Annotated in this window: 37 protein-coding genes and 3 pseudogenes (1 of these 40 only partly in view); 24 read left to right on the forward strand and 16 right to left on the reverse strand. The window is 56.0% G+C overall.

The genetic code is table 11. The features are described from left to right. Nucleotides 1-48 carry the 5' portion of a LysR family transcriptional regulator gene (locus tag MT962_RS05720; RefSeq protein WP_247364984.1) on the reverse strand. 888 nt of this gene lie to the left of the window's left edge, so the window shows 48 of its 936 coding nt (coding positions 1-48); the start codon lies at nt 46-48; its stop codon lies off the left edge, out of view. Nucleotides 49-141: 93 nt separating this feature from the next. On the opposite strand from MT962_RS05720, the gene MT962_RS05725 reads away from it, so the two are divergent. Both MT962_RS05725 and MT962_RS05730 read left to right on the forward strand, forming a co-directional pair. Continuing rightward, a complete protein-coding gene (locus MT962_RS05725) occupies nt 142-975 on the forward strand; it encodes an SDR family oxidoreductase (protein ID WP_247364987.1) in 834 nt (277 codons plus the stop codon). A gap of 123 nt (nt 976-1,098) precedes the next feature. After that, a complete protein-coding gene (locus MT962_RS05730; RefSeq protein WP_247364989.1) occupies nt 1,099-2,928 on the forward strand; it encodes a glycoside hydrolase family 15 protein in 1,830 nt (609 codons plus the stop codon). Nucleotides 2,929-2,991: 63 nt separating this feature from the next. On the opposite strand, the gene idnD is transcribed toward MT962_RS05730, so the two are convergent. The 3 genes from idnD to MT962_RS05745 all read right to left on the reverse strand — a co-directional run bounded on the left by idnD (nt 2,992) and on the right by MT962_RS05745 (nt 6,238). Next, nucleotides 2,992-4,032: an L-idonate 5-dehydrogenase gene (gene idnD, locus MT962_RS05735; protein WP_024560259.1), complete on the reverse strand. Its 1,041-nt coding sequence runs from the start codon at nt 4,030-4,032 to the stop codon at nt 2,992-2,994. 9 nt (nt 4,033-4,041) lie between these two features. Beyond that, entirely contained in the window at nt 4,042-5,403 is a 1,362-nt protein-coding gene (locus MT962_RS05740) for an MFS transporter (RefSeq protein WP_247364991.1), read from the reverse strand. Nucleotides 5,404-5,470: 67 nt separating this feature from the next. Beyond that, on the reverse strand, nt 5,471-6,238 hold the full coding sequence (locus MT962_RS05745; protein WP_048887394.1) for an SDR family oxidoreductase: 768 nt from the start codon (nt 6,236-6,238) through the stop codon (nt 5,471-5,473). Between the two features lie 283 nt (nt 6,239-6,521). On the opposite strand from MT962_RS05745, the gene MT962_RS05750 reads away from it, so the two are divergent. Together MT962_RS05750 and MT962_RS05755 are read left to right on the forward strand one after the other, a co-directional pair. After that, nucleotides 6,522-7,223, forward strand: coding sequence for a FadR/GntR family transcriptional regulator (locus MT962_RS05750; RefSeq protein WP_024555854.1), 702 nt, complete (start codon nt 6,522-6,524; stop codon nt 7,221-7,223). 78 nt (nt 7,224-7,301) lie between these two features. After that, complete coding sequence (locus MT962_RS05755) at nt 7,302-8,555, forward strand: enolase C-terminal domain-like protein (protein WP_029592779.1); 1,254 nt, start codon at nt 7,302-7,304, stop codon at nt 8,553-8,555. 126 nt (nt 8,556-8,681) lie between these two features. On the opposite strand, the gene MT962_RS05760 is transcribed toward MT962_RS05755, so the two are convergent. Further along, entirely contained in the window at nt 8,682-9,485 is an 804-nt protein-coding gene (locus MT962_RS05760; protein ID WP_247364993.1) for an AraC family transcriptional regulator, read from the reverse strand. Between MT962_RS05760 and MT962_RS05765 the strand changes: the two genes are divergently transcribed. The 3 genes from MT962_RS05765 to MT962_RS05775 are packed head-to-tail and all read left to right on the forward strand — an operon-like array spanning nt 9,484 to nt 11,357. After that, nucleotides 9,484-9,951 (forward strand): hypothetical protein, encoded by a 468-nt coding sequence (locus tag MT962_RS05765; RefSeq protein WP_247364995.1) that lies wholly within the window; start codon nt 9,484-9,486, stop codon nt 9,949-9,951. The two genes, MT962_RS05760 and MT962_RS05765, sit on opposite strands and share 2 nt — an antisense overlap. Beyond that, nucleotides 9,884-10,630: an SDR family oxidoreductase gene (locus MT962_RS05770; RefSeq protein ID WP_188723406.1), complete on the forward strand. Its 747-nt coding sequence runs from the start codon at nt 9,884-9,886 to the stop codon at nt 10,628-10,630. Before MT962_RS05765 ends, MT962_RS05770 begins: the two co-directional genes overlap by 68 nt. 13 nt (nt 10,631-10,643) lie before the next feature. Further along, entirely contained in the window at nt 10,644-11,357 is a 714-nt protein-coding gene (locus tag MT962_RS05775; protein WP_247364997.1) for an SDR family oxidoreductase, read from the forward strand. A gap of 164 nt (nt 11,358-11,521) precedes the next feature. On the opposite strand, the gene lysC is transcribed toward MT962_RS05775, so the two are convergent. After that, nucleotides 11,522-12,883, reverse strand: a complete 1,362-nt coding sequence (gene lysC / locus MT962_RS05780) for a lysine-sensitive aspartokinase 3 (RefSeq protein ID WP_247364999.1) — start codon at nt 12,881-12,883, stop codon at nt 11,522-11,524. A 620-nt stretch (nt 12,884-13,503) separates the two neighbouring features. Between lysC and MT962_RS05785 the strand changes: the two genes are divergently transcribed. Further along, nucleotides 13,504-14,889, forward strand: coding sequence for a diaminobutyrate--2-oxoglutarate transaminase (locus tag MT962_RS05785; protein WP_024555848.1), 1,386 nt, complete (start codon nt 13,504-13,506; stop codon nt 14,887-14,889). Between the two features lie 17 nt (nt 14,890-14,906). Further along, entirely contained in the window at nt 14,907-16,370 is a 1,464-nt protein-coding gene (locus tag MT962_RS05790) for an aspartate aminotransferase family protein (RefSeq protein WP_029592786.1), read from the forward strand. A gap of 237 nt (nt 16,371-16,607) precedes the next feature. Here the strand turns inward: MT962_RS05790 and MT962_RS05795 are convergent, their stop codons facing one another. After that, nucleotides 16,608-16,901, reverse strand: coding sequence for a DUF1330 domain-containing protein (locus MT962_RS05795; protein ID WP_029592787.1), 294 nt, complete (start codon nt 16,899-16,901; stop codon nt 16,608-16,610). Between the two features lie 191 nt (nt 16,902-17,092). Between MT962_RS05795 and MT962_RS05800 the strand changes: the two genes are divergently transcribed. Continuing rightward, complete coding sequence (locus MT962_RS05800) at nt 17,093-17,998, forward strand: LysR family transcriptional regulator (protein WP_247365001.1); 906 nt, start codon at nt 17,093-17,095, stop codon at nt 17,996-17,998. Between the two features lie 20 nt (nt 17,999-18,018). On the opposite strand, the pseudogene MT962_RS05805 reads toward MT962_RS05800, so the two are convergent. The 4 genes and pseudogenes from MT962_RS05805 to MT962_RS05820 all read right to left on the reverse strand — a co-directional run. Next, nucleotides 18,019-18,168: pseudogene (locus tag MT962_RS05805) on the reverse strand (IS3 family transposase); the annotation flags it as partial. 86 nt (nt 18,169-18,254) lie between these two features. Further along, nucleotides 18,255-18,791, reverse strand: a complete 537-nt coding sequence (locus tag MT962_RS05810; protein ID WP_247365002.1) for a dihydrofolate reductase family protein — start codon at nt 18,789-18,791, stop codon at nt 18,255-18,257. Between the two features lie 401 nt (nt 18,792-19,192). Continuing rightward, the gene (locus tag MT962_RS05815) at nt 19,193-21,121 is read right to left on the reverse strand and encodes a GGDEF domain-containing phosphodiesterase (protein ID WP_247365005.1); all 1,929 of its coding nucleotides are present in this window, start codon (nt 21,119-21,121) and stop codon (nt 19,193-19,195) included. A 17-nt stretch (nt 21,122-21,138) separates the two neighbouring features. Beyond that, a complete protein-coding gene (locus MT962_RS05820; RefSeq protein ID WP_247365015.1) occupies nt 21,139-21,633 on the reverse strand; it encodes a molybdopterin-dependent oxidoreductase in 495 nt (164 codons plus the stop codon). Nucleotides 21,634-21,899: 266 nt separating this feature from the next. Here MT962_RS05820 and MT962_RS05825 point away from each other — a divergent pair, with 266 nt between their 5' ends. Then, nucleotides 21,900-22,289, forward strand: a complete 390-nt coding sequence (locus tag MT962_RS05825) for an FAD-dependent oxidoreductase (RefSeq protein WP_247365018.1) — start codon at nt 21,900-21,902, stop codon at nt 22,287-22,289. A 22-nt stretch (nt 22,290-22,311) separates the two neighbouring features. On the opposite strand, the gene MT962_RS05830 is transcribed toward MT962_RS05825, so the two are convergent. From MT962_RS05830 to MT962_RS05840, 3 genes are all read right to left on the reverse strand, one after another. Next, the gene (locus MT962_RS05830; protein WP_024555840.1) at nt 22,312-22,794 is read right to left on the reverse strand and encodes a glutathione peroxidase; all 483 of its coding nucleotides are present in this window, start codon (nt 22,792-22,794) and stop codon (nt 22,312-22,314) included. A 132-nt stretch (nt 22,795-22,926) separates the two neighbouring features. Continuing rightward, a complete protein-coding gene (locus MT962_RS05835; RefSeq protein ID WP_029592793.1) occupies nt 22,927-23,529 on the reverse strand; it encodes an isochorismatase family cysteine hydrolase in 603 nt (200 codons plus the stop codon). An 18-nt stretch (nt 23,530-23,547) separates the two neighbouring features. Then, on the reverse strand, nt 23,548-24,759 hold the full coding sequence (locus tag MT962_RS05840) for an MFS transporter (RefSeq protein ID WP_247365125.1): 1,212 nt from the start codon (nt 24,757-24,759) through the stop codon (nt 23,548-23,550). A gap of 91 nt (nt 24,760-24,850) precedes the next feature. Here MT962_RS05840 and MT962_RS05845 point away from each other — a divergent pair, with 91 nt between their 5' ends. Beyond that, on the forward strand, nt 24,851-25,516 hold the full coding sequence (locus MT962_RS05845; protein ID WP_247365021.1) for a GntR family transcriptional regulator: 666 nt from the start codon (nt 24,851-24,853) through the stop codon (nt 25,514-25,516). Between the two features lie 101 nt (nt 25,517-25,617). Here MT962_RS05845 and MT962_RS05850 read toward each other — a convergent pair whose 3' ends face one another. After that, on the reverse strand, nt 25,618-26,796 hold the full coding sequence (locus MT962_RS05850) for an aminotransferase class I/II-fold pyridoxal phosphate-dependent enzyme (protein ID WP_024555836.1): 1,179 nt from the start codon (nt 26,794-26,796) through the stop codon (nt 25,618-25,620). A gap of 239 nt (nt 26,797-27,035) precedes the next feature. Between MT962_RS05850 and MT962_RS05855 the strand changes: the two genes are divergently transcribed. The 7 genes from MT962_RS05855 to MT962_RS05885 are packed head-to-tail and all read left to right on the forward strand — an operon-like array spanning nt 27,036 to nt 34,288. Then, the gene (locus tag MT962_RS05855; protein ID WP_247365024.1) at nt 27,036-27,848 is read left to right on the forward strand and encodes a MetQ/NlpA family ABC transporter substrate-binding protein; all 813 of its coding nucleotides are present in this window, start codon (nt 27,036-27,038) and stop codon (nt 27,846-27,848) included. Between the two features lie 8 nt (nt 27,849-27,856). Beyond that, the gene (locus MT962_RS05860) at nt 27,857-28,870 is read left to right on the forward strand and encodes an ATP-binding cassette domain-containing protein (RefSeq protein ID WP_247365126.1); all 1,014 of its coding nucleotides are present in this window, start codon (nt 27,857-27,859) and stop codon (nt 28,868-28,870) included. Then, nucleotides 28,863-29,531 carry a methionine ABC transporter permease gene (locus MT962_RS05865; protein WP_024555833.1) on the forward strand — a complete coding sequence of 223 codons (669 nt, stop codon included), beginning with the start codon at nt 28,863-28,865 and terminating at the stop codon, nt 29,529-29,531. Before MT962_RS05860 ends, MT962_RS05865 begins: the two co-directional genes overlap by 8 nt. 17 nt (nt 29,532-29,548) lie before the next feature. Beyond that, nucleotides 29,549-30,013 (forward strand): S-ribosylhomocysteine lyase, encoded by a 465-nt coding sequence (locus MT962_RS05870; RefSeq protein WP_024555832.1) that lies wholly within the window; start codon nt 29,549-29,551, stop codon nt 30,011-30,013. Beyond that, complete coding sequence (locus MT962_RS05875) at nt 30,013-30,774, forward strand: SDR family NAD(P)-dependent oxidoreductase (protein WP_024555831.1); 762 nt, start codon at nt 30,013-30,015, stop codon at nt 30,772-30,774. The genes MT962_RS05870 and MT962_RS05875 overlap by 1 nt, the downstream gene beginning before the upstream one ends. A 16-nt stretch (nt 30,775-30,790) precedes the next feature. After that, nucleotides 30,791-33,136 (forward strand): molybdopterin-dependent oxidoreductase, encoded by a 2,346-nt coding sequence (locus tag MT962_RS05880; RefSeq protein ID WP_247365027.1) that lies wholly within the window; start codon nt 30,791-30,793, stop codon nt 33,134-33,136. Nucleotides 33,137-33,178: 42 nt separating this feature from the next. Then, nucleotides 33,179-34,288 (forward strand): iron-containing alcohol dehydrogenase family protein, encoded by a 1,110-nt coding sequence (locus tag MT962_RS05885; protein WP_247365030.1) that lies wholly within the window; start codon nt 33,179-33,181, stop codon nt 34,286-34,288. A 128-nt stretch (nt 34,289-34,416) separates the two neighbouring features. Here the strand turns inward: MT962_RS05885 and MT962_RS05890 are convergent. Then, a pseudogene (locus tag MT962_RS05890) lies at nt 34,417-34,577 on the reverse strand (M20 family peptidase); the annotation flags it as partial. Between the two features lie 678 nt (nt 34,578-35,255). Here MT962_RS05890 and MT962_RS05895 point away from each other — a divergent pair. The 5 genes and pseudogenes from MT962_RS05895 to MT962_RS05915 all read left to right on the forward strand — a co-directional run. Beyond that, a complete protein-coding gene (locus MT962_RS05895) occupies nt 35,256-35,957 on the forward strand; it encodes a DotU family type IV/VI secretion system protein (protein WP_247365034.1) in 702 nt (233 codons plus the stop codon). Nucleotides 35,958-36,018: 61 nt separating this feature from the next. Then, complete coding sequence (vgrG, locus tag MT962_RS05900) at nt 36,019-38,394, forward strand: type VI secretion system Vgr family protein (RefSeq protein ID WP_247365036.1); 2,376 nt, start codon at nt 36,019-36,021, stop codon at nt 38,392-38,394. Nucleotides 38,395-38,413: 19 nt separating this feature from the next. After that, nucleotides 38,414-39,415, forward strand: coding sequence for a DUF4123 domain-containing protein (locus MT962_RS05905; protein WP_247365127.1), 1,002 nt, complete (start codon nt 38,414-38,416; stop codon nt 39,413-39,415). After that, nucleotides 39,412-42,051: a T6SS effector BTH_I2691 family protein gene (locus tag MT962_RS05910; RefSeq protein ID WP_247365038.1), complete on the forward strand. Its 2,640-nt coding sequence runs from the start codon at nt 39,412-39,414 to the stop codon at nt 42,049-42,051. The genes MT962_RS05905 and MT962_RS05910 overlap by 4 nt, the downstream gene beginning before the upstream one ends. Next, nucleotides 42,048-42,337, forward strand: a pseudogene (locus MT962_RS05915) (hypothetical protein); the annotation flags it as partial. The gene MT962_RS05910 and the pseudogene MT962_RS05915, both read left to right, overlap by 4 nt.

Raw genomic sequence — 42,337 nt, forward strand, 5'->3', positions numbered from 1 at the left:
AAAAGCCTTGAGATCGGCAAGCGTAGGCCGGTTAACTGGTGAATGCATTTCACCTCCTCATGCAGTTTAGCGTGGCTTATTTTGACAATCATACTGGCATAAGCTCAAAGGCGTACGTTTTTACTACAGGAGAGCGGAAAAATGGCAAAAACCTGGTTTATTACCGGCACCTCAACCGGCCTTGGCCGTTTACTGACAGAGCGTCTGCTGGCGCGCGGCGACAGCGTTATCGCCACCCTGCGCAGGCCCGGCGCGCTGGATGATTTGCAGGCGCGCTATGGCGAGCAGTTGCGCATAGTGATGCTGGATGTCACCGATACCGCAGCGACGCGGGCTGCGCTGAAGCAGGCTTTTGACCAGGCGGGGCGTATCGACGTGCTGGTCAACAACGCGGGCTACGGGCTGTTTGGCGTGGCGGAAGCGGTGAGCGATGCGCAAATCGAGCGGCAAATAGCCACCAACCTGACCGGCTCCATTCAGCTTATCCGCGCCGCGCTGCCTTACCTGCGCGCGCAGGGCGGCGGGCGCATTGTGCAAATCTCCTCTGAAGGCGGGCAGATAGCCTACCCCAACTTTAGCCTCTACCACGCGACCAAATGGGGCATTGAAGGGTTTATCGAATCCGTGGCCCAGGAGGTGGCGACGTTTGGCATTGATTTCCTGATAATCGAGCCAGGCCCGACCGCGACAAGTTTCGCCACCGGTCTTGACCTGGCCGCGCCGCTGCCCTGCTATGAGAATACGCCCGCAAGCGAGATGCGCCGCGCCATCGCCTCGGGCGACTTTGCCATTAAAGGCGATGCGGCGAAAACGGTGGAGGCCATTATCCTGACGGCCGATTTGCCCGCGCCGCCTTTGCGTCTGGCGCTCGGCAGCACCGCTTATCAGTCGATTAGCAAGGCGCTGGCGGCGCGGCGCAAGGAGCTGGAGGAGAATAAGCCGCTGACGCTCTCCGCCGACCGCGAGGATGCCTGATGGGGAGAGGTTGAGGCGCGGCCGTCGTTCAGCGGGCGATTCCACTTTTCGCATTCGCGCAAAGCCGCCGGAATCCGCAACTATACTTGCTGAACGACTGCCTCTCCCTGCGCCGGATAAAACATGACTGCCAACGACGCCAGCTCCTCTCCATGCCCCATCTGCAAGCACGGTATTATCGGCGACCTGCGAACCTGCGCGCTGGTCACCACGCAAGGCGCTATCGATTTCTGGTGCTGGCCGGAACTCGACAGCCCTTCGCTGTTTAGCGCCCTGCTGGATAATGAGCGCGCGGGCGCTTTTACGCTTTCGCCGCAAGGGGAAGGGTGGCGTTCCGTGCAGTTTTATCTGCCGGACAGCAATATTCTGCAAACCCGCTGGCTATCGCAGCACAGCGTCGTTGAGCTGAACGACTTTATGCCGGTTCAGGCCTCTGCGGAGGCGCTGCCTTGCATTGTGCGCCGGGTTAAAGTGGCGCAGGGTGAGGCGACATTAACCATGCGCTGTAGTCTGAAGTTTGATTACGCCAGGCTTACGCCCGATCTCCAGGTGCTGGAAAACACCGCCCTCTGGCAGGCGGAGAATCAGCAAACCGTCACGCTGAACGCTTCTGTGCCGCTGACCGCCGAAGAGGGGGCTGTGCAGAGCCAGTTCACGCTGCGCTGCGGCGAAGAGGCTTTTTTTATTCTCGGCAGCGAAGCCGTGACGGCGCAGGGGCAGAAGGAAGTGGAACGGCTGCACCACGATACCCTCGCATTCTGGCAGCAGTGGGTCGGCAAAAACAAATACCGCGGGCGCTGGCGGGAGATGGTGATCCGCTCCTCGCTGGTGCTGAAACTTTTAAGCTCAACACGACATGGCTCTATCGCCGCCGCCGCCACGTTCGGTCTGCCGGAGCTTATCGGCGGCGAGCGCAACTGGGACTACCGCGCTGGCTGGATCCGCGATGCGTCCTTTAGCTGCTATGCGCTTATCCGTCTTGGCTATATTGACGAAGCGAAAGCGTTCGGCCACTGGGTGCGCACCTGCATGGAGAACAGCCAGTTTGAGCCGGATAAATTGCAGGTAATGTACCGGCTGGACAGCGGCACCGATTTACAGGAGCACGAACTGCCGCACCTGGCAGGCCACTTCGGTTCAACGCCGGTGCGTATCGGTAATGGCGCTTACCAGCAGCGCCAGCTGGATATCTACGGGGAACTGCTGGACACCCTTTATCTCACGACAAAATATGGCGACGGCATACCGCATCGCGGCTGGCAGCACGTTATCCGGCTGGTCGATCACGTCTGCGATATCTGGAACAGCCCCGACGCCGGGATCTGGGAGATGCGCGGCGAACCGGAGCACTTTCTCTACTCGCGCCTGATGTGCTGGGTGGCGCTCGACAGAGCATTGCGCCTTGGCGCTAAACGCTCGCTGTCGATGCCTTATGAACGATGGGAAAGCGTGCGCCAGGCTATCCGCGAAGATATCTGGACCCACTTCTGGAACCCGGATCTCGGCCATTTTACCTCGACCCGCCATGGCAGCGATCTCGATGGTTCCATGCTGCTGATGCCGCTGTTTCGCTTCGTCAGCGCCAAAGACCCCGACTGGCTGGCGACCCTCGACGCCATTAAAAACAAACTGGTGCGCGGCGGCATGGTGCGCCGCTATATCGCCAGCGAAACGCCGGCGGATTCCCTGCACGGCGAAGAGGGCTACTTCGTCGCCTGTTCGTTCTGGTATGTCGAATGCCTCGCCCGCGCCGACCGGTTAGAAGAGGCGCGCATTGAATTTGAAAAAGTGCTGATCCACGCCAACCATCTGGGGTTGTACGCAGAGGAATTTGATCCGCTCGGCAACGCGCTGGGCAATTTCCCGCAGGCGCTTTCTCATCTGGCGCTTATCAGCGCGGCGTATTATCTGGATAAGAAAATGGCCGGGGACGAGCTGACATGGCAGCCGTAGCGGGGCGTTTACAGAAAGGGTAAGCCGCGCAGTGGCGCACGGCGCGGCTCATGAGGTTTAAAATCAGAATATCAGCTGTACTTTCGCCGCGCGTTCTTTATCTGAGGCGAGTTCCAGCGCGGCGACCGCCTCTTCCATGTTTAATTGCGCAGAGAGTAACGGCAGCGGGTTGATTTTCCCTGCCTCCAGCCATCTGACCGCAGTAGTGAACTCGTCGATAAAGCGGAACGAGCCGCGCAGCTGGATCTCTTTCACCAGCAGCGGTCCGACAGGGTAGTTTACCTCCGCCGCGCCCATACCGAGCTGCACGATAATGCCGCCGGGGCGGGTGTAGCCCACCACCGACGCCACCGCAGAAGAGGCGCCGGAGGCTTCAAAACAGACGTCGAATGTGCCGCCATTCGCCGACCATGCCTTAATAACCTGTTCATCACGCGGATCCTGCGCGCAAGACGCGCCCATCTCCTGCGCCAGCGCCCGACAGCGTGCGCTGATGTCCGTGGCGATAACCTCGGTTGCGCCAGAGGCGAGCGCCGCTGCGATAACCAGACAGCCAATCGGCCCTGCGCCGGTGACCAGCACGCGCTTGCCGGTCAGATCGCCCGCCTGCTTAACGGCGTGAATACAGACGGCGAGCGGCTCGGCGAAAGCGATCGTTTCAGGTTTTGCGGCTTCGGAGTAGGGCACACATTGCGCCGGATTAACCGCGACATATTGCGCGAATCCGCCGTTCACATGCGGATAAAACTGCGCGCTGCCCATAAAGCGCATTGCGCGGCACAGGTTCTGTTTGCCGCTGAGGCAAATGTCGCACTGCTGGCAGGGCTGGGAAGGGTTAATCGCCACGCGCTGGCCGGGCTTCAGGGCGCTTTCACGCGGCGCCTGCTCAATGACGCCGACAAATTCGTGTCCCAGCACCATCGGCGATTTGAGCACGGACATGCCAGCCCGACCATGCTGGAAATAGTGGATATCAGAGCCGCAAATGCCCCCGCGTTCCACTTTGACCAGCACCTGATCCTCATTCCAGGCGAGAGTGTGAGTTTCCAGGCGCACATCACGCGCCCCTTTGACCATAACGGCTTTAACAGTTTTATTCTGCATGATGTGCCTCTACGCGTTAGACGGTGTGTTGAATTTTTCCTTTTTCCCCGCTTCCTGCTCACCTTCGGGCGGCGTCATGACCTCAATTTTGCCGACAAGGAACAGGTAGGCGAGAAAGCCCGCCAGGGCAACGGCGGCGATATACCACATCGCATACTGGAAATTCTGGGTGCGCTGCAGGATCACCCCGATGATGATGGGGCTCGCGATCCCGGAAAGGTTGCCGAAAATATTCAAAAAGCCGCCGATGGTGCCGATCAGATGGCGGGGAATGACATCGCTGCACACCACCCAGCCCAGATTCGAGAAGGCGTTGGCAAAGAAAGCGACCGACAGAATGGCGATGGCGATCGCCGGGCTTTCCTGAAAGAAGTTAACCAGCGCGATGGAGCAGGTCAGCAGCATGCCGGTCATTACCGGTAATTTGCGGGCGAAGGTGCGGCTGCGGCCGCGTTTTAGCAACAGGTCGCTCAGGGTGCCGCCGCACAGCACGCCAGCCATCGCCATAAGATAAGGGAACATCGCGCCGATACCCGCTTTGTCGATAGAGAGATGCAATCCTTTTTCCAGGTAAACGATAAACCACGTCATGAAGAAATAGAGCGTGGACGAGGCGGCGAACTGCGCAATGAAAAGCCCCCAGGTGGTGCGCTGGCGTAAGATGTAGCGCACGGAGGGCCAGTCGACGCGGTTGTCGGTTCCCTGAGATGCTGAACCATAGCCGCCGCCCTGGCGAATCAACGTCAGCTCTGCCTGGTTCACGCGTTTGCTGTGCTGCGGGTCGCGATAGGCGATAAGCCAGTAAATGCCAAAGACGATGCCCACCAGACCTGAAATATAAAACGACATCTCCCAGCCCCAGCGGCTAACGATAAACGAGAGCGCGGGCGTAAGCAGCGCAAGACCGATGTATTGCGCGCTGGAATAGGTTGCCGTCGCCCGGGCTCGCTCGTGGTCGGGAAACCAGGTCGCGATAATTTTGGTGTTAGAGGGAAACGAGGGCGCTTCCGCGATGCCCACCAGCGCGCGACAGGCCAGCAGCATCATGAATGACGCCGTGGCGGTGGTGAAAAAGTGGTGAGAGGCCAGACCCATCAGCAGCGTGAAGACGCTCCAGAGCACAATAGCGCTGCCGTAGAGCCAGCGGGAGCCGATCCGGTCGAGCAGGTAGCCCACCGGGATCTGGCTCATGGCGTAAAACCAGGTGAACATCGAAAAAAGCAGGCCAAGCTGGGTGGCCGATAAGGCGAACTCACCCTGGATGTGCGAACCCGCCACAGAGAGATTCGCCCGATCCATATAGTTAATCGCGGTAACAACAAACAACAGGGTAAGCACTGAGAATCGGGTACGAGTAGGTTTAGCGTTCATTCGTTAGCCTTTTTTCAGTCAGCGACAGGCGGCGTTCCGGCGTTCAGCGCAGGAAGCGAGCCGGCGATTAAAGGGTGGCGAGCCAGCCGCCATCGACGTAGATCATTTGCCCGTTCACATAGTCGGAGGCGGAAGAGGCGAGGTAGACCGCGGTGCCAATCAGCTCCTCGGGTTTGCCCCAGCGGCCGGAGGGGTTGCTGTTGCGTACCCACTGGTCAAACTCTTTGTTCTCGACCAGCGCGGCATTCATGTCGGTGAGGATATAGCCGGGGCCGATGCCGTTGGACTGGATGTTATAAGCCGCCCATTCCGCCGCCATGGATTTGGTTAATAGCTTGATGCCGCCTTTGGCTGCGGTGTAGGGCGCGACAGTCGCCCTCGCGGCTTCGCTGGTGAGCGAGCCAATATTAATGATTTTCCCGCCGCTTTTACGGGCCACCATGCGTCGCGCCGCAGCGCGCGCCACCAGGAAAGCGCTGGTCAGATTTACATCCAGCACGCGCTGCCAGTCGCTCAGCGCAAGTTCCAGCATGGGTTTGCGAAACTGAATGCCGGCGTTGTTAATGACAATGTCGACATGCACATTTTCCGCATCAAGCTGGCTGAAGACGCGCTCGATTTCCTCTTCGCTGGCGACATTAAAGAGAAAACCGCGGGCGTTGAAACCCTGTGCGTTAAGCTCAGCCAGCGCTTTGTCCATGTGCTGCTCGCTGGTGCCGTTCAGGATAACTGAAGCGCCCGCCTTCGCCAGCCCGGCGGCATAAGCGAAGCCCAGGCCGCGGGTGGATCCTGTTATCAGCGCCGTTTTACCCGTGAGATCGAAAAGATTGCCCATTTCATTCCTCATGTAACATGACTAACAAGTTAATGATAATGGTTGTACTGGAGGCGAGCGGCGACGGCAATTGCGGAGGCGAGAAAATGACGGTTAACTCACAAATATTTAACAAGAGCAGGCGGTGAAACGGCGTGGTTTTTAACTATCTTTTTGATGTTAAATAATATTTCTTAACTTTGCGACAGGGCGACAGAATGGCGCGTAAAATTTATCTTGTGATAAACAGCCGGACGCGTTAAAAATTCGAACATGTAGGACAAGTACGATAAAGGCTAATGACGTGACGCTGGAAAGTGTGCAAAAGCATAACATTGTGGATGTTATCTATGAGCAGATGAAAAAGAACATCCAGGAGGGAGTCTGGGAGCCTGGCTGTAAGCTGCCTTCTGAAGCGGAACTGACGGCCACGTTTCAGGTAAGCCGGGTAAGCGTCAGAAGCGCTGTTCAGAAGCTGCGTGATTTAGGCGTTGTAATTACGCATCAAGGGAAGGGGACATATGTGACCCGCGATGCGGCGCGCTACGGCGCGTTTAATGATAACCAGCCCATTCTTCATCTTTCCCAGGAAGAGTTCGACCATATGCGGGTGTTTCGCCAGACGGTGGAGTTTCGCTGCATGGAGCTCGCCGTGCAGAACGCCACGGACGAGGATATTCAGGAGCTTGAAAAGGCGCTAAGCCGCATGCTGGTTAACAAGGATGACTACAAAAAATATTCGCTGGCGGATTACGATTTCCACCTGGCGATTGTTAAAGCCTCCCATAACTCTATCTTTATTCATGTAATGGAGTCGCTGAAGGGCATCTATGTTCACTACCTGGAGGAGCTAAACCGGGTGCTGGGAATAACGCTTGAGAGCGTAGAAGCGCACATCAAAGTCTATATGGCGCTGAAAAACCGCGACGCTTCGCTGGCCACAGAGACGCTCAACAGCGCCATGACCCATAACGTGCATGCCATTAAAGACGTACGCCACAACTGATTGCCTGTAAAAGCCCGCCCCCGGGCTTTTTAATGCATTTAACATGTAGGACATCATACAAGATACGCGAGGAACTTCATGAGCAACCTGAAAATAACGGATGTAAAAACGATACTGACGGCGCCGGGCGGCATTGACCTGGTGGTCGTAAAAATTGAAACCAGCGAGCCGGGGCTGTACGGCCTGGGGTGCGCCACGTTTACTCAGCGTATTCATGCCGTTTCCGCCGCTATCGACAACTACATGAAGCCCTTTTTGCTGGGCAAAGATCCCGCCCGCATTGAAGATATCTGGCAGTCGGCGGCGGTTAGCGGCTACTGGCGCAACGGCCCGGTGATGAATAACGCCTTATCCGGAGTGGACATCGCGCTGTGGGACCTGAAAGGAAAGGTGGCCGGGTTGCCGGTGTACGAACTGCTCGGCGGTAAGTGCCGCGACGGGGTGGCGCTCTATCGCCATTGCGACGGCGCTGACGAGGTGGAGGTGGAAGAGGCCATTCTCGCCCGCATGGAGGAGGGGTATCAGTATGTGCGCTGCCAGATGGGGATGTATGGCGGAGCGGGCACCGATGACCTGCGGCTTATCGCCGGTAAGCTTGCCAAAGCCCGTAATATTCAGCCGAAAGCCTCGCCGCGCGCCCGGACGCCGGGCGTTTACTTCGACCCGGACGCCTATGCGCGGGCGGTGCCGCGCCTGTTCGAGCATCTGCGCAATAAGATTGGCTTCGGCGTAGAGTTTATTCATGACGTTCATGAAAGGATTACGCCGATAGCTGCCATTCAAATGGCGAAATCGCTGGAGCCTTATCAGCTGTTTTTCCTGGAGGACCCGGTTGCGCCGGAAAATATCGACTGGCTTACCAAAATGCGCGCGCAAAGCAGCACGCCGATAGCGATGGGCGAGCTCTTCACGCAGATCAACGAGTGGAAGCCGCTTATCCAGAACCAGCTTATCGATTATATCCGCTGTCACGTCAGCACCATCGGCGGCATTACGCCTGCTAAAAAACTGGCGACCTTTGCCGAGCTTTATGGCGTGCGCACGGCGTGGCATGGCCCTGGCGATATTTCACCGGTCGGGGTGGCCGCCAATTTGCATATCGATTTGAGCATCACCAATCTTGGCGTGCAGGAGTATACCCCGGTGAACGACGCGCTGATGGAGGTCTTCCCCGGTTGTCCGGAAGTGGAAAAAGGGTATGCGTACCTGAGCGACCGTCCAGGGCTGGGCGTCGATATCAATCTGAAAGAGGCAGCGAAATACCCGGTCTCCGGCGGCATCCCGGAGTGGACCAATGCCCGTTTACCGGACGGCACCGCCGCGCGGCCCTGAGCATTGCTGGCAGACCCGCCTCCGTTGGCGCGAAGGCGGGGAACCTGTCGTCATGAAAACGATGCACGCGACGGCGTAAGGCGCTTTTCAGGCGGGCAGGGCAATTATCGGGCACGGGATGGCGCCTTAATCTGGCCAGTACGATTCCGCTTTGACTTTCAATAGATACCGTAAACGCTGCGCTTCCTTTTGCGGTGGGTGTCCAAAAAACCGCCTGAACTCTCTGCTGAACTGTGTCGGGCTGATGTAACCCACCTTCAGAGACGCTTCGCTGGCCGTGATATTTCGCTTTACCATCAGAAAGCGCGCCTGGTGCAGCCGGATGGATTTCAAATATTGCATGGGCGTGGTGCCGGTAAAGGCCCTGAAATGACGGTGAAAAGAGGGGGCGCTCATTCCCGCCTCCTTTGCCAGCGCCTCGACGTCAAGGCTATCCATAAATCGGGTATGCAGCGTGCGGATAGCCGCCGCAATTTGTCTGAAATGCCCTTTGCCGGAAAGCGCCGCTCTGACGGAGGCGCCCTGTTCATCCATCAACACCCGATAGTAGAGCTCTTTGAGAATACCTGGCCCCAGCACCCTGGCTTTCACCTCATCAGAGACCACGGTCAGGAGACGGTAAACCGTATCGGTCAGCTCATCGCCGAGTGGGGAGGAAAAGAGCGGTCCTGGCTTTTCATCGCCGCTGGCGCGCGGTTCTCCCAGTTCAATCAGTATTTCGGCAATCACCGCGACATTAAGCGATATCGACATCGCCAGAAGCGGCGTTTCCTGGCTTGCGACCGTCTGGCTGGTAAAAGGGAGAGGAACGGAAACGACCAGGTAGTGTTGCGGATCGTAGGCAAATTCTTGCCCACCCAGCAGGCCTGTTTTTTTCCCCTGCAGGACGATGACGATGCACGGCTCATACAGCACGGGCGTGTGCGGCATGGACTCATTAACCCGCAACAGCTTTATCTCCTTCATGCAGGTCCGCGAATACCCTTCTTCCGGCGTCAGCGCCAGGAAAGCCGCAATCATTTTTTGTGTTAGCGCTGATGTTAGCCCGGACACGACGCCTCCTGAAATAGAAAAAAAGATAATTTATGCGCCTGAAAACAACGTGTCCAGCATGATTTTGACAGGAAAAGGCAATGTTTGGACAGCCGCTGTCATTGTTGCAAAGGGGCGGGTTTTTTATCCTTTTCCCCGCAGTCAGGAAGCGATCTCAGGCGGCATCCGTCTGAGTCGTCTGTCTGGCTTATTAAAACCGTGCTTCGCGGCCAGCCATCGTTTTGGCAAGGCGCCGCGGCGTGCAATGAGGCGCCCCCATTCCGGAGGAATAAACAATGACCGATTATGCAGGGCTAAAGAACAAGGTTGCGATAGTCACTGGCGCGGCAGGCGATATCGGTAAGGCAACGGTAAACCTGCTTATCCGCCATGAGGCGAAGATCCTGGCGCTGGATATTGACCCCGCCGTGCATTCCCTGGCGCAGGGCGAGCGGGTTATCACCCAGGTCTGCGATGTGAGCCGGGAGCAGGATGTCGTTAGCGCGGTGGCGCGTGCGCGGTCGGCGTTCGGGCAGGTGGATATGCTTATCAACAACGCGGGAATAACCCTCAATAAACCCGCGACGGAAACCGCGGTGGAAGAGTGGGACCGCATTATGGCGGTTAATGCCAGAGGGTATTTTCTCTTTTGCAAAGAGGCTCTTAAGGCGATGCAACCCCGCCAGCAGGGAGCCATCGTCAATGTTGCCTCCATCGTTAGCGTGGTCGGCATGAAGACCACGGCGGCCTACTCCGCATCAAAAGGCGCCATTGCCCAGTTAACCCGGGTTCTGGCGCTGGAAGCGGCGGAGCAGGGCATCCGCGTTAATGCCGTGGCGCCCGGCGTTGTCGAAACCGATATGCTTTCCGGCATCGTCGAAGACAGCCGCGCGACGCTTGCCAGTTACGGCCATGCGCACCCGCTTGGACGCGTGGCGCAGCCGCAGGAAATCGCGGAAGCCATTGTCTGGCTGGCTTCGCCGAAAGCCAGCTTTGTTACTGGAACGGTATTGATGGCTGATGGCGGTTATACCGCGCAGTAAGCAGGAGAATTAAATGAAACAGCACAGTATTTTAATCGTCGGGGCCGATAAGGGACTGGGATTAGGGCTGGTGGAAGCGTACCTGCAACGGGGGTGGCACGTTTTCGCCACACATTTACCTACGGCTGAGCTGGCCTCGCTTAACGCCCTCAGCGCGGCATACCCGGACAGACTCGCTACCGGAGCGCTGGACGTGACGGAGGCGTCGCATATCGCCCCGCTTATCGCAAGGCTTGCAGAAAGCAGATTCGACATCATTTTTATGGTCGCCGGCATATATGGCCCGCTACACCAGTCGGTCATGCAGGCAACGGATGCCGAGTTCCGGCAAATCATGATGACTAACGCTTTTGGTCCGGCGCGTCTGGCGAGGCATCTTTTGTCGTTGCTTGAGCCTGAAGGGGCGCTGGTATTTATGTCGTCGCACCGCGCAAGTATTGCAGGCTATACCGAGCCCGTAGCCGCGCTGGAACTCTACCGGGCCAGTAAGGCGGCGCTGAATATGCTGGCGCGCTGTCTCTATATGGACATCAGGCAGGGGAATCAGACGGTGATATCGCTTCACCCGGGCTGGGTCGATACGTCAATGGGAACGCTGGATGGCGCCGTCGAGGCGGAGATTGATGTCGGGACGAGCGTAAAAGGCATGCTTAACGTCATCGAACAACACCGTCACGATAAAAAGCATCTTTTTATTGATTATGAAAACAGGGTCTGGCCCTGGTGAGACGGAATAAAACCGGGCCAGAAGCATGGCCCGGTTTTAACGCGCAGAAACCCTCCCGGCAATGTCGCCACATTATTGTTAGCGCAGGCCGCTGTGATAAGCGGCCTTTTCGCGCCCGCCGTGTTGGCCAGGGCGGTATTGGCGCAGGCCGCTTTTCCTGGCTGTTATTCCAGCAGGCTACGGTGCAACGCCTTGACTGCGCTGTCTGCGAATTGCGCTGGCAGCAGGAAGCAGAGGGCGTGACGAGACGCGCCGTGGCAAATCATTCGCACCGGGTGGTTTTCCAGCTCAGTAAAGACCTCTTTGCACACCGCCGCGCCCTCGGAGAGCGCATTGCCGATCAGCGAGACCAGCGCCAGCCCGGTCTCGACCTCGACATGGCAGTGCGACGACAGCTCGGTGAGCAGCGCGGTGGTCAGCGTATCGGCCTCGCCTGAGGTGGCGCTGGTGGCGTTGAGGATAAGCGCGATGCTGGTTTCCGAGGTCGTCACCAGATCGAACGCCATTTCATGGCGCGATAACATCGCAAAGGTGTCGGCTAAAAAGCGGTGCGCGGGCTGCGCGTTTACGCTGGATAAGGTTAATAACGTCTGTTGACGGCGCACGGCCAGGGCGCGATAACGCGACGGCGTCGCCACGTCGCGGCAAACCCGCGTGCCGCCCGCTGACGGGTTGTTGCTGGCGCCGACAAAAACCGGAATATCTTTGCGCATTGCGGGTAGCAGGGTCGCCGGATGCAGCACTTTGGCGCCAAAGGTCGCCATTTCGCTGGCTTCGGCGAACGAGAGGTTATCAATACGCTTCGCCTGGGGGACGATGCGGGGATCGGTGGTGTAGATCCCGGCGACATCCGTCCAGATATCCACACGTGAAGCCTGCAACGCCTCCGCCAGCAGGGACGCGGTGTAATCGCTGCCGCCGCGACCAAGCGTGGTGGTGCGTCCGGCCGCGTCGCTGCCGATAAACCCCTGCGTCACGACCAGCGTCTGTTCGATACGCGGACGTAAGTGGTTTTCCGCCATCGCGGCGATGGCGCTTATCGCCGGCGCCGCGCAGCCGAAAGTGTCATCGGTGCGAATCACTTTGCGGGCATCAAACCACTGGGCTTCCACCTCCTGTTCACGCAATACTTCCACAAACAGCAGGGAAGAGATCATCTCCCCATGGCTCACCAGTTCATCGCACAGCGCGGCGGAACGGGCAACGGCCGCCATTTCAGCCAGGCGATGGATGCTGTCGAGCAGACGATCGATCTCCTGGCCAATCGCTTCGGGCTGTTTCAGGCGTGAAAGGATGTTGTATTGCAGAGAACGCAGGGTTTCAATTTTGTCCAGCCGGAGGCGGCTTTCAAGGCCGCTTGCGAGTTCGACTAACAGATTGGTGACGCCGGCGGAGGCGGATAACACCACCAGACGGACGTTTTTATCAGCAAGGACAAGGCTGGCGCTACGGCTCATCGCGTCAAAGTCAGCGACACTGGTTCCGCCAAATTTGGCAACGATGAAGTGTGGATAAATGCGAGTCATAACAATCTCATATCAGGGCGCCATACGTTGATGGCATGAAAATTTTCATTCGGCATAAGGGAAGTCATCTTCACCTTACGAAATGTCCGCCCGCGAACATTTCTGTTTTAAACCCAGCGTTTTATCCCGTTGGCGATAACCTGTATGGCCTTTCACGGGAGCCAGGTGTGATGCGCATTAATGGTTAATAGACGCTTCCTTTTTGGCTTAGAGGTTTTTTAAACGCGGGCATAGTAAGTGAATAAACCCGCCGGATCGATAATTTCCTGAAGATTTACGATAAACCGATGGAAAGTAACAGTATTTATTAGCGAGCCGCCAGCAAAATTTACGTTTAATAACAGTAAAAGCCGTCGCCAGTAAAATTTCTGGCTTATCATTGTGTTGTACAGAATCTGGCCGGAAATAAGGTTTGAAAAGAATTGTTTACAATTCACGCTGTGCAAATTACGCGCGCCAGGATTTTTTATCTTTGATTTTTATAGAAAATGTTTTTTAAGCCCACACAAAATATAAGATTGTGTGTGGTAAAGAAAACACATATATTAGCCGCGCTTTTTTTACCCCCTTAAACCCTTATCCAACCCGGTGTTAAAACAACGCCAGGTTGTAGGAGAGATATGATGACGGATAAAGTCCGTATTGATTCTTTAAGTGCTAATTCATTACCGCAAAGCAATGAGTCCTTTCTTAACAGACAAGCTGAGTTTGAATCTAACGTCAGAAGTTATCCACGCAAATTGCCGTTAGCGATTGCTAAAGCGCAGGGCGTCTGGATAACGGATGTTGAAAATAAAGAATACCTTGATTGTCTTGCGGGCGCCGGAACGCTGGCGCTGGGTCATAATCACCCAGAGGTTATCCAAAGCATCCAAAGCGTCATTACCAGTGGCTTACCGTTACATACGCTTGACCTGACCACGCCGTTAAAAGATGAATTTTCCGCTTACCTGCTCTCTCTGCTGCCAGGTCAGGGGAAAGAATATTGCCTGCAATTCACCGGGCCTTCCGGCGCAGATGCCGTTGAAGCGGCGCTGAAGCTGGCGAAAAAAGTGACCGGCCGTTCCGGCGTTATCAGCTTCTCCGGCGGTTATCACGGCATGACGCATGGCGCGCTCTCCGTGACCGGCAACCTGTCGCCGAAAGAGGCCGTTAATGGCATGATGCCGGAAGTGCAGTTTATGCCTTATCCGCACCAGTACCGTTGCCCGCTGGGCATTGGCGGCGAAGCCGGTGTGAAAGCGCTGACGTACTACTTCGAAAACCTGATAAACGATGTTGAAAGCGGCGTGCGTAAACCGGCTGCCGTTATTCTCGAAGCGGTGCAGGGCGAAGGCGGCGTAAACCCGGCGCCAGCCGAGTGGCTGCAGCGCATCCGTAAAGTGACTCAGGAACACGGCATTCTGCTTATCCTGGATGAAGTCCAGGCGGGCTTCGCCCGTACCGGCAAGTTCTTTGCCTTCGAACACGCGGGCATCGAGCCGGACATCATCGTGATGTCGAAAGCGGTAGGCGGCGGTTTACCGTTGGCCGTGCTGGGCATTAAAAAGCAGTTCGACGCCTGGGCGCCGGGTCACCACACCGGGACGTTCCGCGGCAACCAGCTGGCGATGGCGACGGGCCTCACCACGCTCAAGATCCTCAAAGAAGAGCGCATTGCCGATAAAGTCGCTGAACAGGGCGAATGGCTGAAAGGCAAACTGGCTGAAATGCAAAAGCGTTTCCCGGTTATCGGCCACGTACGCGGTCTGGGCTTAATGATTGGTATTGAAATCGTTAAACCGCACGAAGCGCAGGATCACATGGGTTGCTACCCGGCGGATGGCGAACTCTCTGCGCTGTTGCAGAAAAAATGCTTCGAAGCGGGGCTTATCCTCGAGCGCGGCGGCCGTGGCGGCAGCGTACTGCGCCTGCTGCCGTCGCTGCTTATCAGCAACGCCGAGCTGGATGTGTTCCTCGATAAGTTTGAAAGCGCGCTGCTGAATGCCGGCGTGAAGCCTGTTTAATCGGAGCAAATGCAAGCATGTCTGATTTAAATCCGATTCTGTCGGGCTCTGCACAAAGCATCGCCGCCTATCAGGAGGCGATTGAGCAGAGTACAAACGCGGTGGTGCAGTGGCTTAAGCAGCCTGAGATGTACCAGGGCAAAACGGTCGCGGAGCTACGTGAGCGCATCAGGTTAGAGTTTAGTGAGCAGGGCCTGGGCAACCAGGCCGCCATTGAGCGCGCCGTCGAGTATTTCCTTAAAGACAGCCTGTCCGTACACCACCCGCAGTGCGTGGCGCACCTGCATTGCCCGAGCCTGGTGATTAGCCAGGCGGCGGAAGTGTTGATCAACGCCACCAACCAGAGCATGGACTCGTGGGATCAGAGCCCGTCGGCGACCATCATTGAGATCAAGCTGATTGAGTGGCTGCGCGAGCAGGTAGGTTACCCGGCGGGCGACGCCGGGGTCTTCACCAGCGGCGGTACGCAAAGCAACCTGATGGGGTTGATGCTGGCGCGCGACGCCTTTTTCGCCCGCCAGGGCCACTCCGTTCAGCTGCACGGCCTGACCGGCGACCTCAGTAAAATTAAGGTGTTATGTTCCGAAAGCGCGCACTTCTCTGTGCAGAAGAACATGGCGCTGATGGGGCTTGGCTACCGGTCGGTGACGCAGGTGAAAACCGACAAATTCTCGCGTATGGATCTTAACGATCTGACGGAGAAGCTGGCGCAGGCGAAAGCCAATGGCGAACAGGTGATGGCCATCGTCGCGACTGCGGGCACCACAGATGCAGGCGCTATCGATCCGCTAGCGGAAATCGCCGCGCTGGCCGCTAAAGAGCAGATTTGGGTGCATGTGGATGCGGCCTGGGGCGGCGCGCTGCTGCTTTCCGAGAAATATCGCCACTTCCTCAATGGCCTTGAACTCGTGGATTCCGTAACGCTGGACTTCCACAAGCAGTTCTTCCAGACCATCAGCTGCGGCGCGTTCCTGCTGAAAGAGGCGCGTCATTATCAGCTGATGCGCTACCAGGCGGCGTACCTGAACTCAGACTTTGACGAAGAGCAGGGCGTGCCGAACCTGGTGTCGAAATCGCTGCAAACCACCCGCCGTTTCGATGCGCTGAAACTCTGGATGGGCCTGGAAGCGCTGGGTAAAAAGCAGTACGCCGACATCATTGATAATGGCGTGACGCTGGCGCAGCAGGTGGCGCAGTTTGTTGCTGAGCAACCGCAGCTGGAGCTGGTGATGCAGCCGCAGCTGGCAAGCGTTCTGTTCCGTTTCCGCCCGGAAAACGGCGACGCCGCGGGCGTTGCGCTGTTGAACCAGCGTATCGGCGATGCGCTACTCGCCTCCGGCAGCGCCAACGTTGGCGTTACGGAAGCGGACGGCGTAACCTGCCTGAAGCTGACGCTGCTCAACCCGACCGTTTGCCTGGAGGATGTGAAAGTTCTGCTGGCGAGCGTGATGGCCTGTGGACGGCAGTTGCAGAACGCCTGATAGCACCGACAGGTTTGATAAAGCCGACGACAGCGATGTCGTCGGCTTTTTTATATCCCGCATAAGGGAATGTCTGGCGCGGCTGGCGGGTTTCTCGCTTGCGGCGAATTCGCGCCAGCGCCAGCAAGACGCTTAGCTGGCGGAAGACCGGATAGTGGGGCTCAAAGGGCTTCTCTTAAGGCGAGGAGGGCACATAAAAGGGCTATGAGCGAGAAGCGGAGATGATAGCCCGTGGTATTACAGGCTGGCTCCTTCAACCAATACAAACGTCCCGGTCGCAGCCCCTGCCCGTAATGATCTTGCTGCCTGATACCCTGGGCTTTCATAAAAACGTTTGGCTTCGGCAAAGGAAGCGAACTCAATAACGACATGCCGTTCATGAGATTCTCCCTCAAGGTTTTCATACTGGCCGGACCAGACAATTATCTTCGGATTGAACTCCTTTATTACCTCGCCGGCAGCTCGGGCATATTCAGCGTATGCGGCAGGGTCTGAAACAGTCACGTGAGCGATTAAATAACCTTTATTCATTTCTCTTTATCCTTCGTAAGGGGTGGTCTATTTCAGCGTAAACCCAGCGCTGAAGCGGTTTAAAGGCCTGGCCTTCAATGCTGCGCCGCAAGGGGCGCTACGCGGGTACGCAGTGTGAATACACTCTATTAAGTATTAATATCTTCATAAATAGCCCTAAAAATGACGCACTGTTACCCTGGAAATGAACAATGAAGAATCTCGATGCGCTGATTATTTTTGCGCGTGTTGCAGAAATGAAGAGTTTTACTCAGGCGGCTGAAAGTCTGGGTATCAAGAAAGGACGTGCCTCGCTGGTGGTCCGTGAGCTCGAACACGATGTAGGGGCTACGCTTCTGCACCGGACAACGCGGACCGTGCAGCTGACAGAAGATGGGCGCGCTTTTTATTCGCGCGCGCGTGACTTGTTGTCAGAAGCGGAAGAGCTGAAGTCAATGTTCGCCGACGAGGGTATGCCGCTGCGGGGACGGTTACGCGTTGATATGCCGGCTGTGCTGGCGCAGAGCGTGGTGATCCCGGCTCTGCCGCAATGGCTGAATACCCATCCTGAACTGGAGCTTGAGCTTTCAAGTACCGATCGCCGTGTCGATTTAGTGCAGGAAGGATTTGACTGCGTTGTTCGTCTGGGGCCCATCGTGGATGAAACGCTTATTGCCCGACCCCTGGGGCATCTGCGCATGATCAATGCAGCAAGCCCCGGCTATCTGGAGCGCGTGGGTATGCCACAGACGATTGACGATCTTCTCCACCAGGGACACCGAATGGTGCATTACATGCGAAATTTTGGTTCGAAACCTGACGGGTGGGAGTACCCGACAGGCGAGGGTTATAAATCGCTCATGTTACCTGGCACAGTGAGAGTCAATAGCGTACCGGCTTATCATGAGGCAGGGCTGGCGGGTTTAGGCTTAATTCAGGGCGGTTATTCTTCACTCTTACCGCATATCAAACGCGGCGCCCTGATTGAGATCCTTCCTGATCTACGCCCCGCGCCGCTCACCGCATCTTTTGTCATCGCGCACCGGCGTAATTTGTCGCAGCGTGTAAAGGCTTTTATGAACTGGACGGAAGAAATTCTAAGACCCTATTTTGACTAATCTCAGCATTAACCTTCTGTTCAACATAAAGTAGCGGATGTCCGCAACAGATGGCTGTGGCTCCGGGCCAGGCTGTAGAACGCGTCAATATAAGCGAAGATATCGGCACGGGCCACATTTCGGGATTTATCGATCCGTTTTCCGGTTCGCTCCTTTTTCAGTGAGCTGAAGCAAGGTCGTTGAAGTAAAACAGTGCCGCTGGCAGCAGGGCGGTACGCTCGTTTTAGCGGAGACCGCCGCTATGTTTATATGCAGTTTATGACGTCAGCCGATAGTGCGACTGCACCAGACCCGAAGGGAAGCTGCGGCTTGATAACAGCGTCAAAACTATATCCTCAGTCAGGGATCCGAACAACGGCTTTCCCGAACCGAGCAGGACAGGAATGGTAGTGATAACGATATCGGCGACCAGACCTTCACGCAGGAACGACTGTATCACCTGCCCGCCATCGATATAGACGCGATGCACGTTCTGCGCCGCCAGGTCAGCAAGCACCTCCGTTGGCGTGCGACTAGAGAACTGCACTTTGCCCTTCAGCTTCTCGGGCACGGGGGTACCGGTTAGCTGTCGGGAGAGCACCAGCACGGGGCGATCATAAGGCCATTCGTCAAAGGTCAGCACCTTCTCATAGCTGCCTCGACCCATCACGATCCAATCTATGTCCGCGATGAATGCGGCATAGCCATGATCTTCTGTCGGGTCATCGCGCTGCAACAGCCAGTCGATATCGCCATCCTGCCGGGCGATATAACCATCAAGACTGACCGCGATAAAAACATGTGTGGTGACCATCAAGTGCTCCGTATTCAGGTTGCATATATCCCGTTGAGTTTAGGGAGGTTAGCGTGACATGCTACTTGTGCAAAAACGTAGCATGAAAGTCGCAACGTCCCCTGTAGATTAAGGCAAAAAATCGCGTGGCGTTGAATCCCGGATGGAGCGAAAAGCAGTAACCTGCTCCCCATAAAGTAACATATCGCAATGTTATCAACGTTCTCTTCTGGCACTAAGCGAACGGCCGGGTGGGGCGCAGGCCCGCTATGAACGAGAAGCGAACGTTAGAAGGTATCGTTAGCGAAGCCTTTCCCCTTGAATAACAGAAAGCCCATTGAATGGGGCATCATCCGCCTCGCTGCAAAAGCGTTTCGCAAGGCCTGCCCGCAGCGCCTTCCCCAGCGCAAGAGGAATGTGCGTTACCCGTTTCTGATTTCCCCAGCAATACAAGGCTGAGGTTTACCAAAAAGATATCCCTGGGCGAAATCGCAGCCCAGTGCCTGAAGGCTATTGAGCTGTTCTTCTGTTTCAACGCCTTCTGCAATAGCCTTCATATTGAGGGATTTCGCCATGCCAGTGATGAGCCTGATGATATTAAGGGCGTCTTCCTGGGTAGATATCGAATGCACAAAGGACTTGTCTATTTTGATTTTATCGAAGGCAAGGCGACTCAGCCGCGAAAGAGAAGAGTACCCGGTACCAAAATCATCGATGGAGATTTTCACGCCCATGGCTCTGAGCTTGTTAAGGGTATTCATCGGTGTCGCACTCTCAGTAAAGAGAGAGGATTCCGTTACTTCCAGTTCAAGACGGTCAGCCGGAAGCCCTGTTTCCTTCAGAATAGACAGCACCATTCCGGCAAAGGCTTTGCTGCTTAGCTGAACAGGAGAGACATTCACTGAAATTTTAGCCGGCACCGCCCAGGATGCCGCTTCCCGGCAGGCCATTTCAAGCACGGATTTGCCCATCTCGTTAATCATTCCTGTTTTTTCAGCAACAGGAATAAAACTATCCGGCGACAGGAGGCCCTTATGAGGATGTACCCAACGAATCAGGGCTTCATAACTGTAAATTTCCTGGCTGAACGAATCGACAATAGGCTGATAATAAACGACGAATTCTTTTTTCACTAACGCCATCGCCATGTCATGCTCAAGGGTTCTGCTTTCTTGCAGCTTTTCTAACATGCGTCGCCGGAAGACTTTTATCTTACCGGGGCCTTCATTTTTGGCCTCATAAAGGGCCAGATCGGCAAATTTATAAAGATAGTCGGAGCGGCGTTCAGTTTCTGAGATAACAATGCCGACCGAGGTAGTTATGTTTATGATGGTGTTATAAATCGTGTAGGGCTGGTTAATAGAGTCACATATTTTTTGAGCTCGCGAAACAGCGTTGCTTTCTGTCAGGCCACTCGAGAGAAACGCAAACTCATCGCCACCCAGGCGATAAAGCGTATCTGACGTCAGGCTCATCGACAGCAGGCGGTGGGATATCTGGCGTAATAACATATCGCCAGCGTCATGACCATACGTATCATTCACCTCCTTGAATCGGTCTAAATCAAACAACATGACGGTCACAGCACTATTATCTTTTTCTGCCAGCGCGATTTTTGTCGTTAAGTTTTCCCAGAAAAGCTGGCGGTTATTCATGTCGGTAAGAGAGTCATGATAAACGTCATATTCTAGCTTTGCATTTTGCACTTGTAGTTTTTCTTTCGATTTCTGGAGCTCTTCAGCAAGGCTTTTAACCTGAAGATGCGCCTTCAGAATATTTCTGTTCTGATAAAATATCAGCACGCCCAGTATCGCGCTCAGTATTATCAGCAGCACGGAAGTCGCTGAATAAATATAGTAAAGCGTCTGGATTTTGAGGTTGGCGTTATTAATCGAGTTAACATCCTTGTTTAATGCGCCAGAGGAAAGGCGGCCGAGTGGCGCATCAAGCGTATGCATTTTTTTCAGGTAGGCCTGCAGTTCTGCACGGTTCATTTTCTCAAGATGACCGTCCAGGTATTTAAGAATCTTCTCAAGTTGTAAAGCCAGTTCATAATGCGTTTTATTGCTTTCTATATAACGCCCCAGATCGCCTTCTTCCAGTAAATCACTCTGACTGAGCATAATGTCGAAACGCAGGCGTACATCATCGATTTTTATCGTATCATCGATAGTGTAAAGACCAAGCCATGATTCGAATCGGTAATATTGTGATACCAGTTGAGCAGCAGACCATGAGTCGGTGTAATGAGTCAGTTTCTGTAACTCTTGTTGCCTTTCATGCACCAGAAAAGATATATACCCGGTGGATATAAAAAGGAAAAATATGATGCCAGCCAGTATTCTGTTCATGATGCGCGACTGAACTCCTACTCAACATTCATCATGCTGACCTGCCATGCTGACCTTGAATAATAAATCTGATTATTCAGTTCAGGCAGGCTGTCATAGGGATATACAATGAATAACGGGCCTTTATCACGGATGCGCATATATTCTCCGTTGATTTTTGTCGCAAGGATGGCATTGTATTTCCTGAAATCACTGAGCGGGATAACGGTGGTGTAGTCATTGAGCGCCGTGACCTTAACAACAGTACCTTTCGCCCCTACATAATCCATGAGCTTTTGCAGTGGAATACCCGTAAAGGCAGTGCGCCCATTATACCAGGGTGAGGTGGTCTGGAAACTTACCAGACCCAGTTTCTCAAGGCTGGCCATATCGAAAACGGCTTTCCCGTCTTCATTTGTATTTTCAATATTACCAGACAGGGTTAAAAGGACTTTACCGGCAGGTTTGGGAAGTTCACCAGCCCAGACCTGTATAGAGACCAATAAGCTTAACAACATCACAATTAACCGCATTCTAACCTCAACTCGCGACCGGATATAAAAGAATTATAATTTAGTTAACATGCTATTTATATATGCTGCCTGGATATTATTGATGTAATAAATGTATGCATACTTTAACTTATTAAAATCAATGAGTTAAACATTTCCAATTTTAAACGTTGATTAAGCAGGGGCGGCGCTGCTATTTAAGGGACGCTAAAATTAATGTATTTGTACAAAAAATGGCCACCCGTCCAGTCAGTGTAAATAAATACGCACGGATATAAAGGCGGTTGATGCAGCCACAGGGTAATGTTGTTTTTCTGGGGGATGACCTTATAGCCAATCACCATAAATCCTTTGAGCGCCGCTTTCCGATGCTCAACCGGGTCGATTTCGAATACTCCTGGAGCGGGGCGATTTGCCTGTCAGAAAACCACGAAGGATTCTTCGGCCAACTGGCCCCAAACGTGTACGGCGCGCTGTGCTGTAATGGTCCTGGGATCACCCGCGGCACCGCCACCGGCAAACTGCTGGCTGATATGATCGCGGGCGAGCGCAACGAGCCGATCGATTTTCTCGTCGCCTCACCCGGCCCGAGCAAGACACCGCCGGAGCCGTTCCTCTCCATCGGTGTTAACTCGGTGCTGAAGTGGGGGCAATATCGGGCAGGGCTGGAGGTTTAAGTGAAGGGTTCGCCTTAAGCGCTCAGATTTCAAGTGCCGCAAGGATAGCGGCTTCCATTTTCTCCGGGGTGGTGATCGGTGCAAAACGCCTGAGCGGTTTGCCGTCGCGTCCGACCAGAAACTTCGTGAAGTTCCACTTTATTCGCCCACCCAGCACGCCGGGCAATTCGTCTTTCAGGTAACGAAACACAGGGTGCGTTGCCGCGCCGTTGACCTCCACTTTCTCGAACATCGGGAAGCTCACGCCGTAGTGAATGTGGCAGGTCTGGGCAATGTCGTCGGCGTTGCCCGGTTCCTGTTTACCGAACTGGTTGCAGGGGAAACCAAGCACCACCAGCCCCCGGTCAGCATACTTTTTATAGAGCTTTTCAAGGCCTGCGTATTGTGGTGTGAAGCCACACTGGCTGGCGGTATTGACCACCAGCACCAGCTTACCCGCATAGTCGGCCATAGAGATGGGCTGACCACGCAGGCTGGTGGCGGTGAGTTGATGAAAAGGCGTCATGGCGGAAACCTCAAAGCAGAACCTTTTTTGGGCGTTCTGGATTATAGGGTAGGGTCGTTAATATGTCCGCGAAGAGCGAGAAGCGGACATTGCTGTAAATGATGACCAGCTGCGTCGGCAGCTTTTCAGATATCAGTTCGTTCCGGCGATCATTCTCTTTATTAGCTCGTCTGCCGTCTGCACTTCAGCATGCTGCGGCAGTATGCTGTTGGTCAGAACTGAATGGGTGGCTTCGTCGGCATCTGCACAACAGTCGGCTGCAACTATCAGGTTGTAATCCAAATCGAATGCCTGCCGGACGCTGCTGAGCACTACGCCGCTGGTCGTCAGGCCAGCCATGATCAGCGTCTGGATATCGTTAGTTTTAAGGATCATATCCAGATCTGTAAAACTAAAGGCGCCAATACGGTGCTTGATGATGACTAATTCGCCTGCCTGTGGCGAAACGTCAGGATGGATCGCGCTTTCAGGTGCACCTGTCACTAAAAGCCCTTTTTCCCTGATGGCTGAAAACAGGGCGTTTTTACTGCTGATTTCCGGGTGCCCCTCGCGAAAGCCAACGGTGACATAGATTACCTTAACGTCAGCGGCACGTGCTGCATCAACCAGAGTGGCAGTTTTGGCCAGGACATCTGCTGCGGCTTTCTCACTCAGGTAATTTTCCACAATAAGACGCTGATAATCCATTATCAGGAGCGCACTGTTCGTCGGTTCAAACTTTTTAATCGCAGTCATTTACGTCTCCGGACAAAATTATTTAAGCGGACTGGCATTGCGTCTAAGGAGGACACGCCAGTTGAGTGCGGCACCTGCCAGCATAAGCAGGCTGGTAACCAGAAAGACAAAACGCATACCGAAATGGGCGCCCGTAAATCCGCCTAACAGCGGACCGGTAAACTGTCCGATAAACTGGGCGGAAACGGAGTAACCCATTATCCCCCCGACGCGCTCTTCAGGTACGCGGCTGCGGATAACAGCTGCGATGCAGGGCAGTAGCCCGCCCAGCGCGATCCCCATGAGAAAACGCAGACCAATAAGCTGCCAGCCCGCCGTTACAAATGCCTGCGGTATCAGGAGCAGTCCCGCCGCTGTCAGGGCCCCGGTAATTACCCGAACGTGCCCGATTCGGTCTGCCAGCCGGCCCAGCCAGGAAGCAGATATGACGCTGCCAAGCGCGGCGGCAGACATAACAAGCCCTGCGGTATGGGTGACCGTCGCCGTATCTGATGTAAGAGTGCGGATAAATACCGTGATAATGGGCTCAATCGACATGTTTGCCAGCATAAGAAGCAGGCCCGTCAGCAGCATGCAGAGGACGGCGGCCCTGCCGGGAAGCTGTGACCAGCTCACAGGTTCTTTATTTGTTTCTTTGCCGGAGGATTTAACTGGTTCCCGGATAAGCAGCAGTGTGAGCAGAAACGCAATGAAAATCAGCGCACCGGCGAGCCAGAAGGTCGCGCGGATACCGATAAGCGGCGGAAGCCAGCCGCCTGCAAGCGGTCCGGCCAGATTACCCGCCATGACGCCGGAGGCAATCATGCCCAGCGCCCATCCGGAACGTTTTGCGGGAGCCTGCACAGCAATAAGGATTGTGGCGCCGGAAGAGTATCCGCCTGCCAGCCCAACCAGTAGCCGCAGGATCAGCAGATGCCATATATTCGTGGCAAACCCCATCAGTGAAACCATAAGCGCCATACCGAGGCTGGCCCTGACCAGCATGGCCTTGCGGCCATAACGATCGCCCAGACGCCCCCAGACGGGAGCAATAAGTCCTGCTGACAGAAACGTTGCGCTGTAAGCGATGCCAGCCCATTGCACAACGGCCGCGTGTCCGGTTACGCCCAGTTGTTCGACGAACAGAGGCAGAAAAGGCAGCATCAGCGTCATGGCAAACACGGTAGAAAACGATCCGACCATGCAGACAATAAGGTTGCGGTGCCAGAACGTATTTCCTGCCTCAGACATAAACCAGCCTATAAAATTTGTTTGGGATTCCATTTTGGGATACCATACAGATCTGAGTTTATTGATGTCAACCTGAGGTGGAGTCAGAGATATGTCACAGCAGACAGACGTGGAAAACCAGCTAAGGGAAATGATCCTGAATCTGGATATAAGCCCTGGTGAACGCATCACAGAACGGTGGGCTGAAGCAGCCTTTGGCGCATCCAGAACGCCGGTAAGGGCCGCTTTCATCAGGCTGGCAAATGAAGGCCTCCTGCGTCGTGAAGGACGTGGCTGGATGACAGCACCTGTGGAGCCAGAAGAAATTCGTCAGCTGTTTGATTATCGTGAAGCGCTGGAGGTATCCGCACTCCGTATGGCTGAAGGGAAAATTACGGATGAACAGCTGCAGTCACTTACCGGACTATTAGAAACTGATAGCACATCCGCGTCGAAAGACGCACTAAGCCGTGCCGGTACGGAGTTTCATCTTGCTCTGGCAAGCCTGGCAGGGAATAAGTTTCTTACTGAAAGCCTTAAAGATGTTCTGCAACAGCTGTCACGGGCCCGCTGGCTCGACAGTGGAAGCGAACAGCCAGCGTGGGAAGAACATCACGCATTAGTAAACGCCCTGACAGAGGATGATATCGCAACAGCATGCTCTCTTATCAGCGCGCACATTCGTTCAAGTCGGGACAGAACGATCGATGCGCTGAACCGAAACCAGAGAACTCTGCGCGCTCGCGGCGTGAAATTAACATTCCGCACACCTATTTAGCCGGTGAGTTTTATGCTGAAGCCATGATGCAGACTGCTACACGTCAGGCTGCTGCTTGCAGGTTGTGGGCTCCTGTGGCCACCTGCTAACAAGTGTCCGGCTCAGCTGAATAATTTCAGTGCCGCAATCCGCTTCAGCGACGCATCCAGCGCCTCGTCGCTGGCGGTCAGGCTCAGGCGTACAAACCCTTCGCCGCCTGCGCCAAAACCGTGCCCTGGGGCAACCAGTACCTGTGCCTCGCGCAGCAGGCGCTCAGTGAACTGCTGCGAGCTGTAGCCCGCCGGAACCGACAGCCAGAGGAAGAAGGTGCCCTGGCGGGCATCCACCGGCCAGCGCATCGCTTCCAGCGCGCGGATAACCCGCTCGCGACGGTGGTGGTAAAGTGCGGCAAACTCCGCCACCTCGCTCTCCGGCAGATCCAGCGCGGTAATTGCCGCATCCTGCACCGCGCCAAACACCGTGCTGTAGCTGTGGGTGTGTAGCTTTTTAAATGCGCTAATCACCGAGGCATTGCCGACGGCAAAGCCAAAGCGCCAGCCTGCCATCAGGAAGGTTTTCGACATCGTATAGATTTCCACGCTCCACTCTTTAGCCTCCGGCTGCGACAGCAGGCTCGGCGGCGCGTCCTGCGCATGGCGGCCAATCGCCGAGTAGGCGAAATCGTGCAGAAGCGGAATATTCAGCCGCTGCACGAACGCCAGCGCATCGTCAAACAGCTGCGGGGTGGCCACCGCCCCGGTGGGATTGTGGGGATAGTTCAGCATCAGCAGCCCGGCATGCTGAGTGACGGCTTTCGGCACCTCGGTAAAGTCCGGCAGAAACTGGTTTGAGGCGTGCAGCGAAATACCGTAGAACTTTGCCTGGGCCTGCGCGGCGGCCGAACGGTAAATGGGGTAGCAGGGATCGGTCGAAATCAGATACTGACCGGGCGCGAGCAGCGCACGCGGCAGGCCGGTCACGCCGATATGCGAGCCGTGGAAAACGGCAATTTCGCTGTCCGGGTCCAGCTCTACGCCGTACTGACGTTGATAAAAGCGGGCTATCGCCTGGCGCAGCGTGGGCTTGCCCCAGAACGATGGGTAATCGTGGTTTTCTGGCTGCGCGGCGGCGGATTGCAGCGTGGCGACCACCGCTGCTGGCGTGGGCTGGCGGGGACTGCCGGAAGAAAGGTCAATCAGCGGGCGCTGTGAGGTATCTATCTGTGCCGCCATCTTTTCCAGCGCACTAAACAGATTCTCTTCTAACTGATCCAGCAGGGGTGAAGCAGAAAATACCGGCATAATACATCTCGATAAAAAAATAATACCTGGACTATGGCATAGCCTGTCACCGCATAAAATGAAATTGTCCGGCAGGAAAAAAATTAAAATTGATAAGGATATACAAAAATCGCAATAACAAAAAACGGATAAGGTTATCACAATAAATATATTGAGCAGAATTCCCTTTCGTTGCAATATCCTGAATATATTGAAATCATTTATTTTATATTCAACTCGTTACCGGAGAGAGTATTTCTATGCGCAGGTCATTGATTAACGGACTGGTTGTTGCCTTATTGTCTTCTGCTGTAGTTACTTCGACAGCGCATGCCGATGATAAATTAATTCGTGTGGGTTTTAACCCCGGCCCTTATAAAGAACAGTTTCAGAATGGTGTTGCACCTTTTTTGATCAAGAAGGGATATAAAGTCGAGTATAAAGATTTCAGCGACGGTATTCAGGTCAATGATGCGGTGGCGCGGGGTAATATTGAAGCCAATATTATGCAGCACCCGGTTTACTTAAAATCGGTCAACGAACGTCTGGGGATTGATAACGTCGGCATTGTGCAGGTGCCAACCCCACCGATGGGCCTCTATGCCGGCAAGCTCAACACGCTCGACACCCCAAAGCCGGGCACGGTAATTTCAGTACCAAACCAGGCACCTAACGAATACCGCGCTCTGCTGGTACTGCAAAGCCTCGGCTGGGTTAAGCTCAAGGCCGATATCGACCCGGCGACCTTCTCACAGAAAGCGATCAGCGAAAATCCCTACAAAATCGTGCTGAAAGAAATGGATAACGCCCAGCAGGTTCGCGCGCTGCCGGACGTTGATTTCGGCCTGATTCAGGGGAACTTTGCTGTCTCCAGCGGAATGAAATTAAGCTCTGCACTGAAACTGGAAACGCCAACCAGCCAGTTTATCAACGTGGTCACGGTGGCTGGGAAAAATAAAGACGCTCAGTTCGCCAAAGACATCGTGGCGGGCTACCACTCCGCCGAGTTTAAAACTTATATCACCAGCCATTCGCAATACAACGGCTACCTGCAGCCCAGCTATTTCAAATGAGCCAGCCCATTATCCGCTTTAACGCGGTCAGCAAAACGTTTACCCGCAAGGGAGAAAGCTTCCTTGCGCTGGATAACGTCAACCTGACGATTAATCAGGGCGATATCTTTGGCGTAATCGGTGCCAGCGGGGCGGGAAAAAGTACGCTGCTGCGCTTAATTAACCATCTGGAAGCGCCTACTCAGGGCGATGTGCTGATTAACGATCTGTCGCTGCTGGGCATCAGTAAGAAACAGCTGAACCAGGTGAAGAAAGATATCGGCATGATCTTTCAGCACTTTAACCTGCTGAACTCGCGCACGGTATTTCACAACGTGGCGATACCGCTGATCTTACAGGGGCGCGATAAAGCCTTTATTCGCGAGCGGGTGAGCGAGCTCCTGGCTTTCGTGAACCTCAGTGATAAAGCCGAAAGCTATACCGATGAGCTTTCCGGTGGGCAAAAACAGCGCGTGGGAATTGCCCGCGCGCTGGCCACTAATCCGTCAATTCTGCTCTGTGATGAAGCGACTTCGGCCCTGGACCCGCACACTACCGTGCAGATCCTGCTGTTGCTGCAGGAAATTAACCGCCGCTACGGCATCACCATTGTGCTGATTACCCACGAAATGTCGGTGGTACAGAAAATCTGCCACAAGGTCGCGGTGATGGCACAGGGGCAAGTGGTTGAACAGGGCAGCGTACTGGATCTGTTTGGCCAGCCTAAGGAGGCGGTCACCGCCAGCTTTGTACAGTCGGTGATCCACGATCGCCTGCCGGAACAGACCGTGGCGCGCATCAGGCAGCAAAGCCAGAGCCGGGCAGTGCGGCTGGAATTCGTCGGTCAGACCGCGCAGCAGCCGATCGTTAACCGGCTGATCCGCGAGTATCCGGTGGAGGTCAATATCCTGTTTGCCAACATGTCTGAAATTCAGAGCACCATTCTCGGTTTTATGATCGTGCAGATCGGCGGCGAAACGGCGGACATTGATGCGGCAATCCGCTACCTCCATGACGCAGGAGTGAAAATCAGCGATGTTTGAATTTATTGATACCGCCGTAACCGGCGATCAGTTTCTACTGGCTCTGTACGACACGCTGATTATGGTCAGCGTCTCGCTGGGATTTGGTGCGCTGCTCGGTATCCCACTGGGCATTGTGCTGGTGCTGTGCCGCCCCGGCGGCATTTTACCCAACGTGGCGCTGCACCAGATCCTCAATCCCGTGGTCAATATCCTGCGTTCCCTGCCGTTTATCATCCTGCTAATCAGCATTCTTCCGGTCACCCGCTGGCTGGTCGGCACTACCATCGGCACCCCCGGCGCGATTGTGCCGCTGGTGGTGTTTATCGCTCCCTATATTGCCCGGCTGGTGGAAAGTTCTCTGCTGGAGGTAGATGACGGCATTCTTGAATCCGCCAACGCTATGGGGGCCAGCACCTTTCAAACCATCTGGCACTTTATGCTGCCGGAGGCCGCGTCATCGCTGATCCTGGCACTGACTACCGCCACGATCGGCCTGCTGGGTGCCACCGCGATGGCCGGCACCGTCGGCGGCGGCGGCATCGGCGATCTGGCCATTACCTACGGCTATCAGCGTTTTGATGCCTTTGCCACGCTCACCACCGCGCTGGTGCTGATCGTTATCGTGCAGCTTTTACAGACCTTCGGCACGCGACTGGCGCGCCGGATACGTCGCGAATAATCGTAAGGAGAAACAGTATGCCAGTAGTAGAGAGCTTTACCCTCGACCATAACAAAGTCATCGCCCCGTATGTGCGGGTGGCCGGCAATGAAAAACACGCGCTGGGCAGCGTGGTGGAAAAATACGACCTGCGCCTGCTGCAGCCGAACGTGGATGCTATCCCGACCGCTGCACTGCACACGCTGGAGCACCTTTTGGCCTTCGGCCTGCGTGAAGAGCTGGATGGTGTGATCGATATTTCCCCGATGGGTTGCCGCACCGGCTTCTATTTAATCCTCTGGGATAATCGCGATCCAAAAACCATCGCTACCGCGCTGACCCGCGTGCTGGAGCGCGTCGTTGATGCCACCGACGTCCCGGCGGTTACGCCGCTGGAGTGCGGTAACTATCGCGACCACTCGCTGTTCTCGGCGAAAGAGTATGCGCGCCAGGTACTGGCGGCCGGGATCAGCACCGACGCCTTTTCCCGCCAGGTGGTTTGATGGTTGCCATCGATCTGCGGGGGCAGACGGCGGTGGTCACCGGCGGACTGCAGGGTATCGGGCGGTCGATCGCCGAACTGCTGCATCAGGCCGGTGCCAGCGTGGTGGTAGGCGACATCGCCATCACCGCGCGGGAAACCGGCGATCGCTGGCTGTGGCTGCCCTGTGATATCTCCCGGCCTGAACAGGCAGGCGAGCTGATTGCGGCGGCGCAGCAGCAGTTTGGCCGTGTGGATATTTTGGTCAACAGCTGCGGCGTATCGGCGATGAGCCGCATCGACGAGCTGGATGAGGCAGCCTGGCAGCGCATCCTCGACGTTAACGTCAAGGGCGTCGGCTACGCTTCGCAGGCCGCGATTGCACTGATGAAGCCCCAGCGCTATGGCCGTATTATCAATATCGCCTCGCAGGCGGGAAAAAATGGCTATCGCCTGATGGGGCAGTACGTCGCCTCCAAGCATGCGGTACTCGGTTTAACCAAAGTGGCAGCGATAGAGCTGGCTCGTGACAACATCCTCGTTAACGCCGTGTGCCCTGGCATCGTTGAAACGGCGATGAAATGGCACGAGCGGGAGCTGGGCGGTAAATTGCGTGGGCTGACGGCGGAAGATATCTATGCTGAAGACTGCTCGCAGGTGCCGCTGGGGCGCACCGCGCAGCCTGAGGACGTTGCCAACGTGGTGCTGTTTCTCGCCAGTCCGCTGTCCTCTTATATGACCGGCCAGGCGATTAACGTCACTGGCGGTATGACCATGCATTAACATCCCGGAGCGCACCATGAGCCAGCAGGCCGAAGCCGATAAACGACTGACCGTGACCCACTGGGGCACCTATCGGGTAACCACTGATAACGGCGTGCTGACTGCTGTCGAGCCTGTTGAGTGGGACCGCAATCCGTCGAAGATCGGCTTCTCGATGCCGGGCGCGGTGCAGGGCAACAGCCGCGTACGGCGCCCGGCAGTGCGGCTCGGCTACCTGCAGGGCAAGCCCGCCAACCGTGAGGGGCGCGGTAAAGAACCCTTTGTGGAAGTGAGCTGGGAGCAGGCGCTGTCGCTGGTGGCCGGTGAGCTGCGGCGGGTAAAAGACACCTACGGCAATCAGGCGATTTACGGCGGTTCCTACGGCTGGTCGAGCGCCGGGCGCTTCCACCATGCGCAAAGCCAGCTGCACCGCTTCCTCAATCAGTTTGGCGGCTATACCGCCAGCACCAATACCTACAGTATCGCCGCCGGAGAGCGCGTTTTGCCGCATATTCTGGGCGATCTCGACGATCTTCAGCGCCAGCACACCCACTGGTCGGTACTGGCTGAACACTGCGAACTCTTCGTTGCCATCGGCGGCCTGCCGCTGCGTAATGCCCAGGTCAACGGCGGCGGCGCCAACGATCACGCCCTCGACCACTGGCTGCAAACCCTGCGCGCCAACGGCTGCCGTTTTATTAACGTCAGCCCGGTGCGCAACGATCTGGCCGCTGTCCGCGATGCCGAATGGCTGGCGATCCAGCCCGGCAGTGATACCGCGCTGCTGCTGGCGGTGTGCCAGGTGCTGATTGCCGAACGGCTGGTTAATCAGGATTTTATCGCCCGCTGTACGGTTGGCTATGATCGCTTTGCGGCTTACCTGCATGGCGAGGATGACTGCGAGACGAAAACCCCTGAGTGGGCGGCGACCATCACCGGGCTGCCGGCGGACACCATCCGCCAGCTGGCGCGACAGATGGCGCAGAAGAAAACGATGATCAATATGGCGTGGTCGGTGCAGCGTGCACGTCAGGGTGAGCAGGCCTACTGGGCGCTGGTGGCGGTCACCGCGCTGCTCGGGCAGATTGGCACCCCCGGCGGCGGCATCGGTTTTGGCTATGCCTCGACGAATCTGGCCGGTGCCGAACGGCGGCGCTTCTCCGGTCCGCGTATGCCTGTGGGCCGCAACGCGGTCAGCACGCGTATTCCGGTGGCGCGTATCACCGATATGTTGCTGCGCCCCGGCGAAAACTACGAATTCGACGGCCAGAACCTAACCTATCCCGATATCCGCCTCGTTTACTGGGCGGGCGGCAACAGCTTCCACCATCATCAGGATCTCAACCGGCTGATCGACGGCTGGCGGCGGCCGGAAACGGTGATCGTCCATGAACAGTACTGGACCGCGCAGGCCAAATTCGCCGATATCGTACTGCCCGCCACAACGTCACTGGAGCGTGAAGATATCGGCAGCGCCAGCAACGACGGCTTCATGATCGCCATGCGCCAGCATCTGCCGCCGCAGGGGGAAGCGCGTGATGATTACGCCATCTTCAGCGCGCTGGCCGAAAAGCTGGATTTCACCGCGCAGTTTACCGAAGGGTACAGCGCGCGCGGCTGGCTGGAAAAGATTTACCAGGATTCCCGGCCGCGGGCCGCAGAGGACGGCATTCAGCTGCCAGACTTCGAGGACTTCTGGGCGCAGGGCAAGCTGGAATACGCTGCACCCGACGTGCCGCAGATCCTGCTGAAGGCCTTCCGGGACGATCCCGAAGCCGCGCCGCTGTCCACGCCGTCGGGTAAAATCGAGCTGTTTTCAGCGGCGGTGGCCGCCTTTGGCTACCGCGAAGCGCCGGGCCACGCCTACTGGCACACGGATGAGCAGAATGCCCAGCAGGCAATGCGCCAGCGCTGGCCGCTGCATCTGCTATCCAGCCAGCCGCGCACACGGCTGCACAGCCAGTACGACCACGGTTCGGTCAGTCAGCAGACCAAAATTAACGGTCGCGAGCCGCTGTGGATGCATCCGCAGGACGCCGCCGCGCGCGGCATCGGCGAGCGCGATATCGTGAAGGTGTTTAACGATCGCGGCGCGCTGCTGGCTGGGGTGCATCTCACCGAGGATATCCGGCCCGGTGTGGTACAGATCTCCACCGGTGCCTGGTACGATCCGCTGAATGCGCAGGAAAACCGCTCGCTGGATAAACACGGCAACCCGAACGTGTTAACCACCGACATCGGCAGTTCCCGGCTCGGCCAGGGCAGTACGGCACAAACCTGCTTCGTGGAAATTGTCCGCTTTAACGAACCGCTGCCGGAGGTGACGGCCTGGCTGCCGCCGACGTTTGTGGTCTTGACCAGCGAGACAACACCGGAACCGTAGTCACGTTGTCCGTCACAGATTTTATTGTCATCGGAGGATGCCATGAGCACAGTTCAACCGCTATCAACGCCCGCGCAGTTCACTATCAAGTCGCCGGGCAACTACATCCAGCAGGCGGGCCTGGTCCACCAGGTCGGGGAACGCATTCGTCCACTGGTCGATCATCTGCGCATTCTCACGTCGCCGCAGGCCTGGCGGGCAGTGAACCCGATGCTGGAGGAGAGCCTGAACCGGGAAGGCGTGCGCTGGCAGGTGGAGTATTTAAGCGGCGAATGCACCGATGCGACCATCGCCCGGTTTCGCCATAACCTGCTGGAGCAGGGCGCGGAAGGCATTCTGGCCATCGGCGGCGGGCGCGTGCTGGATACCGCGAAAGCCGTTAACGATGCGCTGGGCGATCGCCAGCTGATTGCGCTACCGACGCTGGCGGCGACCTGCGCCGCCTGGTCGCCGCTGGCGATTATCTACAATGAAGAAGGCGGCCATCTCGACAGCCGGGCACTGAACGCCATGCCTGCGCTGATTCTGGTCGACAGTGAAATCATCACCCGCGCCGACGTGCGCTATCTGCGCTCCGGCATCGTCGATGCGCTGGCGAAATGGGTGGAATTTGATCCCTGGCAGCGGCATAACCCGCACCATCTGGCGCTGGAGGTGAAAGTGTTGGCGGCCAGGCAGGCGTACGATACGTTTCTGCACTGGGGCGAAGAGGCGATCGTGGCGAATGAGCAGCAGCAGGTGACGCCGGCGCTGGAAAAGGTGATTGAGGCCAATATCGTGCTGGCCGGATTAGCCAACAGCGTGCGCGGCGAGCTGGATACGCCGGGGCTGGCGCACGTGATCCACGATACGCTGACTCATCAGCCGGAGCTGAACGACTGGCTGCACGGCGAAAAAGTCGGATTCAGCCTGCTGCTTCAGTCGCTGGTGGAGTACGGTCAGCCGAATGCGCAGCTGCTCTACCTGCTGAAACTCTACCGCAGCCCGCTTCGACTGCCCGCGCTGGAGGGCGACAGAGCGGCGCGCATTGCGCAGATTGCCGCCGATATCCGCTTCCCGCAGAAAAGCCTGAATGGCCTGCCGTTTGCCGTCACCGTTGAAACGCTGCATAGGGCGCTACTGGCAACCGAGGCACAGGACTTCGCCGAATAGACTTAATCGAGGCATTTGCCATTTTCTGCAGAGGCTTCGAAGACGTGATGATGTGCGGGCAGGCTTCTCTGCCGGGATGACCCATATGCACAGTTGACACGCTGCCGGACGCTCACCCGGCAGCAGCATTAATCCATCCAGTCCTGAATGATTTCCGCGTACAGCTGCTCCGCCTCTGCCAGCCGAGCAGGCAGTATTCATGAGTTTGGTGCGCCATCGACGGCTCGCCGAGACCAAGAATAATGCAGGGCGGATTGCTCAGTGCAGGCAGCAGATGCGCGGCATCGGTAAGGTTACGAGCAAACATTCGAACCTCCCAACGTCTTCTAACCGCAGAGTATCACATCGCGTGGCCAGGAATGTCCGCTCCTGGCACGAAGCGGAAGGCCGGGTGGGGCACAGGTCCGCTATGCGCGAGGAGGGTCACTACGCGGTAACATTTAATCTGCAGGTCAATGTTGTCGGGATGCTGAAACCTGGCGTGATGTTGCGTTTGGCGCTAACGGTGTGCAGATCCGTATTTCGGGAGCTGTTACTGGATTGCAGGCCATCCTGGACCGTTGCGGATGGCAGGCTGTAAAGCTCACACCGTCTGAAGAGTCCGATACGACATTTAACCTGCATGCCAGAACCTAAGAATACATATAGCCGACCCAGCAGAGCCATTAGGTGTTATATTCAAAACCCATGAATAATTTCATCATGTTTTAGAAAAAACGGATTATACATTCATTCGATGGGTGTATTTATATTGATTAATCCATGATGTAAATAAATTGCGTTGGAAATTAATATTTCTGGGCTATGCAAAAAAAGAATTTTGACATCAGTTAATGCCAGACAAATTGCGTGTACTCGTGAAGAAGACATTATTCTGATACTTTTTGTTACGCTTCACCTTATTGATCTGTTTTTAAACAGGAATAAGCTTGGCGAAAAAGAAACCCAGCACAGGATGTGACTTATTTTGGATTTATCAGCCAGTTCATCTCATTCCGCATTTAGCGGCAGTGCCAGCCTTTATATCGACACTCTGTTGCAGGACACTTATCTGTTCGTGATGGATATTCACCATCAGCCTGCACTGGTGCGTGACGAGGCGCTGTATAACCGCGCAATGACGCTGGTGGAGACCGTACAGGACAGGCTGAAAGCCGCAAAGGAATCTGACGACTTTATTCACCATGTGATTTATGCGCAGTGCGCCATGCTGGATGACGCGGTGCTGAACAGTGCTTCCTCTGAAGATAATCACGTCTGGCTGCATGGTCCCCTGCAGTCGGTGTTTGTGCATCAGCTGCGGGCCGGGGAAGTGATGCCGGAACGCACGCGTGCACTGTTGCGTGAAGTCGTGCCGGACCCGCGCCTGCTGGTGCTTTATCAGCGCCTGTATGGCATGGGTTACAGCCAGCGCTGGATGGATAAATACCCGGACCATGCCCGACGGGAGAAGACTGCGGAACTGGCAGAGTCACTGAATGCGCTGGTGCCAGCTGGTGACCGGCCTTTGTCTGCACCGCTGGTGGTGGAGCGGCGTCCGACGGTACGTGGCAGGTTGCTCCACACCCGTATGGCCCATATCACGCTGGCATTGCTGGTCACTGCCGGGCTGATACTGGGTCTGCAGTCTTCATTACAGCATTTACTCAGGTCAGTCCTGCCGGGCTGAGCAACATAATCGTCCCCGGCATGGAACGCATCGGGTGCCGGGTCAGCACAAGGAAGCCACGATGACCACTGCCTCTCCCGTTCTGGATGCCCTGACCCTTAACCGTTATCACCTGAAGGTGAAAGGCTGCACCGCGCCGCTGGACGTGGAGTCGTTTCAGGGGCGGGAAGGGCTAAGCACCCGCTACCGTTATGACGTGGTGCTGACCAGTGCTGATAAGGACATTGACCCGTCGGTGATGCTGATGAAGAACGTCACCTTCATTATGCAGACCCTGCCGCAGGCGGCCTTTCGCCGCACCATTGCCCCGGAAGTTCAGCGTACGCTGTACGGGGTAGTCACCCGTTTCTCGCGCCTTTCCGTCTCCGCTGACGAAGCCACCTACCGCCTGACGTTCGAGCCGCGCCTCTCCCTGCTTGATAACAGCCGCCGCAGCGCCATTTACCAGAACCTGTCCGTCCCGGAAGTGGTGGAAAAAATCCTGCGGGAAAACCACAACTGGCCGGGCTGGCTGTTTGAGTTCCGCCTCAGCAATACCTACCCGTCACGGGAAATTATCACCCAGTTTATGCTCTCCGATGCGGAGTTTATCGCCCGCCTGCTCAGCGAGGTCGGCATCTGGTTTAACTTCACCCAGGACAGTGAAACCGGGCATGAAGTGGTGCTGTTCGGTGATTCAGGAAAGGGCTGGCAGTATGACGTGAGCGTCCCGGCGGTGAATCCCGCAGGTATGCACGATAACCGTGCGGAATCGGTGTGGAATCTGCAGGCGCATCATCAGGTGACGGAGCGTTCGGTCAGCACCCATGACTATAACTACCGCACCGCTGACGCGGTGATGAATGCGGATGCCGACCTGACCCACGACGATGACAAAACCACTTACGGCAACGATTACCACTATACCGATGGCTTCCTGAGCGAAGGCGACCAGTACAACCGCCCGGACAGTAATAACATCGAAAGCGGCTATTTCTACGCCCGCCTGCGCCACGAACGCCAGCTGAACCGCCAGCACCGCCTGAGCCTCGAAAGCAACTCCACGCTGATTGCCCCCGGTCAGGTACTGAAAGCAGAGGGCGACACCTCACAGGCTTTTGCGAACGGGATGCTGGTCACGGTCATCGAATCCTCGGCCAGCCGCCAGTCGCACTATAAGCTGAAAGCGGAAGGTATCATGTACCGGGATGCCGTCAGCTTCCGTCCACCGGAACAACCCCGCGCCCGCATTACCGTCCCGCTGACGGCGCGTATCACCAGTTCGCAAAGCAGTGATATTTACAGCCATATCGACAAAATGGGCCGCTACCGGGTCCGTTTTGACTTCGACAAAGATTCGTGGCCGCAGGGCGGTGAAAGCCCGTGGCTGCGCCGCGCCCGCGATTACGCCGGTGACAATTTCGGTCTGCACCTGCCGCTGATACAGGGCACTGAAGTGGCGGTGATGTTTGACGGCGGCCATCCGGACAAGCCATTTATCGCCTGGTCGCTGCACGACTCGCGTCATCCTGACCATGTCACCATCGAAAATTACAAGCGCAACATCCTTCTCACGCCTGCAGCCAATGAAATGCGCCTGCAGGATGAGCGCGGGAAAGAGAATATCCACCTCTCCACCCCGCATTCCGGTAAGACGCAATTAAACCTGGGATTTAACGTCCAGGATTCGGATGCCAGGCGGCTTCGCGGTGAAGGGGCTGAACTGCGCACCGACGGCCACGGCGTGTTCCGCGCCGCGAAAGGTATTTTCATCACCGCCGACGGCCAGCAACAGGCTGACGGTCCGATGCTCGATATGCAGTCAGCGGTCAGCGAGCTCGAAGCGGCAATACAGGAAGCATCCAGTCTTCGTGCTGCCGCAGAAATGGCAAAAGCCGAACTGGCCGACGTACAGAAACAGACCGACCTGCTCAACAGCACGCTGAAGAACCTGCAACAACAGGCGCTGCTGCTCTCGGCCCCATCGGGTATCGCCCAGGTCACCCCATCCAGCATCCAGCTTGCTGCCGGTCAGAACCTGATTGCCACCACCGGCCAGGATGCGGATATCAGCATCGGCAAAAAGCTGCGTATCGCCGTGAGCGAGACCCTCAGTCTGTTTGCGAAACAATTGGGCATCAAACTGTTCGCCGCCGCAGGCAAAGTCGAAATCCAGGCGCAGAGTGACGCGCTGGATATGTTCGCGCTGAAGGATATGCAGATAAGCAGCCAGAGCGGCAAGGTCACCGTCTCCGCACAGACCGAACTGCTGCTGGAATGCGGTGGCGCGTGGATACAGATGAAAGGCGGCAGTATCACCCTGGGCGGCTCCGGTAACGTGACGGTGAAGGCCGGAACGCTGGAGAAGCTGGGGGCAGCATCCATGCAGGGCAGTATCAGCCTGCCGGAGTGCTGCTCAACAATGAAGGCATCTAAAGATGCGGCTGAGCCACTGTGAGGACGATTCTGTGACCATCATGTACGATTTCAGTCCGCAGTCCGTCACGCAACAGGCGGACGTTTTGCTGACTCAGTTGCAGGCCGCCATCGCTGAGTGTCAGGAATATGCCTATCTGCTCATTGACCGGGAGGCGTTGCCGGAGGACGTGATGCATCCGTTTATCTGCGCACTGGTGGACCAGCGCCCGGTGCCAGTGACGCTGCCGCACCGTAACCTGAGCATGGACCGCCATCCCTGGCTCATACCACTTGACCTGACACAGGCTACCCACCAGGCCCTGCTGGTGAGCAGCGTCCGTCATGCCCTGGAAGAACAGCATCCTGACCGTCTGTGCAATGGCGGAGGCCGTGCAGTCTGTGGCTGGCTGACCAGCCCCTTCGACACAGCTGTCATGACAAAACAACTCGGTCACACGGCCATTCAGCGGCTGATTTCCGGACAACAGATACTGCTGCGATATTACGACCCGGCGATACACGGCATTCTGTGGCCGCAACTGGATGATGTGCAGCATGAACGCTGGCTGGGCGTGCTTTCCGGCTGGCACACCCTGGACGGTGACGGCAGACTCGTTAGTCACAGCCATTCTGCGTCGCCATACCCCTATATGACATTTTCGTTGATGATTAGCCCGGAAGACGAAATTCACATCAGTCAGACGGGTAACGTTGTTCGTGTTCTGGAGCGTTACCGCCAGGCATATATCAGTGCGTCCCGCCACGATGAAACCACGACCATCACGATTACCCACCGGGCGCTGAAACGTGCACAGCAACTGCACGGTTTTGACAATGATACTGACAAGCAGGCACTGGCGCTCGACTGCCTGCGGTTACATCCTGAACTGGATAAGCATCCTCGGATGAAGATTTTGCTGTCACCGCGCGAGCGGGAGCCTGGCACGGATTACGCCACCTGCACTGGCGCACTGTCTGACCGGGACTGGCAACTGCTCTGTCACGACCTGAACACCGAAGAGACGAACGCGTCCGCATCTGACGCAAGGAGCCCTGTATGACCACCTCTCCCCTGGGGCCGAAACCCTGCACACACTGCCAGATATCCGGTCCGGCGATACTGCCGGTGCGTTATGCCGTGGTGCCTGCCGGGCTGTCGGCCAGCGTTCCGGCCTGGGCGAAGCCGGACACGCCGTTCCCCACCGGTGACGGATATGACTACCTGCTGCGCGCCCTGCGTCAGGGTTTTGTGTATGTGTATTACGAAAGTAACCGTCAGTGGGAGGGCTGGTCGGTGGCGGAGGACGGCAGCCTGTGGAAACAGCCCTCCGCCGCGTATGCCAGGTCGCAAAAAAAATCTGACTGCACCATGCCGTACCACAATCCCACCAGTCTGGAGATGCTCATCCTCAGTCCTGCTGCCCTGAAGGGCAACTGCTGGATTGCATTCACACCGGCCAAATGGCGGACCGGTACGCTGGAGCGCTACGGCTCTGATGCGAGCGCCCGTAAGAAACGGATGCAGTGCGTGGAATACTGGCAGTGGACCACGCCCGCTAACGAACAGCGTGTTGCCCAGGCAAGCGTTGAGGTGCTCAATGAAATAGCCGACTACATGACGCCAGGCCCTGCCTGCCCGGTACTGACGCTGCCGTATAACCCGCCGGTGCGGCGTATCAGCCGTACGGACAGCGCGGCTCCGTGGTTTTATTTTGATGAAGGTGAAGTGCGGGCTCAGGGCACCCTGACCCCGTGGAGCCGCCGCCGTTGTGAACAGGCGCAGCGGACAATAGACGCCATGCAGAAACAGGGCACCGGGGTTAACCGCTACGACAAACCCATTACCCAGCTGGTGGTGGCACTGGATGATGCGTCGGGTATCGCCCATGAGCTGGCGGGATTCAGTGATGATATGGCCGCCCTGCACGCGGGCTGGCTGGACGAGCTGTCGATTGAGTTTTTCACTGACCAGTCGCTGCTGGGCGCACAAAACCAACTGGAAAAGCAGGGAGAAGCCCTGACGGAGTGGATTAAGGCGCAAAGTGACCGAAGCGCTCCGCTGGTGGAGGCCATGACTTCAGCCTGGACGCATGATTCTCCGGAGGCGTTTAATGCGCAGTATCAGCAGGCAACCGCCCGCAATGCGCAGGTGTCCGGAGACGATATTGCCCGTGAATGGGGTAAATATGATGCGGAACTGAACCATGAGAAGCGGGCGGCGTTCCGTCAGTGTTATGAGCAATTCTGCGGGGTGATTGCTACCCGGATGGAAGCTCTGCACAGCCTGCGTATCGCCTGGCTTCAGTCTGCCTCGTTTATCACCTGTAGCCAGGATTTTTACTCCACGAGTGTGGAGGACAACCTGAGCTACCGCGAAATTGTCGATTACGCGCTGGCCTCGCTGAACCTGACCGATTCCGGCGCACAGTGGCTGGACAGTCTGATAAACCAGTATTCCGCGAAATCCGAAAGTAACCTGGTCTGGCGCTCGCTGCTGCTCAATAACCCCGATGTGATAGCCGATATGACCGTTTATCTGGAAAGTCTGGCAAAAAGCCACGGCAAAACAGAGAAAGCGGACGAAGCATCCTTTCTGGCGGCGGTGGCCCCGCTGGCAGGCAAACTGAATGAAGCCTATGCCGGTGCCAATGAGGCACTGGAGCGACCCGCCACGCCGTCTTCATCGTTCTCGCGGATGATGCTGTACTGCGACCGTCGCCTGAGCACATTTGGCGATCGCTTCTTTAATTTCACCCGTCTGGGGAAAACGCTGGACGGATTAAACGAGCTGTTGACGAAATCGTTGTTCCAGGTGGTATCCGGTGTGTCGTTTGATAATGCGGTGCAGCTGTCTCTCGGGCAGATACAGGATGGCGATGCGTTCAGAAGACAGCTCCTGGAAGATATGAAGTATTCGGGAACGGCTGAACGGCGGAAAATTCAAACCCGTTATCAGGCTGATTTTGACAAATTTGCCCAGAGTGCTGAAGGCGAAAGCGCCCTGAAAGGGGCCCGGATCAAATTGCTGGCGTTGTTCTTCAACGGACTGGAATTCAAAAATCAGCTGCAGGAGAGCAAAGGGGATACGAAAAGCCATGCGCAGATAGCGTCCGCTTTCCTTGGGACCGTGAGCACAACCACAGAGATTATGGAACCGGCGGTTAAACACGGAATTCAGAATGGAGCAGGAACCACAAGTGTGAAGTTTGTCGGAGTCACCGCTGGAACCGGTGCTGCGGTGATTAATCTGGCTCTGGATGCCGTGGATTTGATCTCCGAAATAAGATCTGAACATACCAGATGGATTTTTGTTGGACTTAATGGTGGAAAAACGGCTGTAGATGCTGGCGTAGCTTTTAAAGGTGCCAGTGGCTTGCTTCAGGTCCTTTCCGAGACGGGGTTATTTGAGGGAGGAGGATTAGCTCAGTTATCGTCCAAATTAGGCGCAATTGCTGCTGGACGATTCGTCAGTTTTCTTGCTAGCTGGGAAGCAATGATTGGCATATTCCTGATTGAACAGCTGATTATTTATTACTTTGGTAATGACTTGCAGAAGTGGTGCCGGGAAGGTGTTTTTGGGATTGAGCCGGATGACAAACTGAAGAGCACGTGGCAGCTGGGGACTAAGAACCCCCGCAATAAAGAATGTGATAATCAGCAGGAAGCGTTTAATAAGGCGCTGGGAGCAGTGTTATGAACAAGAACAGAAAAGCGTCAGGTGAGTTTACTAATTTTGAAGGACTCAAAATGGAGCTATCTGGTTCCAGGATTCAACTGAAGAACAGACGGGAAAATCTGGGAAGGAATCAACATAATGAAAATTTGTCTGCTCGCTATATGGACGGCATTAGAGCAGAGATTGCATCCCTGGAAGAGAAAATCCCGCAACTGGAAGCACTCCTGGCTACAGAGCCACTGCCACCAGAGCTGCCACCGCGTCAGCCGTTGTTTAAGGTCTGTGGTGTGCTGGAAGAATTCAGTGT

This window comes from Franconibacter sp. IITDAS19 (assembly GCF_023079515.1).
In the GTDB taxonomy this organism is placed as follows: Bacteria; Pseudomonadota; Gammaproteobacteria; order Enterobacterales; family Enterobacteriaceae; genus Franconibacter; species Franconibacter pulveris.

Excerpts from the sequence above, each read along its gene's own strand:
- MT962_RS05725 (WP_247364987.1), top strand. The coding sequence starts at position 142 with ATGGCAAAAACCTGGTTTATTACCGGCACCTCAACCGGCCTTGGCCGT.
- MT962_RS05730 (WP_247364989.1), top strand. The coding sequence starts at position 1,099 with ATGACTGCCAACGACGCCAGCTCCTCTCCATGCCCCATCTGCAAGCAC.
- idnD (WP_024560259.1), bottom strand. The coding sequence starts at position 4,032 with ATGCAGAATAAAACTGTTAAAGCCGTTATGGTCAAAGGGGCGCGTGAT.
- MT962_RS05740 (WP_247364991.1), bottom strand. The coding sequence starts at position 5,403 with ATGAACGCTAAACCTACTCGTACCCGATTCTCAGTGCTTACCCTGTTG.
- MT962_RS05745 (WP_048887394.1), bottom strand. The coding sequence starts at position 6,238 with ATGGGCAATCTTTTCGATCTCACGGGTAAAACGGCGCTGATAACAGGA.
- MT962_RS05755 (WP_029592779.1), top strand. The coding sequence starts at position 7,302 with ATGAGCAACCTGAAAATAACGGATGTAAAAACGATACTGACGGCGCCG.
- MT962_RS05765 (WP_247364995.1), top strand. The coding sequence starts at position 9,484 with ATGGACTCATTAACCCGCAACAGCTTTATCTCCTTCATGCAGGTCCGC.
- MT962_RS05760 (WP_247364993.1), bottom strand. The coding sequence starts at position 9,485 with ATGCCGCACACGCCCGTGCTGTATGAGCCGTGCATCGTCATCGTCCTG.
- MT962_RS05770 (WP_188723406.1), top strand. The coding sequence starts at position 9,884 with ATGACCGATTATGCAGGGCTAAAGAACAAGGTTGCGATAGTCACTGGC.
- MT962_RS05775 (WP_247364997.1), top strand. The coding sequence starts at position 10,644 with ATGAAACAGCACAGTATTTTAATCGTCGGGGCCGATAAGGGACTGGGA.
- lysC (WP_247364999.1), bottom strand. The coding sequence starts at position 12,883 with ATGACTCGCATTTATCCACACTTCATCGTTGCCAAATTTGGCGGAACC.
- MT962_RS05785 (WP_024555848.1), top strand. The coding sequence starts at position 13,504 with ATGATGACGGATAAAGTCCGTATTGATTCTTTAAGTGCTAATTCATTA.
- MT962_RS05790 (WP_029592786.1), top strand. The coding sequence starts at position 14,907 with ATGTCTGATTTAAATCCGATTCTGTCGGGCTCTGCACAAAGCATCGCC.
- MT962_RS05795 (WP_029592787.1), bottom strand. The coding sequence starts at position 16,901 with ATGAATAAAGGTTATTTAATCGCTCACGTGACTGTTTCAGACCCTGCC.
- MT962_RS05800 (WP_247365001.1), top strand. The coding sequence starts at position 17,093 with ATGAAGAATCTCGATGCGCTGATTATTTTTGCGCGTGTTGCAGAAATG.
- MT962_RS05810 (WP_247365002.1), bottom strand. The coding sequence starts at position 18,791 with ATGGTCACCACACATGTTTTTATCGCGGTCAGTCTTGATGGTTATATC.
- MT962_RS05815 (WP_247365005.1), bottom strand. The coding sequence starts at position 21,121 with ATGAACAGAATACTGGCTGGCATCATATTTTTCCTTTTTATATCCACC.
- MT962_RS05820 (WP_247365015.1), bottom strand. The coding sequence starts at position 21,633 with ATGCGGTTAATTGTGATGTTGTTAAGCTTATTGGTCTCTATACAGGTC.
- MT962_RS05825 (WP_247365018.1), top strand. The coding sequence starts at position 21,900 with ATGCAGCCACAGGGTAATGTTGTTTTTCTGGGGGATGACCTTATAGCC.
- MT962_RS05830 (WP_024555840.1), bottom strand. The coding sequence starts at position 22,794 with ATGACGCCTTTTCATCAACTCACCGCCACCAGCCTGCGTGGTCAGCCC.
- MT962_RS05835 (WP_029592793.1), bottom strand. The coding sequence starts at position 23,529 with ATGACTGCGATTAAAAAGTTTGAACCGACGAACAGTGCGCTCCTGATA.
- MT962_RS05840 (WP_247365125.1), bottom strand. The coding sequence starts at position 24,759 with ATGTCTGAGGCAGGAAATACGTTCTGGCACCGCAACCTTATTGTCTGC.
- MT962_RS05845 (WP_247365021.1), top strand. The coding sequence starts at position 24,851 with ATGTCACAGCAGACAGACGTGGAAAACCAGCTAAGGGAAATGATCCTG.
- MT962_RS05850 (WP_024555836.1), bottom strand. The coding sequence starts at position 26,796 with ATGCCGGTATTTTCTGCTTCACCCCTGCTGGATCAGTTAGAAGAGAAT.
- MT962_RS05855 (WP_247365024.1), top strand. The coding sequence starts at position 27,036 with ATGCGCAGGTCATTGATTAACGGACTGGTTGTTGCCTTATTGTCTTCT.
- MT962_RS05865 (WP_024555833.1), top strand. The coding sequence starts at position 28,863 with ATGTTTGAATTTATTGATACCGCCGTAACCGGCGATCAGTTTCTACTG.
- MT962_RS05870 (WP_024555832.1), top strand. The coding sequence starts at position 29,549 with ATGCCAGTAGTAGAGAGCTTTACCCTCGACCATAACAAAGTCATCGCC.
- MT962_RS05875 (WP_024555831.1), top strand. The coding sequence starts at position 30,013 with ATGGTTGCCATCGATCTGCGGGGGCAGACGGCGGTGGTCACCGGCGGA.
- MT962_RS05880 (WP_247365027.1), top strand. The coding sequence starts at position 30,791 with ATGAGCCAGCAGGCCGAAGCCGATAAACGACTGACCGTGACCCACTGG.
- MT962_RS05885 (WP_247365030.1), top strand. The coding sequence starts at position 33,179 with ATGAGCACAGTTCAACCGCTATCAACGCCCGCGCAGTTCACTATCAAG.
- vgrG (WP_247365036.1), top strand. The coding sequence starts at position 36,019 with ATGACCACTGCCTCTCCCGTTCTGGATGCCCTGACCCTTAACCGTTAT.
- MT962_RS05905 (WP_247365127.1), top strand. The coding sequence starts at position 38,414 with ATGTACGATTTCAGTCCGCAGTCCGTCACGCAACAGGCGGACGTTTTG.
- MT962_RS05910 (WP_247365038.1), top strand. The coding sequence starts at position 39,412 with ATGACCACCTCTCCCCTGGGGCCGAAACCCTGCACACACTGCCAGATA.